A 57,671-nucleotide genomic window follows, 5' to 3' on the forward strand; every position below is an offset into this window, starting at 1 on the left:
AGCTGTTTCAGTAACGGATTACCATGTTCTTTTCTGGCCATAACTGTAAACCTCCATTGGTGTTAAGTGGTTAAAATAATCCATACACCAACTATTCTGAGGTTTACACAAATTTTTCAGCACTCTCTGGTCATACAGAATCCATAAAAAAATATGAACCAGGGGATATCGAGGTATTCGAAAAATGGATTGAAAGAGTGTGCAACACGCTCTTTATTCACTGATGATATCGGCAATCAATGTACCAGCACATAGTATTTTTTTCATTTTCATTTTCCTTCGTTCTGCCTGTTCTCATGTCTGAAATGCTTCCCCAGCCCCAAAAGCACCTCAGTACCTCTCCCGACCTCTGACCTGACCTCAATAGTAATAGACAACCGGTCAGCAAGCTCTTTTACCAGGTAGAGGCCGAGGCCCGTACCTCCGCTCTCCTTTTTGGTAGTAAAAGCAAGATTAAAAATCTTTGATAACTGCTCTTTCTGAATACCGCATCCTGAGTCTCTTATTACCAGTACGTTACTGTCCATCTCTATCTGAATTTTACCGGTTTCATTTATGGATTCAACGGCATTGGAAAGGAGATTCATGATAATCCGGGAAAACGCTCCTTTGTTGGTTTTTATTTCCAGACCGGGAGGGAGATTCAATTCATAGGAGATATTTTCACCTGTCTTGTTCTTAAAGATTTCAATAATCGGGGCAAGAAAGGAATGAAGCTCTATAGTTTCAACTGAAAAGCTTTCACCATGGAAAAGAGAACGCATTGTATTCACTATACTCTCGATACGGGAGACATTTTCTTTGATAAATCCAATGCTTTTTGTCAGGGTATTGTCTGATGTATTGACAAGCTCCTGAGTACTTTTCTCTATTACATAGAGAGGTCCTCTGATTCCGGAGAGGGGATTGAGGATTTCATGGCAGATTCCGGCGGTTAACATCCCGACAGATCTGTATTTTTCCAGTTCGAATGTCCGACTTTTCAGGGCATTGTACTCAAGTAAAGAGCAGATCCTTGCTGTGAGCAGGTCCATTGTAAATGGTTTCGGTATATAATCGATAGCCCCGCTTGTAAGGCCTTTCAGCTCCTCGGAAATTCCGGATTTTGCGGTGAGGAAAATAAAAGGTATGCCTTTCATTTGATCATTTTCTCTCACTCTTTTAAGAAGCTCATAACCATCCATGGTATCCATCATGACATCAGAAACAATCAAATCCGTGTTGAATTTACCGAGAAGATCAAGCGCATCTTTACCGTTTGACGCGCAGAGGACATTGTATTCAGGGATAAGTGATTCCCTCATGGAGAGGATCAGCTCTCTGTTATCTTCGACAAGTAATACAGTTTTCTTATTGCAATCTATGTTTGTGTTTTCAAAAGAAGGATTGTCTGTAGTGATTGTAAAACTGGAGGAGATCTTGAAATCCGAGAGAGAAAGAGATTCCCCGTTGGGCCCTGATGGAATTTTTACAGTGAAACAGGTCCCTTTCTCGTCACTTTCAAGGGAAATTTTCCCTCCCATACCCTCAACTATGCCTTTGACAATATAAAGACCCATACCCATTCCCTGAGTATTCCCTTTTTTATGGGAGATCTGGTAATACTTGTCAAAGATATGCTGCTGCATTTCTTTTGGAATTCCATTACCTGTATCTATGACCTTGATTTTGATAAAATCTGTACTGTCTGCCGCCTCAAGCTCCAATCTGATTTCTCCGCCTCCGGGTGTATACCTCATGGCATTGTCAAGAAGGTTGTTCAGTATCCGATCGAGAGCATACACATTGGAGGTAACCTCGACTCCAGGGCTTAGTTTTCTCACCAGACGGATTCCAAGGGATGCTGCTGATGGTTCCACCAGGTCTGCAGTGTCATTTATATAATCGGTCAAGTTAATCCTGTGCATCTTTTCATACACAAGACGACCCTGTTCAATCTTTTCCGTATCGAGAAAATTGGTCATATCCCGGACCAGTTTGTTCACATTCTTTTTTACTATCAGAAGATCTTTGTCGCAGGGGTTCCGTGAGATGAATTTGTCGAGATAGTTTTGAATAAGTGTGGCAGGTGTCCTTGTTTCATGGGCCAGGTTTACAAAGGAGCTTGTTTTTTCTTTTATGGCAATCTGCAGCTCTTTGGTACGCGCATCTACTCTCTCTTCAAGATGAGCTTTAGTGGCTATAAGTTCATGATGTTCATCGTTGAATTGTTTTATAAGAGCAAGAGATGAGGATATTGCCATGATTATCATGCCTATGGTTATCACTAGCAGTTGCTCGGCGAGGGGATAACCTCTGAGATACATGATCGGAAATATTATGTAGGAAGAACAGTATGCAATTGAGCTGATACTTATTATCTTTTTGTTTCCATCCCGTAAATGTTCCTGTCCTTTACTGAAAAACACTGCAAGCATCAGTATCCACAGCCCTGCACCCGGAGGAAGGGTTAAAATGACGATTGCTTTGATCGGTGTATATGCATCACCTGACAGCAGGTACCAGATATAGCAAGCCGAGATGAAAATTATCATCGATACAGTATACAGGTAAACGTACTTTCTGATCTTTTTAAGGTCCAGAGCGGTATTTATAAAGTAGAGCATGGCGCAGATGGCAAAAGATGAGGATGTGTACTGGGCGAAAACTACCAGATGTCTCAAGTGGGGACTGCTGAAAAGAGATGTGCCCGGGAGTATACCCTTTACAACAGTAATGTAGGCACATGATAGTACCAGAATTGTGTAATAAAGATTATTTCTGTCGTTTTTTCTACCGGCGTATACAGAAAAATGGTGAATAGCCAGAGATATGTAGACACCGCATAAAAAGGTATAGAGAATTTCGAATCCGTTCATCTTCTTTGAAGTGAATCCAATTCAGGTTTAATGTTCGAAATGTACGTATTGGCAAGATCAGATTTGTTCTGAATTATGGAAAATGCTGCCTTTTCTCCTGAGATCAGGGCGGAGGTGATTCCGATTCCCCAGTTTTCTATAAGCCCGGACGCCTCTCCGGCATAGATCACGTTCCCTTTACCAAAGAATAGACAATCCGGCTCCATTCTATATTCTATGCAGCACCTTTCATCTCTGATTAATTCCAATTCAGGATCATATCTCTGTTTTAAAAAATCAAACCATCTCTCGAAATATCCGTCATATTTTCCAGTCCATCCGGTGCCGATAAAAAAGAGATCATCTTTAAAGTAAAAGAACGAGAATGCATTATCTGTGAATTTCCTGCTGATATTGACATAGTAAATACTTTTATCACATTCAAAATGGCCCCTGTATACTTTTTGAATGCCGACACCTGCATTTTTAGACAGATAATTTTTATCCAGAATTTTTCTCAACCTGGAATTAGCTCCTGTTGCGCAGACAAGGTATTTGCATCTGAAGGTGCTTTTTTTTCCATCAGTCAGGACATCTACAGCTACCTTATCCCCGATCTGATCGAAAGTTTCTACTGTACTATTACCAAGAAATTCAGCATCGGATTTTTCCAGCAGCCAGGAATCGAATCTTTCTCTATACAGGTTCAGGAATAGATCATATCCTTTGACACTGTTATAGTTCTTGCCTGTGCTGCTCCATTGAAATTCTATCTCTCTGTTGTTACACAGTATGCTTTCAGGTATTGGACCGAATATCCTCTGAACGGTGGATACTGCTTTGCTTGTGAGAAAGCCGCAGCATGGTTTTATCCTGGGAAAGTTTTTCTTTTCGATCAGCAGGGGAGAAATTCCATTTTGTGAGAGGATTTTTGCACAGGTTGAACCTGCCGGCCCTGCTCCGGCAATGATTACATCGTATTCGTCTCTCATGAGTTAAATAACTCTTCTCTGTTCCCGTTGCCGGGAGAGAACAAGTGGTTTTTTTTCAGTTCCTTTACAGATATTCCCATGTTCTTCAATTTCCTGGACAGATTACTGACCTCCACACCAAGTACATGAGCTGTATCTGTCAGGCAGTAGTTGTTTTTCTCCAGTTGATATTGAATGTACTGTGTTTCCAGTTCAGAAAGAGTAAATGACTGATTAAATACAGGCCGGTTTTCCTCTTTGGCGCCGGCTCTGATATTTAAAATATCCGATTTCCTGATAATGGAATCATCAGTGAGCAGATATGCCTTGTATATAAGGCTTTTCAGTTCTCTTACATTTCCCGGATAATCAAGAGAAGACAGGTACTCCAGACACTCTTTGTCCATCTGTTTTGTAATCCGGCCCTCATTGTTCGCGATTTCCGACAGAAAATAAGCCGATAAAATCGGGATATCTTCCCTCCGGTCCCTCAGTGGTGGGATGTAGAGGGATAGAATATTGAGCCGGAACCGCAGATCTGATCTGAATCTGCCGGTTTTGATCAGGGAATCCAGGTTTTTATTTGTAGCAGAGATTATGCGTACATCCACTCTCTCCGGTTCAGTGGAACCAACAGGCGAAATCTCGAAGTCCTCAATGGCCCTCAGTATTTTGGCCTGCTGGTTTAAAGGAAGTTCCCCGATTTCATCCAGAAACAGTGTCCCTCCGTCAGCCAGTTGAAATTTACCGGGTTTATCGATTAATGCTCCTGTAAATGCTCCTCTTTTATGCCCGAAGAGCTCTGATTCAAAAAGATGCTCAGGGATGGCGGAGCAGTTTACTTTTATCATCGGTTTATCGGCTCTGCTGCTCAGGAGGTGAATAAGATTGGCGATTATCTCTTTTCCTACCCCGCTTTCACCTTCCAGAAGCACATTGGCATTTGATGAAGCGTATTTGCGGGTGAGAGAAAGCACATTCTGCATCTGAGAACAGGAGTGGATCAATACGGTATTTCTCTGATGGAAAGCGTTGCTGAGCGATGCAATCTGAGATTCAAGAAGAGAGTAGTACTGCCTGTCTGCCCTCTCTTTTTGCAGAGCAGAATAGATTTCCTCAACCATTTCATGCAGTTTCTCAGGATCAAATGGCTTATTGACTATTTTGTGGAAAAGTTCATTATTGATTCCCTTTTCCAGAATCTCACGGGTGGAGAATGCCGTAATAAGCACTGCCTTGTAGGAGGAGAGATACTTTTTTGCCTCATAAAGGAGTTCAAGCCCGTTAATCTCCGGCATCCTGAAATCCATAAGAATGATGTCGAATTGATTCCCTGACCGGAGAGCATTCAGAGCCTCTGATGATCTGGAGCATGCTGTTATATGATAATTTTTTAGAATGCTGGAAAGAGTAAAAACTATCGCTTCTTCATCATCAACAATCAGTATGTGAGGTTTTTGCATAATGACTATAAGCTGTGAGATTGTCCTACCTTAAGGTTTTGGCGGGCTCAGGATTAGCGGGAAAGGTAATCCGAGTATTAACAAGCAGTAAAATAATAAAGGGGCAATCAAAGAATAAAGTCTTATCAATATGATAACACCTCTTTTATCAATAGGATAACTTTCCTCCTTTTTATAAACCTGAAACCTGTTTTTTTTAATTTTTGCCCCTCAAAAAAATTGGCATAGATATTGATTGGTTATCCCGCAGAGGTGTTTTAATAATATTTACCTGAAATAGTATGAGGGCTAAAGTAGGAAAAAGGTGGATTCAGGGTAGCTCCTGATCCACCATTTTTTTTTGTTATCCAAAGCACTTTTACCACTACTTCTTTCCTTCGAAAAGTAGAATTCCGGAATCAGTGTTTCTGCGTTAGGAAGCCTGAGTGTGATTCTCTGAAAGTCTACACTTCTGCTCCGCTCAACAACCGGGAGCTGAAACAACCGATGCCTATCTGTTTCTCTTTTTATACTCCAGGTACTCTCTCAGCACCGGAATATCAGCAGGTGCCCAGTCGAGATTTCTCGATTCTGATGCAGTTATAAAACGCACCTGTGAATGCTCAATCGGAAGTATAATACCAGTATTGATTCTGCAGATAAAGGGGATTAATTCGATGGAAATCCAGGGGTAATCGTAAACCACAGGACTCAGTTGATTTTCTATATCTATTGTTGCTCCCAGTTCCTCTCTTATTTCTCTCCGGAGCGCATCCTCCGGCTTCTCTCCGCTCCTTACTTTTCCCCCGGGAAATTCCCAGAGTTCTGCGTTTGTCTGGTTCAGATTGCGCTGTGCAGCCAGAAACTTGTTATCCTGTTCAATGATAGCGCAGACAACGGGAATTCGTTTATTCTGGTTCAACTCTCACCTGTATTGTACCGGAAAACCTCTCCGGGAGCTGGAAAATGCACATTTCTGAACCCTTTACTCCTCAATCCATCCCTGAGCGGTAAAGCCTGATCCGCATCACCATGTATCAGAAAAATGTGTTCCAGCCGTTCCGGTGAATTGAGTCCAACATAGTCAAGCAGGTTACGCCTGTCGGCATGTGCGCTGAAAGCATCCATGACTGTAGTCTTGCACTTGACTGTATGCTCCTCTCCGAATATCCTTACAATCCTCTGTCCGTCGATAATTTTCCTGGCGAGAGTTTCCCTGGCTGCATACCCCACGAAAAGCACCAGGTTTTTAGGGTTATGCACATTGTTACGCAGGTGATGCAGGATCCGGCCGCCTTCGGCCATCCCGGAACCGGAGATTATTACATGAGGGAATGTTACCGAATTGAGCCTTTTCGACTCCTCGACATCATGTACATACGATAATCTCCGGAATCCAAAGGGATCCTCATTATCGACAAGGTAAATTCTTTTTGTTTCTCTGTCAAGATAGTCGGGATAATTACGGAAAACTTCGGTTGCTCTGCATGCCAGAGGACTGTCAACGTAGACCGGCATGTCCGGGATTCGGTTCTGGTCAAAAAGCTTGTGCAGCACATAAACGAGTACCTGAGTGCGTCCAACCGCAAAAGAGGGGATTATAATTTTTCCTCCGTTGGATGCGGTCTCACGGACGGCTTTTGCCAGTTCCTCCTCGACATTGTCATAGCTTTCGTGAAGCCTGTTTCCGTAGGTCGATTCCATTATGAGAATGTCAAGTTCACGGAGGACGTTTGGATCGTGGGTAAGCGGCATTCCTGGCCGGCCGATATCACCTGTAAAACCAAGTTTGTAGGTTTTCCCGTTCTCGGTAATCTCAAGGTGTATGCCGGCTGAACCCAGTATATGCCCGGAATCCCTGAACATTGCCTCAACACCTGGTGCAATTGTGAAGGCACGGTCGTAGTCAACTCCCACAAACAGCTCTATTGCTGCATTTACGTCTTCTATGTTGTAAAGAGGCGGAATTTCCGGCTGATGACTGCGTCTTCTTATGCGGTTTACCCACTCAAGATCTTTCTCCTGAAGATATGCTGAATCCCTGAGCATGAGTTTGCATAGGTCAATGGTGGCGGGTGTGGTGTATATAGAGCCTTTAAAACCCTTTTTTACGAGATTGGGAATGTTGCCGCTGTGATCAATATGGGCATGGCTCAGAATGACCGCATCGATTTCTGCAGGATTGTAGATAAAATTCTGGTTTTTTTCATAGCTCTCCTGTCTTCTCCCCTGGAACAACCCGCACTCCAGAAGGAGTTTTTTACCATTTACACTTATCAGAATCTGAGAGCCTGTAACAGTCTGAGCGCCGCCGCAAAATTGAATCTGCATAAAGAAATCCTTCCATGAGGAGCCGCACGGTTTTACTGTACGGCAGTTTTGCCCTGCTTAAGAGTATCTGTTCTAATTGTATACTGCCGAAGTGTTAAGTACAAGGGTAAGGTTGGGGGGGATGAAACTGTCGTAAAATAGTGCAAGCTACTAGGGACGAGAGTACGAGAGTACGAGGGTACGAATGTACGACATCACGACAACGTGATAACACGAAAGAAACGACGGGACGTAAAAACGAGTGTAAGACATTGCAAGGGAAGATAGAGACGGGAAAGAGGACGTTTCGATACCGATTCCGATGCCAATACCGACCCCGAGGTGAGAGAGGTCGGGTTAGTACTTGTCAGGAAGATAGGTTTCCCGAAGGTGTCTTCCGCCATCAACGAATATTATCTCTCCGGTTATAAACTCATTGGAGGCCAGAAAGACGGCTGCTTCACCGATATTTCCTGGATTGCCATGCCTTTTGAGTGGTATGGTTCCGGAGAGTTTCTCAAGGTAAGACATTGGCTCTCCGGGCGGAGGGAGGATTAATCCGGGAGCTATTCCATTTACTCTGATCTCAGGAGCATAGGCCAGGGCTGTGATTCTGGTAAGGGCAGTTAGAACATGCTTACTGAGGATATAGCCGGTGTGGTTCAGATCGTAGCTGGTTATGCGCTGGTCCAGAAGATTAATGATGCAGCCTCTTTTAATCTCCCGGGCATACGCACGGCTCAGGGAGAATGGAGCCCAGGCATTAATTTCGATGTTGTTTACCAGGTCTGCAAGGGCAAGATCATCAATTGTGGATTTGGTGAAAATCGAGGCATTGTTTACCAGAATATCAAGTGATCCGGAGAGCTCCAGACTCTGTTCTATAAGCTTATCCGATTCGAAACGGGATAGATCAGCCTGTATGCTCCATGACCGGACACCCATTCTGTCAAGCTCAGAGGAAAGCTCATCAGTGTGCCTCTTTGAACTGTGGTAATGAATTATTATGTTGACCCCTCTTTCCGCCAGAGACAATGCTATTTCCCGTCCAATACGAACAGCTGAGCCGGTTATAAGAGCAGTTTTCCCGTCAAGAGACTTTTTCCCCATGGATCTCCTCCTTGCTCTCTTAAGGAGGCAAAAATTGTGCCCTGGAGGTATTCCTGGTCGGGGTCGGTATCAGGTGTGGGAGAGAGAATTCTGTTTTCTTTAAAGCCCGGTTCCACCGGGCTTTACTTGGCTAGAGGCGGCATTAATGCCGCCTGTTTGCGAAAATTTTCGATACCGATTCCGACCCCGATTTCAGAACAAATGTTGTCTATGGTTATGCAGATTTTTCTGTGTTTCGGGACACTTATTGGGAATGAAAACAAAGTGATAATATTGTCGCTTTTTCCCCGAATTGCTATTTTTCTTCCAGTTTTGTACATTTAATCCAGAGGTACGATGCAGGAATTAAGCGAATTCAAGGCGAATTTTGATCCAAACAGTTTTCTGGGGAGAGAAATCGCCAATGTTACACTTGTAGAGTTGCTTGGTCGCGGGGCGATGGGTGCGGTTTATGTCGCGTTCCAGAAATCGCTGAAAAGAAAAGTAGCACTGAAGATCTTTCCCAAGGCAAGTTCGAATCTCAGCGACATGAGAGTTCTGTTTCGTGATGAAGCTGAGACAGTTGCGGTGTTGAATCATCCCAATATTGCGCCTGTGTTTGACATGGGAGAGACACCTGATGTGCTTTTTATCATGATGCAGCTTATTGTGGGAGAGAATCTCCGTTCATTGATCCGCCGCCACCTGCTTCATCCTCTGCCCTCCCGAAGGACAGTACCTCTTAATAAAGTCTTACAGATTATGATCCAGGTTCTCGATGGTCTGGATTATGCCCACAGGGAAAATGTCATCCACCAGGATATAAAACCTGCCAACATTATAATAGAGGAGCGCAGCGGAAGACCGGGTATTGTAGATTTTGGAATAGCCAGAACCGAGTTTTCCGCAAATGAGCATTCAAGATACGTGCTGGGTACACCTCTTTACATGTCACCTGAGCAGATCACCGGAATCCAGACTGACTGCCGCTCAGATATCTACTCTGCCGGGATGGTGCTCTATGAGGCACTTGTCGGCAAGATTCCGGTAAAGACATCCTCCCTTGATCAATTACTTGCCCTGAAAGCATCCAGTACCGAATCGATTTTCAGTTGCAATCCGTCAAGCAGTAGTGAGGTTATCGATGATGAACTCGAGAAAATTATTCTCAAAGCAACTGCTCCAAGGCGTGAGGACCGGTACCAGATCTGTGCAGCGTTCAGAGAAGATCTTAAAAAATACGCCTCAGCCCGGATGCTTTCGGTATTATGAGCAGAGGGAGATAAAAATGGATCAGAAACAGGCTGAACAGGTTGCCCGCCTCTTCAACGTGGTTTTCAACAGCGCCTTTCTCTACGGCGGATCTCATCCGACAACTCATAAAAATATCACTCTCTTCCACGAAATTCTGGAGAGTGAACTCACGGCTCTTCCCTTTATTTCACTGATAGTCGACCGGGAGAGCCTTTATGTGGAAGAATGGTGCATGGATAAAATTATCAATGTTAAACGTATTGTTTCTCAATTGACAAAATGCGAAATCATGTCGCTCAGCTTCTCAAGAGGAGTGAAGGCAGATGAAATCCGGGAAATAATCCGGTTAACAGGAGACAGCAAGGAATACCGTCCGGCAAAGGATATCGAGAAGGAACTCGCTGCCGCAGGAATTTCGAATATCAAGATAAACTACATAAAAATCGGGAAAATAACCGCTGATCAGGCTCTGGTTGACAAAGATATGACGGTCGGGGGCGGTACATACGATGCGGAATCGGTGCAGGTGACAACATCTTTGAGCAGAAATGCCCTGCAGCAGATCGAGCAGGTATTGACAATGGCAAATCTCGTCGATCAGCCCCGGAAAACCGCCGTCATGCTGAGTGAAGCCGCCTGCAATCCTGAAACATCGGATGAGGCATTAAGATCAATCGGGAATCTGCGCAGTGAAATCAACAAGGCAGGCCCACTGTCTCTCGATGTGCTTCTGGAGGCAGTATATGAACTGAAAGTGGATCTTGCAGAAACTATCGAGGTGCAGAAAACAACCGGAAAAATCCTCTCCACTGCAGATCCTGTCCGGAAACAGGTAAACGAACTGACCTGCGATATAATCCTTAAACTTGTCAAAGAAGAATACCAGCAGGGAACACTTCCGCTTAAAAGGCTTGTTCAGATTGTCCGAAGGATGCTTCCTGATATTTCAGAACTCAAAGAACTCCTTCCCAGACTCAAAGAGACTCTGCTGGAAGAAGGCATGTCTCTTGCCGATTACCTTCAGTTTATAAGAGACCTGGATCTTGAGCTTGAAAGCGAAGCCATCGCGGGTTCTCTCAAGGATGCCGCTGAGAGTATTGGTGTTACTGTCAAGGATATAGTCTCTGCTATAAAAGCCGAACCTGAAGACAGCGCTAAACTTATCTACCTGGCTTCGGAGATAAGACGGGGCACAGGCAGTGATGAAACGCAACTGTCGAACCTGCTTGCAGATTACATTGAAAAAATCAGTGTCGAAGTTGCGATGGATTCAGGAGAACTGGCTAAACCTCAGGGAAGCAGGATACTTAGAAGAATACTGATGCAGCTTGAAAACAGTCTTATCGATAAACTCAAGAACACAGGTATAGAGGAGCCGGTACTTATCAGTGTGAAACAGCAGTTGTCAAGCCGATTCGAATCGGCTTTCGATGAAGCAGTATTGAAATATATCAATGACAACAAAACAGAAAAGGATTCATCACCGGAAGAGATTTCCAGAAAAATTCTTAACTTCCTCGAGCATCAGGACCAGGTTTCACGACTCCAGAGATCACTTGTTGAAAACCTGAAGGAAAAAGGGTTCGATACAGACCGGATAAACCAACTGCTTAAAAGACTCAGCAAAACATCATTGGAAATAAAACGGGCGCTTCCACCGGGAACACTCTATTCCAATAACATGCTGTTTTTGCTTGACCGGGAGATGAAGCAGCATCAGAGGTATAAAACCCCTTTTTCCACCATGATGATCTCTGCGGTAAAAATCATCTCTCAAAATGGAGCACGGTCTCCTGCAAAAGATGAAATTGTCAGGGTTATTCCACCTCTTTTTCTGGCAGTTAAAGAATTACTGAGAGACATAGATCTGATCGGATTTATCCAGGAGCCTGAAACAGGGGTGATTTTTGTGCTGCTTGCCATGACCGACAGTACAGGAGCCGGAGTAGCAAGAGAGAGATTGAGACAAAAGATAAATAATCTGCAATTGACAATTGATGATCAGGTCTGTTCCATCGAACCGGCTATTTCCATAACAATCCCATCCGATGAGAAACCGTTTGATTTGAAAGTGTTTCTGGAAACGGCAAAGAAAAACCATCTGGAAGAGATAAGGGCCAGAATAGGGAACCATGGGAAATAAACCTTTGAGTATTCATGCGGAGAATACTGAAATGGAGATACTATGTTTGCCCGTCTTTTACTGCTCTTTCTGCTGATCCCACTGATTGAGCTTTACGTTTTAATAAGAATCGGTTCATTTATCGGAGCTCTGAATACAATCTTTCTTCTTATACTGACAGCAGCCACTGGTGCCATACTTGCCAGAAAACAGGGAATGAACACTCTGTGGCAGATTCAGCAGAGCCTTTCAATGGGGAAAATACCCGCCGGGGAACTGCTTGATGGTTTACTGATCATTTTTGCTGCGATACTTCTGATTTCACCGGGAATAGTCACAGACATGATGAGTTTTCTTCTTCTTATCCCGTTTACCCGCAGGTTTTTCAAGAGGTGGATTAAGAGGAGAATGCAGAACTGGATTGACAGAAAAAATGGAATGACACCCGTTTAAGGGTACGACATAACGACAATACGACAGCACGAGTGTACGACAATACGACAAAACGACTGCACTCAAATGCATGTAAACCCCGATAAATCGGGGTAATAGAAAACAATTAGATTTCATTTTCTTGCAAGCCCGGTTCACCGGGCTTATCCTGGCTGGAGACGGCATTAATACCGCCTCTTTTTATGTCAACACAGAGGGGGTGGCAAAAGCCCCGCCTGCGCTAAGAAACTACGGCAGATCAGGCAGTGGGAGACTTCCCCCACCTTATCTCTTAAATGAAAAAAAATGTACTCTGCAAATGATGTTTATACTGGTTAAAATCCCTTTTCGATTACGATTACAGGCACGAGCACAGCTTTGCTGAGCACATGAAAAGTCATCGAGAATCTGGCTAAGGAACAAACGGTTCTGGATTACTCTCCGGAGATAACCGAATTAAAACAGGTGATACCGATTCCGATTCCGAAACCGACCCCGATCTGAAGAACAAGTACTAACCATTAATTTCTAATCATACCCAGAGTTCTCTGTAATCCCAGGCATACTCCTCAAAAGTCCTGGGCTCCCGCTTGAGGATTTCTGCAAGATCAGGCCGCACCTCCTCACACCAGCCTTTTCTTGCAATTTCATATAATCCAATCATTATGTCTGCTGCATCCTCTGACCATCCCGCCCTCAAGAACTCCCTTTTGGCATCATTGTGTGAAACAGGAATATAGGTGACAGTTTTTCCTGAAACTTTGGAAAGAATGTGAGCGATCTGGTAATGATCAAGTGCTTTCTTTCCGGTAAGCACAAATATGCGGTTTCTGAAAGATGAATCCATCAGACTGTTTGCCGCTGCTTCCGCAACATCTCTACCATCAACAAAACTTACCCGCGCCCTGTTTGCCGGCAGATGAAGCAGGCTGCTTGATTTAATGAAGGAACCGGCCAGATTCCCGAAATTCTGCATGAGAATGTTTGGACGAAGTATCGTATAATCGATTCCGCAGGACTGAACGCATTTCTCTGCAATAGAAAGAGGGGTCTGGTTTAATTCACTTCCTATTGAGCCGAGGCTCACAATCTGATCTACTCCCATTCGCTTCGCTGTATCCAGGGCGGGTATCAGAAGTTCATCAATCCTGGGGATGGAGATCGGTGTAGCCAGAAAAAGGCCGTTAATATTCTCAAATGCTTCCTGAAATGTCTCAGGCTTATTGTAATCAAATAACACTACCGGACACCCTGCGGTGTCCAACTGAGTCGCTTTCACTACATCGCGTACACCGATCCTGACACAGATACCTTGCGAGATCATCAGTTTTATCATTTCCCTTGCTACTGTGCCGGTGGCACCGGTGATCAGGAAATTCCTCTTCATATTGTCCTCCCTTGGACTCGTTCCTTAAAAATTACGGAGACTTATCTGCACTTATGAAGCGGAAAAGGTTGGCATATCGTTTGATTCTTTTTTCAGAGTCGCATCCATGGAGGTATGTTCGAATGAAAAGTAAAGTAGCAATTTCTCATCAGGCCCGGATAAGCGAAGCCATAGAGGAATCGTGCGATCTGCTGGGAGATCATTCTTCTTTATTCAACGGAAAGCATGTTGCAATCAAACCCAATGATACCTGGGCTACTCCATCGGACCTGACAGCTTGCACGCAGGCAGATACCGTAAGAGCGGTTATCCGCTATGTAAAGCGCTTCAATCCGTCCATTATTACAGTCAGCGGCGGGGCAGGAGCAGCGGAGACAGCCGATGTGTTCAGGTATCTGGGAATTGATAAGGTGATAGAGGAGGAAAAGGTAAGGTTCTTTGATCACAACAAGGGTCCCTTTCAGGCTGTTGAACTGAGTTATGGACCGATGCATGAGGTAATGATAAACCCTCATATCCTGGAATATGATGTTCTCATCTCTCTTGCCCAGCATAAAGTACATGATTTTGCTATGGTCACTCTCAGCATGAAAAATATCGCGATGTCATTTCCGGCAGCCGATTTCTACGGTCATCCCAGAGAAAGTTATGTTCATAAACACAGTATCTTCAGAGATATTCAGTCGTTTATAGCAGGAATGTGCAAGCGTTTTCCTATCGACCTTGCCATAATCAATGGACATCCAGCAATGACCGGAAGAGGACCTGTCGGAGGAAATGTGTTTGAATCGGACCTGGTAATCGCATCGATGGATTTTGTTTCGGCAGATTCAATAGGGGCAAAACTTCTGAATATAAACCACGTAGACCACATAATCGAGGCTGAAAAAATCGGCCTTGGCAAAGCAGATCTGGAATCAATTGAGATTGTAGGGGTTCCTCTGAGAGAGGCCATAGCAGAGTTTTCCAGGAAAATGTATTCCTGAATTCCAATACAGCCGTATCCTGTTTATCAAGCTGTTTTTTAGCTGTACTATTGTGCTGGTTTTCTCCTTCCCATCTATTCATGTCCGAAAAAAAAAGCATCCGCTTAAGTTTTTTTATGGTCTGGTGTGCACTCCTGATAAATCAGGGCCTGGTAGAGTGGCTGATTCAATTTTTTTTACTGGAAATTATTGCAAAAACCCTCATTCCATTTGATGTCAGAGTTTATTTTCAGGGGGGCTTTTTCAGGAAAAACGGGTTACAGGCATGGATGAATTAGCTGAATTTATTGAGGAAAGAGATTTAAAGGGGCTTCGCCAGTGGCTTATTGACACAGGCACACTGGAGATTGCTGAAGCGCTCACCCGTGTTGATCCTGAATACCGTGCTCTATCCTTTCGACTCCTTCCCAAAGACCGCTCCCTTGATGTCTTCGAAATGCTTGATACTTCGTATCAACAGGAGATCTTAAAGGCACTCCGTGAGAGCAATGTCCGTGATATCCTGGAGAACATGGAACCGGATGACAGGGCGAAGCTGCTCGATGAGATGCCGCCACGATTGGCAAAACAGCTCCTTGAGGGACTCTCTTTCAAAGAACGCCGTCTGACCTCAATTCTCCTTGGATATGCAGAGAATTCTGCAGGAAGGATCATGAGTCCGGAGTTTGTCGAACTGTGGAAAGATATGACTGTTGAGGATGCGATTGCCAAAGTGAGGAGGTCCGGAAGGGGTGTTGAAGCTATCTATTCTCTTCCTGTCACAACCGGAAAAGGGGAGCTGATCGGAACGATCGATCTTGGTGACCTTGTCATGGCTGATCCATCCCAGAAGGTTGGTGAAGTTGTCACAGAGGAAAATTATTTTGCCAAAGCTGACCAGGATCAGGAGGAAGCATCAAGACTGCTCCTCGAAACAGGACTTGCTGCATTGCCTGTTCTTGATAGTGAAAACCAACTTGTGGGTGTATTGACATTCGATGATGCTATGGAAGTCCTTCAGGAAAGCGATACCGAGGATATCTTCCGTATCGGTGCTTCCGAACCACTTGGCACACCTTACTTTTCGGCATCACTTTATAAGCTTACCCGCAACCGCGCAGTATGGCTTCTTGTTCTTGCTTTTGCAGCTACTCTTACTGTCAATGTCCTCAACATTTTCCAGGTAACTCTTCAAAATGCGATAAAGCTCTCTCTTTTTATTCCTCTTTTGATAGGAATAGGGGGAAATATCGGGTCCCAGTCTGCAACTATCATTATAAGGGCAATGGCTTTGGGTGAAGTTTATTTCTCTGATCTGTTGCGTGTACTTGCAAGAGAGGTAAGGGTTGGTTTTCTGCTGGGATTAATTATGGGAGCCATCTCTTTTCCGGTTGTAGGGCCATTTTTCGGATGGGATATTGCAGCTGTGCTGGCTGCTTCATTGTTGTCAATAGCATCACTGGCTGCTTTTGCAGGCTCGATTCTTCCCATGTTTGCTAAACGCATCGGAATTGATCCGGCAGTGATGAGTGCCCCTGTTGTATCTACACTTGTCGATGCCTCAGGTTTGGTCATTTATTTCCTGATAGCGAGAATGATTCTGGGGATTGGATAAACAGGTTCTGACAGGAATAGAAAAGGACACTCTTAACCAGAGTGCCCTCTTCCGGAAAGTACTTATTTTTTCCTGAAATGACGGCTTAACATGTACAAGCCAGAGACTCCTGTGATCATTAAGAGCACAACTGAGGGCTCCGGGACAGAACGTCTGGGCGGTTTTGGTGGCTTTGGTGGCTTTGGTGGCTTTGGTGGCTTATTGGGCCCAGGACCTTTCGGTCCACCCATAGCATAAAGCTCATCTGAGAAATCCGCATTGACCACAAAGGAGACTTCTGTCTGTTGTGAACGCAAGCCGGCGTATTCAAAATCACCTTCTGACCAGGGGTTTGCATACGTCATGGCAGCAGAGAAGATAAGAGCCAGAAACGCAGAATAAAACACACTTTTCATGAAAACCTCCTTAGGGTGAGTCAATTGAACCATTACGTGTTTATCTGGTCAGGTTTCCGCGCAAAGCACTGATACCTTCACCCTCAGCCTGTCAATGGGTGTTATTGTTGACAAGCCTTCACTTACGGTTGTCAGACAGAACGCATTATCCTGAGCAGTTTTCAATAGAATGTAAATGCATAGTCTGTGCCATCTCTGAACACTTCATCTGTTCTTTTTCACTGCTCTTTGCAGAACAGGAGTCTGGATCGCTTTTACTGCCTGTTCGATTCCGTCCTGAAATTATCCTTGACAAAAAAACAAGGACAATAAGTAACGCCGGGTAGACCAGAGGCAGAAGAAGCACATCAAAGGGACCATGGGTGTGAAACCGTTCGGCTTTATAATTCCAGAATCCTATCAGTGTTATTCTCAATATGTTGAAAACGACCGACAGAGGGACTGACAGAAGAATAAGCAGCAGCCGTCTATAATATTTATCAAGTTTTATCCAGGCCAGGGGAAACGCAAATGCCAGAAGTGCCACTGTCTGGTTTATCCCTGAGCAGGATTTATTGACATCTAAAGTTACATTCGGAAAGATAAGCGAAATCCCCTGCATCTTTACATTGAGACCGCAGATATGGAGAAGAAACCATGAACCAACTGTGCTGGAAATCTGAAGGGCTCTTATCAGAGCAGGAGTAATCTCGGGAATTATGATCAGAAAAAAAACCAGGTAACCTGTGGGCCACAGAAGAAATGTCCCTCTTTTCCATCCCAGAAGCGCATAAAAAACACCGCTGAGAAACAGGAAAGGGGAGAGTTCAATCAAAAACAAGGGAAGAAAATTGTTGCCGATAGAGCCTTGAAGCAAAGCAACCAGACACATCGTCGCTCCCCCAATGATGGCACTTTTCTCCCGCTTAGCCTCTGATAATTCATCTCGTCTGATCCAGAGCATTAAAAGAAGGAATGGAAAAACCAGAAGTATCCAGTTATTCTGTTTTGAAATTTTATCGGCCAGAAGTATCACAGGGCCGATGAAAGAATAAACCGCCACGGCAAGAATTGGACAGAAGAGTATAAGTTTTGCGATCATAACCCAATATTGTGCATCAAACATGCCACTCTGTATTTTGAGTTTATCTTCTAATTACTTGTTATCAGGGATGAATAGTGAAATGGAGGCTGGTGATGAGAAAGTCGGTTATATTTTTAGCTTCGTTGCTTATGATCACAGGATCAGCTTATTCCGGAATGTCATATATCAGAACAGGAGCAGGTTTTAACGTCAGTCTGGTGGTTCCCGATGGTCGCCTTCATCCTACTTTCGGGTGGGGGGGGCTTATGGACCTGGGTTTTAGTCTGGGTAATGCCGGGGAGCTTCATTTCTTCCCGAATATAGAATTCTGGATCTCCGGTGATGAGAGGCCGGGAGTAGATGAGACCTGTTTTGAGATGGCTATAAACGGTGATGTTCGTTACTATTTCCCTGTCCCGAAGCGCATAACGGTCAGGCCCTATGGGGGAATGGGCTTGGCGGCGGTATATGAGTACCAAAACTTGGAATATCTCAACGGCACAGATCGCGATTACACCGATATGGGTGTGGCAGTCAATTTCATGGGTGGAATCGATATCCCATTCACATCATCTATCACGGGTTTTACGGAAATGAAGGGAAAGGTGGGGGAGGGAAATGAGGTGATAAAATTTACATTTGGTATGAAATTCCTCTTTTGAGAACCTGTTCTCATTGTTTCAGGAACTTCAGTAGACATGCAGGACAATCCCGGTTACATTCTCTGGCTCTCACGGGTAGAAAAACAGAGAGTCAAAACCAGAAAGTGAGCGTAAAAGAGACTGCCGAAAGTATAAGTGATGTAAGCGCTGCCCTTTCGAAAGTCTTTGCTCTGTTGAACGTGTTTTCAAACCTCTCCGGATGATTAAAGAAATCTTCTCTGCCTAGTTCCATGTACTTTGAGTAATAGTATCTTTCTGCGGCAAAGCAGGTAACTGCACCCAGGCCGAAAATCGCTGCTGGATAGATAAATTTGGAGGTATAGAACTGTCGTTTCCGCATTTCCAGAAGGTAGGTATGAATTCCAGGCTTGCTGAGATCGAGTCTGCGGTGCACCGGTTCATATCCATCGAGTTCACCTGTGATCTCCATGTTTCCCACCGGCAGTATCCACTCTAACGGTGTTGACCCCTCCAGCCCGGATTCTCCCCTTATTCTTACTCCTTCGGGTGCGGACTGGATCCTTAAATGGCAGACATATTCGGTCCTGAGATTTTCTATTGTTTTCTTTACAAGAACAGATTTGAAGGTGGAGATTTCACCCGGTTCGTAGACAAGGGAGATCAGAGGGTTTTCAAACACCTCTTTTTGCTGAAATAGCTCAATACTCTGAAGTCCGATCAGCAGGACTGCAACAGAATCGGAATCAGGATAAAAAAGAGAGACATTCATCACAAGGTCGTTAATTTTTGAGCTGTCAGTGAGCACATCCGGGCTAAATACTGTCAGGCAGTAGCCGATCTCTTTGAGAGGATTCTTCAACTGTTCCATGAAGTCTGCAGAGAAGCCGCTGCCGATGTTGTTGATTACAGATACATCGCAGAGATAATGGAGCGCTTTTTTTCCGGGGCCGCAATCATTTGGAAATGCCTGAAAAGAAAAAGAAACAAGGAGAAGAGTAGCGAGGCAAAGGGAGAATTTTTTGCTTTTTACTTGCATTATCGGGATCTCATATAGCTGTTAACTGCCTGCAAGTTAATATACTTATGAATTCACCTTTTATCAAACTGCTTCCTGATTTTGTTAAAGCAGATTATCCCCACAACCACGTTCACTTCATCGATTACGATACAAATAAAATTAAATATCTTTTTCCACATTTAAATCACCGTAATCAGCCTAATCAGCTTAATCAGTGATCGTCAGATTGCATATTTAAGAAAAATCTAAGTATTTTCATATATTGAGAAATGGAGGGCACTCTGCATTCATTAAAGCGTTTCAGTACACTGCTGGCTCCGCTGGTTCTTCTTTCATTTTTCTGTATCAATCGCGATAATCCCTGGGACCCGGTTAACAGTTGTCCAGAAGTGCTGAAAAGTGAAATTATCAGTAGACAAACTCCGGCAATTGACTCCTCACTGAATGCAATTCTCTCCACAGATTCCTCATGGAACAGTCTGGCTTTTATTCTTGACAGTATCAGCCGGATAAACAACTCTATCCTTAAATCCAATCCCGTCACAGCGAAAACTGTCGACTCTCTGCGCAAGCATAACAGAAAGATCGATTCCCTGAACCGTATCACTACCGAATGCAGCCTTATCGATACTCAGAATCTCCTCGACACTCTGGATTTTCTTGTTGAACTGCAGGATACGCAGCTTTTTGAGGAGTGCAGGAAAGTTTTCAGTATCGAGTCTCTTAAAATCGCAGCCCTGATATCATCGGGAAACCAGGAGTGCACTCCCCACGGGGTTTACAGCAAGAAAACGATAGATTCTATTTTCGCAATGATGGCACCTGTTACCGGTAAATGGGACTCTCTGCAGAAACGATGGCAGGGCTACGGGCAGGAGATGAAAGATTCAAATAGGCTCAGTATCGACATTTTTAACCGTCAAGTACAAATAGACAATCATACTATAATATCCTATAATAGATCCCGGTTGATGCAGATCGCCTATTGTGGCAAGGAGTTACACTCCGACCCGGAATCTTTAAAAACAATAATCCCCTCTCTCCAGCCGGGTGATACTCTTTATCTGGACAGCATAAAGATCACATCACAGTTCTCTTTTCTGAACGTGGGAGACAACGGAGGACCGCCCATAGTCGTTATCGGTTCCCCTTTTATGAATACAATTATCAACCCGGCCGGATTTTTCCTTACCGAAAGCAGGAATATCCGCTTTTACAATCTGATATTTGCCGATGGTGCAAACAGCGGTGTAAAACTGGAATTTAACTGTGACCGGATTTTGTTTGAAAACTGTGTTTTCCGCAATAACAGCCAGCACGGTGTTGAGGCTATTCAGAGCAATGTCGAACTGCGGAACTGTATCATTTATCACAACAGTGGTTCCGGTGTCAGAATTCAGGGAACCCATTCGGTTGAGCATGGGCTGGTGGCAGACAATATTCTTGTCGCCCATAACCGGGCCTATGGAATAAATTCCATTTCTGCCGCTATTATGCTTTCAAATGCTACAATCTCCGATAATGGCCTTGATGGGATAAGGCTTGAGGTAGCCAACAGGCCGGTTACAATTGCCAGATCACTGTTGACTTTCAATGAATACTATGGAATACGCAGGGATCCTTCGGAGCCGGGCCTTGGATTCTTTACAACTCCCAACACCGCTTTTTTCGGCAACAAGGCGGGAGTGATGATGGCTGACAGTGTGTATCTTAAACTGAATGAACCATTTATCAGTGAAGATCCCCATTATCTTAACAGGGATGAAGATGAGTATATGATAGGACCTCAGAGCAATCTCTCCGGCATGGATATTGGATATTCAAAATGAAGGGGTAAAAAAGGAGATATCATGAAAAGAGTGGGGCCGCATGTTCACACTACCGGCGGGGTTTTCAACGCACCTCTCAATGCGGCTGCCGTAGGGGCAACTGCTTTCGGATTATTTACAAAGAATCAGCGGCGATGGGATGCCAAACCACTGGACAACCAGACAATCGATGCGTTCCGGAAAAATCTCTCCGACTCCGGATTTCTCCCAAAGCATGTTCTGGCTCACAACAGCTACCTGATCAACATCGGCCATCCTGACAAGGATCTCCGCACCCGGTCACTCAACGCTCTGATCGATGAACTCAACAGATGCAATCTGCTGGGACTCCCCCTGCTCAACATTCATCCAGGAAGCCACCTTAACCTGTGCACTGTCGATGAGTGTCTTGAGATTATTGCTGCCTCGATCAACATTGCTCTTGATAAGACAGAAGGGGTTACCGTGGTCCTGGAGAATACCTCCGGACAGGGATCCAACGTGGGATTTATCTTTGAACACATAGCCGAAATAATAAGAATGGTACATGACAAGTCGCGGATCGGATTTTGTCTGGACACATGCCATACTTTCTCTGCAGGCTATGACCTGCGCACAAAGGACGCTTACGAAAAAACCATGAATGAAGTTGATAGAATAATCGGTTTCAGGTTTCTCCGGGGAGCACACCTTAACGATTCCAAAGCTGCTCTGGGGAGCAGGCTGGACAGACATCACTCGATAGGGAAGGGGGAGCTGGGGACTGATGCTTTCCGTTTTATTATGAATGATCCCCGTTTCGAGGAGTTGCCTCTGGTGCTGGAGACAATAGATGAGTCGCTCTGGGCCGGGGAAATTGCCATGCTTTATGAGATGGTCTCACCATCCTCAGAACCCTGAAAACACTGACTTTTCTCCGGTTGTCCGGCGCAAAATATTAATTGTTTTATTTGTGAATCAATGTTATATTACTAATGATTTAACCTTGGTAAATAAGGGCTTTTTGGAACCGGAATATGCTCACAGGCAAAGAGATAATTCTTAAAAAAACCGGAAAATCTTCTGATCTGTACCTTCTTTATTCTTCATCGAAATCCTGTTCGCTTTACTTCAGAAAACCAGCTCCTTTTCATATAGAACAAAATGTTTTTAATGTAAAAACACGGAGGGGTCCGATAAAATCTGTATCTGAATAAATTCAGATACAAATAAGAATAAGGAATCTTATTTCATTAAATAATCAGGAAATCATTTATTCAGGAAAATCAAGGCTGGATCCTCGTGATCTGTTATACGCATCTCAACCTAAACAAAAGGGGTTCTCATGAACAAAGGTGATCTGGTTGCTGCAGTTGCAAAGGATCTGGGCGGCTCAAAAGACGCTGCGCAGAAAGCGGTCAATTCCGTTCTGGAAAACATCAAAAAGAACGTGAAAAAGGGCGTAAATATCATCGGTTTCGGTTCTTTCGGTGTTTCTACACGTAAAGCCCGTACCGGCCGCAATCCAAAAACCGGCGAAACCATCAAAATCAAAGCCTCAAAGAACATCAGATTCAAAGCCGGAAAAGCCTTCAAAGACATTGTCAGATAAAAACAACAAAGAGCCCGGAAATCCGGGCTCTTTGTTTATTAAACCCCGAAGAAAACACAGTTTATCTCAGGGTAAAGTAGAAGGTCGCTCCTTTGCCGGGTTCACCGCTGGCCCAGATTTTTCCTCCGTGTCTCTGAATGATCCGCTTTACTATCGTAAGCCCGATCCCTGTACCCTGATACTCTTTCCCGGAATGAAGCCTTTTGAAGGGAAGGAATAATTCTCCTGCTCTCCCAATGTCAAATCCTGCCCCGTTATCTCTGATGAAAAAAACATGCTTACCCTCCAGCACAAATTCCCCGAATTCTATAAAGGTCTCCGGATTCTTCTCCGTGAATTTCCAGGCATTTCTCAACAGATTCTCCAGCACTATCATCATAAGCTGAGCATCCGCCATCGCTCTGACATTTTCTGCAACCCTGAATTCCGCCTTCCGGCCGGGTTCCTTTCGGATCAGGGAATCGAGTATTGTATTGACTGTTTCTGACAGGTTGGTATCAGTGAGGGAAATCTCACCTGTACCAGTTCTTGCCAGACGCAACAGATCATCTATCAACTGGAACATCCTTTCTGCTGATGTCAGTATCTTGTGGATGTATTCCCTGCCCTCACCCCCCAGTGTCTCAGCATACTCATCCTTTAACAGGTTTCCGAACCCGTTAATGACCTGTAAAGGTGTTCTGAGGTCATGTGCCACTGAATAGGAAAATGCCTCCAGTTCCTCATTGGCCACCATCAGATCTTCTCTGGCTTCACTGAGCTTTTCATAGGCGCGGGCGTTTGATACAGCAAGTGAGATCACATTGTTTACGGATAATGCAAAGTTGAGATAGTAATTGCTGTACTGTGGAAAGGCGAAATTCTCCATGATAATTACACCCATTGGTTCATTTCTGCGCCTTATCTGAATTGCAAAACCGTCCCCTGAATCGGTCCTGATATACTCTGTCTCCATTCTAACGACTCTGGAAATGAAATCTTCACTAATCCTGACCGACCCCGGACAGAATACAGGTTTTCCGGATTTGTGGTCTGCCAAAGGTATGTAAATGAGAGCTTTCGGAGCGCATACTGCATTAAAGAGCTTTAAGATATTCTCTATTACTACCGTCTCTGAGGACATTACGGAAATCTCACCTATCAGGTCCAGTGCCATGGCGAAATCAGCGATCTGCCGTTCGCGATACTCCAGATCCTCAGAATTTCTCTTCCTCTCCTTTCTATTCCTCCACTCCAGAACTATCTTCGATAAAAAGAGACGGGTATAGCCAAGACCAACAGTAACCCTGTTAAATGGAATGTCAAGGAAAGCGGAAAATGCCTCCATCTCTTCCTGGGCGTTTTCGCCTGCTCCGGTATCCAGCCATAAAAGTTTTTTGATTGACTGAGAATACATCTCCCGGGCTGTATCCCGTTTGAGTCTCAGCTTTTCCATATTCTTTCGCCAATTGGACAGCATACCGGATGATATCAGATAAAAGCCTTTGCTGAGGTAATCTGAAATGACTTCAGGGGAAGTATACAGCTCAAAGCAGCTTGACAACCGTACAAGTGTGCACTGCTTTTCCAGTTCGGTTCCTGTTTCTACATTTAGTGAATAGTCAAAAATGCAGATACAATCAGAACTCCCAGCCTGCTCCCTGATAGTCCTGATGATTTCATCGGTTCCGGTTTTCATGGGATACAGGCATGATACAGGGAGCCGGGCAACTTCCACATCGTCAAGCTGTTCCGTCTTTGCCGCAGCCTTGACCTCCGGGAGATGATTTTCACAGATAAAAATAAAAACTTTCTCGCTCATTTTCAGATCCAGTCCAGAGGATACCGTCCCCATTTGAAAACAGCATCACTGATTGCTGAAAGCGTTTCCTCCTTCACCTGAAGAGGAATCTCGCCGTGGGAATCTGCCAGTATAAAACCCCCGCCAATCCCTGCCCTTCTGATCAGTTGCTTTACTTTTAATTCGGCTTCATCTCTGGTCCACCTGCGCATCGAGATTCCATTGAGATTTCCCACTACAGCTATTTTCCCTCTGGTTGCCTCCTTTATTTTCCTTATATCATCTTCACTGCCGACCCCCACGGCTTTTGTTCCTGTCAGAGAAACCCTGTCCAGAATAGAGAGACAGCGCCCTGATGAAAAATGGGTGCAGACAGGTCCCTTGATACGGGAAATGGTACGCCGGGCTACCTCAAACCCGGTACGGAGATAAAGCTCCCCTGGGATAATCGTCGTTGATGACACCGGATCGAAATAACAGATCGCAGTCGCACCTGCATTCAACTGAGCATTAGCCCATGCAACGCAGAATTCTTCATTGACACGCATCAATCCGGTAAACATCTCGAGGTTTTCATAAATCAACTCCAGATACCTTCCAAACCCCATCTGCATTACCGGAAGAGAAAACGGGGACATCACAACCCCAAGAATGGGTACCTCATCGCCGGCTTCTGCTTTGAGGATTTCTATTGATTTGAGCACTCTGGTAAGGGAATGCTGCTGTGAGATCACCGGAACCGCCAGATCGTTAATCTGCCCGGGGTCCCTGATAAAAGGCTCTCCCGCATTTGCCGGTCCGTTTTCTCTGAAGATAACCTTCCCTCCCCAAGCCTCAAATTCTATTGCCGAGTAATAAAAAGCGTATAGACAGTCGTGATGGAACCTGTTTCTCATGCGTAATTGTGCTTCAGCGACATTTTCCGCCCGCGAATAGTATTCCCTTATGGGCAAGCCCAATTCCCTGGCGCCATGCAGTGACAGCAATAACAGCAGTGGAATACGGTCAGGTTCCTGAAGCTCTATTGCGGAAGTGAACCTTTGCATCGATGTCATTTCGGGTTTCATAAATCTGATCTCAACTGGATTCAGCTAAAAATTGTAAAACAATATCTATGGCATCTGATGCGGTCCGCCCCCCCATATCCGCGCCTACTTCTTTCCATAGCTGTGGATCGAGCCGGAAAGGCGCACCACCCACTGCAATTTTTACCTCTTTTCCGGCTTTTATAAACCCCTGCTTGACATCCTTGACCCGGAGTGCGGATGGAAGCATAAGCACAGAGATCAGGAGCAGCCTTATGTCATCTTCCAGAGAGCGTTTTATCAGATCAGGAACCACCATAGTCCCGTAATCACGGATCTTGTATCCGATTGAGTAGAGAAATGAATAAACAATCTGCTTTCCAAGCAGATGATAATCCTCAAGCGTAACAATGGCAATCTTCGATTGAAATGAGATGTTACTGTGGTTTAAGGGGAAAAGCCTGCTGATTAATTCCTCGCATATACGCCCGCTCATATAGTACTGTGACAAGGCTATTTCACCTTTTTCCCATTTCTTTCCAATCTCTTCCAGAACAGGAACGATAACCTCCTCAATGCTGCTTATCAGCCCGCTTTTCTGAGACGCTTCCTCGATTACCTCCCTTGCCCTGATCCTGTCAACGGCTAATAGGGCCTTTTGAAACCTTTCTGTAACAGAAATGTCCGTTGCCACATTTTTTCCTTTTTTAATGGAGCTGCGTGATAAAGCCATTTAAGAAGCTGCGAAAATTGTGCCAGACAGGTAATGATGCCCAGGGGCGACAAGTGTTCCTTACAAGCAACACCCTCACCTCCACGTCATTTCTGCGAAAGCAGAAATCCAGGCGACTGATAGAGTATCATGTGGGGGTGCTGAGATGAATGAGAAGAGATGAAGACAGGAAACCGGATGCCTGTTTTCACAGGCATGACATCCTTGAGGTGACAGATGAATTTTACAAGCAATACATTTATCTTTACATCGCGCGAAAGCAGGAACCTGGTAAGCTTACTTATACCGGAACTTGCCTCTTACCTCTTTGACCATTGAACCCTGGGGCCTGTTCACTACATTCAGCAGTCTGTCAGTTACCTCAAGCCACAGGGTAAATGTTTTTATCTTCCTGCTGGCGGGGGTGATAAACAGAGAAATAGGATCTCCCATGCTGACAATGTCCATGAAATCATCACGGGAAACACCTTCGGTCTCCTCAGGATCGAGCTTGTAATACCAGCTGGTCCAGTGGTCTTCCGTCATGAGATTCCCCTCTATTGTCACCTCGGGATCTTTTCGACTTGTAAATGCGACAACGAAATAGGATGTATTGCTTGTGTCAATTAATACCTCCTGAATGACATTGCCGGGATCATCAGGCCCGTAGAGTCTCAGAAACTTGTGCTTTTTCTCTGCGGGATCATAATACTGCCGCCCCCTCCCCTCAACCATGTAAATTCCCACAGAATCGATTACAGGGTTTGTGTTTACAAAAACATCAGCTCCGGGAAGTCTCGAAAAGATGCTGTTGTAACGGACAGAATAATCACTCTGTATTGTGTGCCAGTTATCTACCTTTGCAAAAATTCTCAGTTGTACGGTCAGGTATTGAAGCATCTGGGGAAGAAACTCCATTATAGAGTCGTACTGGGAAGATATCTGCTTCAGAGCCGCTTCATCGGCTTTTTTAATCTGTGATGCCATCATTTCGACCATATTAAGCAGATCGTTCTTCTTAAGTCTGGCAAACTCATCAGGGATCATCTTCCGGTACTTTTCAGGTAATAAAGAAAGCAGGTTCTCAGGAACAGACGGGCTCTCCCTTATTATGTTCCGGGGTATGACCATATCGAAGGAGATACACGATGTATTTTCGGAGAAATAGCACTCAGAAGCACTGTATTCAAGCGGTCGTACATCGAGAGCTGTGTCGACACCTTGGTAGTTTTTCAGTACTTTGCAGGATATTTTCCAGGAGAGGTCTTCAGGCAGGACCTTCCGTCCGCTGAAAACAGCTCTGACATTGACCGTGTCTCCAGGTGATGCTTCCGGAGGTTCATAAATGAAATCGATAAGACGGACTTTGTCCTCTTCGATCCTCTCGTATTTTGTCGGGAAAGTGGTACATCCCAGGAAAAGAAGCATAAGAATACTTATAAGTCTCAGCATATTGATTTTTCTCCCTTAAAATTCGGCTTTTACTCCGGCTGACAGCATGGGAAACATGCTGAATGTCATTTTTTCCGTATAATCGTAGTTGTAAAACTCCATCTCCGGACTCTTGTATAGAAACCAGCTGATATTCTGAAGATCGATATAAAAAGAGTACATCCATTTATCAAACACCAGTTTTTTGTCAAGCCTGATGTCAAGCTGGAAGAAAGGATTTACACGGGAGGAGTTTGTCTCTCCATACTCAGGGAAAAAATAGTTGCTGTTTTCACTTTCGATAACCCCGATAATGGGGGTAGTCGGATCACCGCTGACAAACCGCATACGGAAACCGAGATCGAATTCTCTTTTTAAATGCCAGCTCCCAAGCATCTGCAGGTTATGGGTCTGATCTTTTCCATACAGTACCCACTTTTTTTCAGACCGATCATAACGTTCGCTTCTGGAGAGAGTATAGGCGATCCAACCGAAAAACCTCTCGTTTTGTAAATGCCTGAGCATCAGTTCCATACCGTACATCCGGCCTCTGCCGTTACTGTACCAGAGCCTCTCAGACTTTGCGATTTCGGCTCCTTCCGCCATCCTTGGAATGTCCCACTGATTATTGAAATAAAACTGCAGATCCGAGTTGATAAGATCTGTTATCTTCCACTCATGTCCGGCAACATAGTGTGCAGCTTTGGTTGCCGGCATTGATGGGACACCCCATTTCTGGTGTATTACCTGACCCATGGGCTGGGGGGTCTGGCTGTAGTTGCCGATTGCGGCTTTGAAAGTGTGATTTTTTAATGCCTCATACCTGGCATTCAGACGCACTGAGGGCTCACCGCTGTAACCCCTGCTGTTGTTAAATCCCTGATAACTCCAGAATTCAGGCACAATCGATCCGTCATATATAAGCTCCGGGAAATAATCATAACGGATTCCCGGAATGATAAGCAGTTCATCGATGGGTTTCCATTCGAGATTAAGGTATGCCCCAACTACTCCGAAATGCCAGTTTTCATTGGAATCTCTCTGAAACAGACCATTGGCAGAGGGAATGACAAGTTCCATGTCATAGGAGATATTTTGAATGTCTGCTCCAATGTTTAAAGCACAGTGCCGGTTGAATGTATAAGTCAATTGATCCCTGAAATAGCTGGTCAACATATCTGCATCCTGACGCATGATACCGAAAACTGAGACTCTCTGAATGCCGTAACTGAGGCTGTATCGGAAAGAATTTTTCCACTTATTGTCAGGTGTCCAGTCCCAGCCCAGGATTCCGGTATGAAAAGAAAGATTCATCCCAAGTCTGTCCCTGGCCTCGGAAACCTCCTCTGAGCCGATCCGCAAATCAGGGTAGATTATTCCCATGCTGTCACGGTAGCCGAAAAGAGTGAAAGAGAGTTTGTGGTTTGACGGCAAACCGGCATCCGCTCTTAACAGGTAATCCCAGTAAAAAGGTGAGAGTGTTGCCGGAAACTGGTCCTCTGCCATCTTCGCGGCCAGACCCAGAATCTCACCAATAAAGCTGCGACGGCCTGAAAGAAGCACTTTTACATTCTCGTTTACCGGACCTTCTACCAGAAATGACCCGTCGACATTACTGACATCCACCTGTGCATGAAATCTGTCGGATTTTGCCGCTCTGCCGTTTATCTCTATTACTCCCCCTATTGCTCCTCCGTACCGTGTCCCGAATCCGCCCGGATAAAAATCGATCGATTCAAGAGCTTCGGAATTGTAAATAGATTTGAGACCTCCAAAATGATAGAGTGAAAGCAGCTGCACTCCGTCAAGGAAAAACCGTGAATCCCATGATGGCGCCCCCCGGACTATGATATCACCGGATCCAAAAGAGGGCCTCGCCACCCCGGGCATCGCCTGTACAACCCTGATCGCATCACCTCCAAGTCCGGGTATCCTGCGGACCTCCTGAATTGACATCTGACGCCTGCTGATCTCTTTTTCCTCTATCTGCCCATATACCACTATCTCATAGTCGGAATAGGAATGGCGCTCGATGAAATAATTTGCAGAAAGCTCCTCATTTTTTGTTATTGTCTCCTTTGTTCCGGAGGAACTGTATCCTGAGGCAATAACCGAAACTTCTACAGTACCGGCAGGAAGACTGTAAAAACGGAAAACACCCTGAGAGTCAGATTCAGTTACAAGCTTGCCTTCCTCCAGCCGCTGCCCGGGTATTGATGCAATCTTTTTTATATACTCTCTGAAGGGAAGAGGAAGAGTTTTGTCTGAAAGAGTATCATTGAAAGTCAGAACCACCATGGCATCGGCAACAGGGGCGCGGGTGCCCTTTTCAAGTATCTTTCCCAGGAAATTGACGGTTTCAGGAATCGAGTCTACAGCTTCCTGAAGACTGAAGCGGTACTCGTATTGGAGAAGCACAGCGACACTGTCTCCATCGGCGGTTGCAGGAGTAAATTTGAAAAGCCTGCATGCCGCTGCCGCGCTGCTGTCAAGCTGTGGATCCAATCCTCTTAACACAGTTACACTGTCGACACCACCGGTTTCGTTTACCAGCAGTTCAAGCAAAACAGCCCCCTCGATCCCCTTTTTCACCAGTTCAGCAGGGTAATCCGCCTCTATAAATGTCAAAAGCTCAGGCATTTTCTCGATCGGGGGAAGGGAATCCTCCTCTGTTTCAGCCACTGGCTCTGTATCGGCATCGGCATCAATTTCCAGTAAAATCTCTTCAGGTTCCTCAGTGATTGTGCCTGAAGGTTTTTCCTGGCCCTGAGTACTCAGGCAGAAAAGAAGAAAGATGAGGGGTAATTTTATCATTTTTTTACCTTTGATTAATCTGGTTTAATTTAAAGATGTATTATCTCATTTTATTAACCTGATTAAGAAAACAATTTCTTGTTTTAATTGGGGAAGTTACAGTTTGTAACGGAATTACCCGGGTGGAAAACGCAGGAAATTCTGGTACAGAACTAAATATACGTTTGAGCAACAGCGGGAGAAGAGGCAAACGTATGTGATTTCCATTTCGGCTGAATGGGGAAATATATAAATGACATAATAGAAAAGACTTCCTGTCTGAAAGTTACACCTGCACGTTTACCGGAAATTATTTTAAAGACTTATCAAAATTTGCGGAGAGGTGTCCGAGTTGGTTTAAGGGGCACGCCTGGAGAGCGTGTGTACGGTTCCCGTACCCAGGGTTCGAATCCCTGCCTCTCCGCCATAAAATACCCCGACCTGATTTCTGTTCAGGCCGGGGTATTTCATTTCTGTATAATGAGTTGTTCCCCAGAGGTAAACACTTTCTTCCTTATAACTAACAAATAAGCCCCAATAATCAATATATTATCAATAATATCGTGCACACTAAAAAGGGGCAGTTATGATTACCAGGGTTATACCATTCCTTCTTTTATCACTCTGTATAAGCGTAAATGGTCAGAATATCTTTCCGGACTGCAGGTTTCATTTCGGTACTGATTGGGAAAAGGCCAGAAACAACAATGCTCTGATGCAGCAGGTTGATTATCTTACCGGGCCCTGGATTGGCACCTCTGAGACATTTAATATAGGAGAATACTATGAGGTGTGCCGTAACAACAACAAGGTGCCGGTAAACCACACATATATCATCGCATTTGCCGCCCGCCGCGACATGGGCCTTCAGGACTGCAACGTTGATGAAAACAACAATCTCTGCCGCAGAGGCGCAAAGTATATCCGGCAGAACAGGGCAAAGATTCTCAATATCTACGCTGATTTTGCCCGGGGAGTCAATAACATAATGGGAAATAAGCCGAGTGTATGGCTGATGGAAGCAGACTTTACGCAGTATACTCTGGACATGCAGGAGGGAGGAGGTCTGAGCTATCAGGAAGCCGGTCAACTGATGAAAGATATGATCTCCACCATAAAGTCAAACTGCCCCTCAGCTTACTTTTCGATCGATATCTCTCCATGGCGTGATACAACATGGCAGAAGAACTGGTATGGGGCTCTTGGAATGGATCAGTTTTCCTTTATCCATACATCGGGTGGAAGCAGCAGAGGGGATACAGAATTTATAAGTGATTCCTGGTCACCAAGCCTTCCCAAGTGGGCATGGACATACAGGACTTTCAGAAAACCAATCTTTGCAGATGCAGGTTACGGGGTTGGAGGGGCCGGAACAGGGCACGATTCGCGCTGGGATGATATAAACAATCTGCGGAATCGCATTAATGACGGGGTTCTTGGACTGGCACAGGTAAACCCGGCCTCAAACTGGGCAAACACAATCTCTTCTTTACGTTCTCAGCTCCCCAAACCTTCATCCTGTTCTGATCAACCCTGCACACCCTCCTCCATTACGCCTCATATTCAGATAAACTCAGAGGCCTGGCAGCAGACAGCTGAAAAGTCAGTAAATGCCGGTTCTTCAGTAAAATTCGGTCCACATCCCACAAGCGGCGGATCATGGAGCTGGAGCGGACCCGGTGGCTTCAGCGCATCAACCAGAGAAGTAAGCTTGACAAATATCAGAGTTGATCAGGGTGGTGAATATACAGCAACCTATACCAATGATCAGGGATGCAAGAGTACGCAGAAGTTTAAACTGACTGTGAATCCGGTGGTTTCCGCAAATATTCCTGAGGGGAAAGCCGGTTTCAGTGTATCTATCAATAATAACATTCTGAGAACAACCGGTAATGCAGGAATCAATCTTATGGTTTCACTTTACACCCTGAAAGGGGAACTCGTTTTCAGAAAAAATCTTACTGGTCAGGCTGTTTTGCCTCTGGCTTCGGAACTGATAGGTGGAAGTTATCTTCTGGAGGTAAAGAAGGCCGGAAGAGTAGTTTTGAAAAACAGGGTGTTGCTTGCGGATTGATTTCATCACAAGCTGCACTTTTCCCTCAACTTTATTTCTGCGAAAGCAGGAATCCGGAAATCATCCCAACCGCGTTGCCGGCAGAAGTGCTCACCGAACACAGTTGAAGTGAGCACTCATCACAAAACTTAATATTTATCATTTGGTGCTGCGGCTGATATTTGATAAAAGCAAATACGAACAGAGCATCGATACGAGTGCGAATACAGGGATTATAAATACTGCAGGTATGATATTATACCCCTGAAGTCCCATCGCTATGATTTTTGCAACAAGTGCTGACATCAGTAGTGAGAGGAAAATCAGATATACTGGCCCGATGAGAAACCCCCATGGTCTTCTGCGAATCAATAGAATTCCGGATACTGCTGCTAATGGCAACAGCAGACCTAAATCGAAGCCCTGGACAATGAGGGTCGTATAGTGATCGAGAGATGAGGGGTATATGCTGCCATCGAGCAGTGGTGGTACTACAATGCTCAGCCAGAGCAGTGCAATTACAATTGCATTGAAAATGAGAAATCCACCGGCAAATTTTACAGGTGCACCCGGGCGGAATGATGCGGGCAGATTGTCCACTCCAATTGAAATAAGGGATAACGATAAAGCAAAAAATGAAGTGCCCAGAAGAAATGCGTACACCAGAAAAAACGGATTAAATGCAGCCATCGCAATATAAAACATATATGTCACCAGAAAATATCCCAGAACGCCGGAGAGCACAAAACGGGCTCTTAATGAACCTTTGAGAGTAATAAGAAGCGAAACTATCAATAAAGGTACGGCGATAAAGAGAGTAACATAGTCCTGTGCAATACCCTGAGGTACCAGTTCTGCGGACATGTTCTGGTATATACCTTTACCATAGATTTTTACAACTTTGCCATGGATAGATGTGAAATCATGCGGGCCGGGTCCTCCCGAAGAGAATATCCCTGTCGACGCAGCAATAATGGCCGCTATAGCGATACATAAAACAAGAATCGATAGTATAGTGTTTCTTTGCATCTGTCCTTCCTGTTATTTACAGATTAGGAGTTGATTTGTATAAAATAAATTATGTGCTGCGCTGAAATTAGAAGCAGCGGTAACGCCTGCGGCTGCTAATGTATGCAAACCGGAGATTTGACATAATATAAGTGCATTATTGGGGTGGCGTCTTTATTGTAATATTCCGAAATCTCTCTGCAGTTGTTTAATCAACTGGTTCTAATTTTTCCATCTCTTTTTTAGCGGTAGATTCATCAACCTGAACCATTTCAGCTTTGTTAATCATTCCGCCTTTTACATAAACCGAAACTGCTGTCATAATAATATCATTCTGAACCCTTTGAGGGAAAATACTGGTAAGTAATAAATTTTCTGGGCTCATTGCTAATGTATCCTGTTGTTGAACAGATGTTGAAACTTGGTGGTGGTTCGCAGAAAAAATGGTTACTTGTCCAGGAGGTATTGAAAAATGTAAACATTTCATTATTGTTTGTAATTTTGATTGAATCACCAGAAAAGAGTATCTTCAATGGAAAAGTAAGCGATTTCAACATTGTTGTTTTCAATTTTCAAACTATCCAGGGTGATTTTTAAATGATTACTGTCTTGAACTCCTGAGAAACTGCCGGATGTTCGAGTCTTCGCATAAATCCATATATCACCTGCAATAAAAGCGTTGGAAATATTTACTGAACAGCAGAGCTTTAAATAGCATTGTATCGATTTGCTCCTTGGTGAATAGAACGGTGAAGTCTATACAAATATCTATTAATTTTCAGAAAAATCACCTTATATTTAATAAATGTTATCATTCATGTTCATGTATTTCCGGAACAGGTCTTCTCATCCTGATTTGTTTCGCTTAGCGGTTCTGGCAAATGATGTAGAATCATTTTATCCAGTTGAAGATAGCGAATCGTTATGCATTCAGGCAAGCCTGACAGCAACATTGATCTTGCATTCACATCTTTTCGGAACCTATCTTCATTTGTATACTCTTTCAGTGTTGGTTCGATGTTCTTTGACATGATGCTTCAGGTACATGTAATTTACTTTAAAAATGCATCAAATGGTGTTTTCAATTGACAACACAAAGCCCGGTTCAGGTGTTAGTTTAGCCATAGGTAATGGCCGCGTTTGTTTGCGACCATTACAATAAGTGTATCATAAATCTTTTTTGTTTGGGGGGTTGTATGAGTATCAAAAAAGTATGTGCCGTGGCGCTTGCGTTACTGGCTATCGGGTCTTCAATGGCCTGGGGGCAGTGCGATGTGTTTACTACCAGTACAATAAGAAATTGTAATGGTATTGACTATGAACTCTGGAGTCAGAACAACAGAGGAAATGTCAGCATGAAGATCACAGGAGGCAGCACTAACCCCAATGGGGGGACGTTTGAGGCTACGTGGAGCGGTACGGAGAATGTTCTTTTCCGCGCCGGTAAAAAATGGGGACAATCAAGCACCACAACTACCAAATCGATCGGTAACATAACTCTCGATTTTGAGGCGACATGGACTTCCAGCGACAATGTAAAAATGCTTGGCGTATATGGCTGGGCTTTTTATCCCTCAGGAAGCGTGCCGGCAAATTTCTCCAATCAGATTGAGTACTACATTATTCAGGACCGCGGCAGCTATAACCCGGCTTCCGGCGGCACCAACGCCCAAAAAAAGGGTGAGGGCACAATCGATGGTATTCTTTATGAATTTTGGGTTTGCGACAGGATCAACCAGCCCATGCTGACCGGCAACGGCAACTTCAAGCAGTACTTCAGCGTTCCAAAGAGCACCGGCAGCCACAGAACAAAAGGAATGATCTCCGTTTCCAAGCACTTTGATGCGTGGGACAAAGCCGGTATGAAGATGATGGATTGTCCGTTGTACGAAGTCGCGATGAAAGTTGAATCCTATACCGGTTCGCCAAATGGCAACGGCTCGGCGAAAGTAACAAAGAATCTTCTAACTCTTGGCGGCAGCAGCGGTGGTGATGAGTTTACTCTTGTGACGAACGTTTCTCCAAACGGTGCGGGAACGGTGACCAGAAACCCGAACAACAGCTACTTTGCCAAAGGCACATCCGTCCAGCTCACAGTCACTGCCAACACCGGTTATAAGTTTATTGGCTGGGAGGGTGACGCCTCGGGTTCTACAAGCCCGGTTACCGTTACAATGAACAAAGACCTTACCGTTACAGCGAAGTTCCAGTTGGAATCGGGGGATGGCACGGTCAACCTTTTAAAGGACGGTAACTTCCCGAGCAGCAGTGTTATCTCAACAGGTGATGACTCGTCATGGAAGCTGGGGCAGGGTCAATACTGGGGTGATTCCCAGGCATCGTCGAGCGTAAGCAACGGAACCGCGGCGATAAACGTTACCACCACCGGATCTGAACCCTATCAGCCGCAGCTTGTTCAGTACGGTTTGGCTCTTGATGAAGGTGTGATGTACAAGCTTACCTTCAAGGCAAGAGCATCGGCGGCAAGGAAGATCCAGGTCTCGTTCCAGATGGCAACAGACCCCTATACAACTTATGCCGAGAAGGAGTTCGACCTTACCACGACCGATCAGGAATACCAGTTTGTGTTCACTATGAGCAACGCAAGCGACCTGTCGTCACAGTTCGCGTTCAATCTGGGTCAGGCGACAGGCACCGTCTATATCAGTGACGCTAAACTGGTACACACTGCAACATCAATACACCGCGGCCACAGCTCAGTAGCGACCCGCGGCGGCATGTCGCTGGTATCCGTAAAGGGCAGAACCCTGAACGTCTCGCCGGTTGACGGTTCCAGACTGCAGGTCAGGGTATTGGACGTAAATGGCAAGGTAGTAGCCAGTTACAAGGCAAATGATGCGGCATCTTACTCGTTATCAAATATCTCCGCAGGCCGGTACTTTGTTTATGTTACAGGCATGGGAGTAAAACAATTCACGCCGATTACCTTGAAATAAGTTATTGATACATGCAGAAGGGAATTTCCCCTTCTGCATGGTATTGTTTGAGCTAAATTATGTAGATAATTTACAAAATAAGGCAGGAACAGTGTTCCTGTTCACTTCTGGAAGCACTGGTTAGAGCAGACTTCCATCACGCCCGCCACATGAATCTGCCTGTTCTGTCCAACTTTGGTATTTCTATAAAGCACCAGATAGATGTGACAGTGAAAAAGTGCTGGAACCAAAACAACTTATAGCTTCAGTTGTATTAGATACAATTCAGCGATAGATTGACCAGTTTAGAGGCCGGAGATTTATGTTTAAAGTCCTTTCAAGTATTTACAACTTTAGTTCTTGCGATTAGATCATGGAGACATCGCTTCTCTTTCCCAAAAATAAAAAGGGGATTTATCAATCCTAAAAACTTCCCAACAACTGATAACAGACTTAATAACACTAAAGAACCATATCGTAAAAAGATTATTCTGAACACATTCGCAATTGTATGTGACTTGTAGTCAACTATTTTAATTCCAAGTACTTTTTTTGCGATAGTTTGACCGTTCTTATGTAATAAGTAAGCATTAATTGTGATAAAGGTCAAAATGCTGACTGAAGGGAGAATGATTTGTTGAAATATTGATATATTCTGAATGAATTTGCCCTTTACAATTGCAAATAATAATGGTAGAAAAGAAAGGTTGAATATTAATCCGTCAATTAATGCTCCAAGAAACCTTGTGTCACGGGAGGCTAGTATTACCTGCTCTTTTGACTGCATATCTGTACTTGATTTCTTTGGAATAAATCTGTAAGCTAAACCTGAGAGAGTCAAAAAAATAATAGTCAAAATAGATGGCCACAATGAAGAATACACTACTTGCATTTGGTTTTTATATGCTGTAGCTATAAATTGTTTGGGTAAATGTTGAAGATCCTTGTATGTTTGTATAAGACAAATTGTGAATCCTGCCAGACTACAGAATAATGGGAATAACGAGGCTGTAATAGAGACATTAAAGGCCCGTTTTTTGGGATGCAGTGAGAACATCAAAACAGGTATTGCAACAAAAAGAATTAAGAAGGAATGTAATGCAAGAGACATAAAAAAAGAAGCCGGGCTATAAAGGCTGATTTTAATTATTTGATCTAAGTATTCCATACTGTACTCCTTCTGATCACTTTAAATTGGTTCTTTATTCCTTTATTTTCTTGCCTGTCTCTTATGAGAAAAATCTGTTGTACAGGAACGCTTTCTCCAATTTACGTTAGGACGTCCCGATAGAAATATGCGTTTATGAAGCGAGAAGGAATAAATGGTGTATTTCGCATGTCAAGTAATGTATATGCCATGCTGAGCTGGCGTTGATGGCCGGCTGTACCCATGGAAGCTTGATCTTGATATCATGCACCATTTATACAAATGGATATAATTCATTTCCGCCATACTTGTCAATATTCTCATGTGATATTTGCCCTTTGTAATGTAGAATTATTGTTTTTAGAATGGGTGTCTGGGCCTGAAAACAAAAAACGGGGTCTTACTTTCTTCAAATCATATTTCCTGCACATCGAAGATTTACGACTACAATATGTTTTCTCTTAATAGAGCATCTTTAGAAATTATTGTTTTGTAAATATTGTACTCTGTAATAACTGGCTTTCTTTTGCATAAGATTCCAAACGGCTGGGCGAGCCTTTTCAACTAAAACAAACTATTCAGTATCCTCTTCAATGTAAAATCATCAATTCTTATATAACCTTCTTCAGTAAGTATTCGTGTGAATTCACGAGGTGATAAATTTTTGGATATAACCATTTCAATGATTTATTCCGAAAATGCTGAAGCATCATCTTCATTTTCAAAGTGTTTGTTTGTATTGACCAAACAAGAATATTTTTCCAATTTACCTGGAGAGATCTCTTTTTCACATAAAATCGATGGGAAATAGCCTAAAGGAGGACCATTATAACTGCCGGAAGAAAAAGTAAAATTACCTTTCAGATCAGAATCAGGAGTATGATCTAAATCGTAACAGCATTTTTTGTATTTTTTTTAACCACTGCTGCATGGACATGGTTCATTTCTACCTGTCATTAATTAAACCTTTCACCATTGACAATGAAAATTAGCCGACCACTGAGCAACACCGCTTTGTTTTAATTGTCATCCAGTGTCTCAAGACCATATTTTTCCAGATGGTGAGTATCTCCCCATACCTCAAGATTCCATTCCATTTTGTCAGATATCGAGAAAACGTTTATGCTTCCATTATACAGGGAGAAAGATCTTTTCTGGTTCAATGGTAAATTTAATGCCCTGTGAAACATACTCATCAAAGTTCCACCATGCGAAACGATTAAGATAGTCTTATCTAAATTGTGTGAGGATATCTCTTCGATACACTTTATTGCTCTCTCATGTCTTTGCCTGATTGATTCTCCATTGGGTAAAACATATTCAGGATCATTTGATGTAAATTTTATCCATTCATCAGGATACTTTCTTTGAAATACATTTTTTGTAAGCTCCTGAAGAATTCCCAGATTTCTTTCCCTTAATCTGAAATCAGTGATAAAGTCTTTCCCGATAATACCTGAAATTATCTCTGATGTCTCAATAGCACGCCCAAGATCACTTGTGTAAAAATTGTCAAAACGTATTTTACGCAAACCATCACCGATAGCTTTTGCCTGTAACCTGCCAAGATCTGTCAGGTTACTATTGAGATGTCCCTGTTGTTTTTCAATTTTGTTCCATTCAGTTTCACCATGTCGTACAGCATATATTTTGGTTGCCGATCTCATTAAGTTGTCTTTCGGTGTGTGTTTATTGGTTTATGTATTTAAGCCCGAGCCCAGTGACGTACAATGTTCCCCCCTATACCGAAGAATTTTCTGACCTTTTAACGCCAGGGATGTCCGCAATCTGGGTAATTGGCATTGTGAACGCAAAGTTTTTTCCCGCATGATGTGCAAATCCATCGTTCATTTTCACTGCGTACAAACTCACGGATTCCGGCATGCTCAATACGATTGAGATTCTCAATCATACTCATACTGTATTTCTCCTGGTATCGGACGTCGAGCTGTTTTAATCTAAAACACGGGAAAATATCACAGGAGTAGCAATATTTGGCATTCCTGTTTAACCGGTTGCAATTTCGAATCCGGTACGAAATACAAGATTTGGCTTTATCAATATCTCCACCACGACATCCCGGACAGTGTTTCCCTTTTTTTCGCATGGCGGCAAAACAGACACTACAGTTCATACCGCATGGAGCAATGTCTTTAATTGTCGTTCTGCGCTCATCGGGTATTATGCGTAAAGGCATTCATGATCCCGAAAACCGATATATTCGTAACTGTGTTTCAATCGTGCATCCTGTACCCTGTAATATTGTTCTAGGGGAGTGATCTTTATCATAGTTCTAATTCTACAGGAAGCGTTTTTGCGGCTTCGATACATAATTTCATGTCATTCAAACCAATCTTTCCTTTATACAGTTTTAGCTCTTCATTTTTTTTGGTAATTTTATTATACAAATCATCATGATTAGCCATTGACACTTTCTTGACTGTGTCAAATCCAGAAATTGAAAGTATATGCGCAAATGTTGAATTAACCCACTGAATTCTTACTAAATCACTTAATTTCAACAAATCAATCACTTTTTCTTCATCAATATCTGTTTCATTTAGGAATTTCTTTCTATCACATGCCCGGCCAAGTCTTTCGTACAAAACTTTTGTATTTGAAATGCCTTCCTTTTCAAATTTTTTAATAACATCTTGAGAAATCCAATTAAACTCTGATAACTTCAGTGGTTTTGATTGAATGCTTTTTAATTCACGCAGTAAAATGGTTAAATATTCTTCTGAAATGTCTTTATCTTTCAATAATTCAACTTTTGTCTTCTTGTTGCTAATAATTGAAAATAGCTGTTGAAGATTTTTAATATCAGCTTTTTGAAAAGCATTAAAATGAATATCAGCTTCGTCCTTTAAGATCTGCCTGCTTGGGATGAAACTTCTCTTTTTTAGCTGGTCTTTATATTGACCGAGAGATATTCGCAAAATTGATTGAATAATTCATATTATCACCTTTATATTGGATTTATTCTTATCCCCAGGAATTTCACACAACGTCCAGATATAGCCAAAAATGCCGCAAATGATATCATTATAGGCTACTAGTTGGGCACTCAAACCGTGGCATGATATTCTCTCTGGAAATTATTTATACCCTCCATAAACAGCATAATTATAACATTTCCATACCACATCAACGTTTTTAAACCCTATCTCTTCCAACCACTTAATATGCTTCATTAAACTGGTTGGTCTGTCCTCCTCTTTGTATTTCATCATCCACTTGTTCTCAATCTCATCCACAGGAACATTTCTTTTCATAAATTCTTTCCATTTTGACATATACAGCTCTTGCAAATGATTGTTGGAACCTAAAACCACGTCGGCATTATAAAAAACGCCTCTGTCTGTTAATGCGCTATAAATCTTTTGATAAAAAGCTTTTTTATCTTCATCTTCCGCCAAATGATGCAGGGCCAGAGAAGATATTATCACATCATACTTCTTATCAAAATCAAAGCTGTAAAAGTCTCCTGTGTGATAGTCAATATTTTTATCCCCTCCTAATTTTATCTGTGTCATCTTTATCATATTCTCTGCTATATCTAAACAAAAAATATGAGCGCCGGGAAATGCCTCTTTTATTTTACACGCGATAGTCCCTGTCCCGCATCCTAAATCGATAACTTTAATTGGATCATCTTTTCTAAAAGGAATCGAAAGGATCAAGGCTTCTATCATTTGCTCATAGAAAGGTATCAACTTTAAAATAACCCGATCAAATTCGTTTGCTTCTTCCTCAAAATGACTTTTTACCTTCTCAATTCTTTCCATGTTTTCTCCTTTAAAATTCTTTGGGAGGCCAGGAAAATGCACTTGTCGCAACCTCACGACTTTTATCTTTTTTCTTGGTCAGTGCATCCCCTTTTTCTCTCTGGGGCCACTTCCTGTTGGCATTCGGCCCATGCCTTGCGGCTTGCTGGAATTAATTCTGTGCAGGTGCATACAATATAAGATATTCTAATCACCGTTTCATCAGTGCAAACACACCCCATCCCAGGTATTCACGTGTGTACGCCGCGTAGCGTTTGGGTTCTGAGTTCAACAGGGTCCGAACCTCTTTCCCGAAATCATCATCGGGATTTGCTTCGAGCCATAGACGCATGGTAAACCATTTGGCAGCCTCGTATCTGTCCCAACTGTCCTGGTCTGCTAATACCATTTCTATGACATCGTAACCGAGATCGCCGAAAGATCCAATCAGTTCCGGAAGGGAATGAAAGTCGGATATTGAATTGGCATCGCAATTCCTGGCAACCTCTTCTGATGGTGGCAACTGACGCCAATAGGGCTCGCCGATAAGAATGATTCCTCCGGGGGTCAGGCTTTTCGTCAATAGATCGATGGTACCTGCTACACCTCCTCCGATCCATGTGGCACCGAGACAGGATGCCACACCGACTTTTTCTTTGGAAACATAGCCGGAAGCATCGGCATGGATAAACTTGACTTTATCGGCGACACCAAGTTCTTCAGCGCGAAGTTTCGCTTGTTCTGTGAACAGGTGGCTCATGTCGATACCTGTGCCGAAAATACCGTAATCACGTGCCCAGGTACACAGCATCTCTCCCGAACCGCTGCCTAAATCAAGTATTCGGGTTCCTGCTTTCAGACGCAGCGCAGAGCCGAGAGTTGCCAGCTTTTTGGGAGTGAAGGGGTTATGGATACGATGAGCACTTTCGGAAATGTTGAATATTCTTGGGATGTCCATTTTATTAATACTCCTTTAAGGTGTGTGTGGTTATGACCTGATAAAAACTCACAAATTTAGACCGTTGTTTTCCAGATCGGGGTCGGTATCGGAATCAGTATTGAATTTATTTCATCGGATTTTCTCAGAAAAAACGTTCTGTGTAAAGATAACTTTTGCGAAGTACAATTATTGCATTAAGAGATAATGTGCAGGAGGTCTTCCTCTAGCCCGCCGTAGCTTCTTAGTGAAGGCAGGCGCCACTCCCTGTGTGTTGACATAGTGTTGTGCCCTGCGAGAAAATGTTGCAAGTCGGGTAAGTCAAGCTGGTTTCTTCAGAGGCGGCATTAATGCCACCTCTAGTCAAGATAAGCCCGGTAAACCGGGCTTGCACGAAAATGCAGGCTCATTGTTTTCTTCCTTAATAAGGTGGGATTTGATCGGCTTTAACTTGTTTGCGTCATCAATAATTTTATCTACCATGACAATCAATTCTTCTCGTAGTTTGTTTGCTTCAGCAGATGGTGTAATCTTGTCGAAATCGCGTATAATTACATCCAAATCTGCAAAGAGAAATACTGGCACGTTGAACCTTTCAAAAAACTCTCTGTATCTCTTAAAGCTTCCTTTGCCACATGGGATAATAGAACGATTGCATTCTTATTACTAATATTCTTACATTCAATAGTCAGAAAAAGATCTTGGATATGAACATCCCCTCAAGAAAGTAAAATAAACAAATGATAATTGATAGTAAAAATTGTGATAATCTCCATAATATATCGGTTGATGAAAACTAATGAATGTCAATTCCAAATTTCAATTAATGGGAAAAATGAACTCCTTAGTGAGTGAGTCCTGATTTTCTTAATTCCAAACCTATCTTGTGAAATCTTAAAATCTTCTATTTTTTTTTGTTTAAAATATGCCTGAAGACACTCCTTCCCCCCGTCACGGTCTTTCCTAAAAAGAAAACCCGCGTCAAGGACAACCCCCAAACCTTTTAAATCTATGCAAAAAACCCGATTATCAGTTAGAAATTGCAAAAAAGATGAAGCTATCGGGTGAATTAATATACTTATTATAAATTTTACATTGCTCCCTGCAAATGAAAGATGGATACAAAGGATAGGGGACTGTAGACCATCCGGTCGATAGAAATCAATTGAGGATGAAAAAACACCCTCATTTCAGTTATATTTTGGAAAGATGGAATCTGCTGTGCAACTGTTTGAAAAAGGTGCATAATTATGTGTAGGTGGAGCAAAAAATGATACCCGGAAAACGAGGAGTTTTGATGAAATATTTTATGGCAGGCGTTGTTCTTATGTGTACTGTCCTGTTGTTTTCTTCTGTTATCGGCCAGGAGCTGCCCTCAAAGGAGCAAATTATAAGTAAAATGAAGCTTGCCAATGACTATTTCATGCAGAAATGGCCTGACCCCTGCAACAGTTGCCTCGTGGGTAACCGTCCCAGCAATATCTGGACAAGGGCAGTGTATTACGAAGGAAGCATGGCTTATTATGAATTAAGTAAGGATATCTCAGCTCTGAATCATGCCGTAAACTGGGGAGAATTTCATGGCTGGAACATGAGAAGCGGGACAACAACCACCAATGCGGACAACCAGTGCGCAGGGCAGATATATATAGATCTCTACAGGATGGATCAGAAGCAGGAGCGTATCTCCAATATAAAGACTTGTATCGACAGGATGGTGATCTCAGAAAGCGATAACCACTGGACCTGGATTGATGCGATTCAGATGGCGATGCCGGTATTTGCAAAACTGGGTGTTCAGTACAGTGATACCCGGTATTTTGACAAGATGTACAGGCTTTACAACTATCCTAAAACAACCCTGGGGCTCTATAATAAAACTGACCGACTCTGGTGGAGGGATGCTTCCTTTAAAAACCAGAAGACCTCTTCAGGGAAAAATATCTACTGGTCACGGGGCAACGGATGGGTCTTTGCCGCACTGGTACGCGTATTAAGCGAACTTCCGGATACAGATCCTTACAGGACAGAATACCTGGATATTTTCACAGAGATGGCAGGAGCGCTTGCTTCTGTGCAGCGCGATGACGGGTTCTGGAATGAAAACCTGGCCGATCCGGAGCATTTCGGCGGTCCGGAGATTACCGGCACAGGGCTTTTTGTTTACGGTTTTGCCTGGGGAGTAAACAATGGAGTGCTTTCCAGAACAGAGTATATGCCGGTGATTGTCAAGGCCTGGAAAGCAATCTCTGATAGTGCGATTTTCCCAGATGGAAGGCTGGGTTATGTGCAGGGAACAGGTGATTCCCCCGGAGACAACGGCGCCGGTGTAACAAATGTAACCCCGTCAAGGAATATTATCCCTGATTTCGATGATTTCGGTCTGGGATGTGTGCTCCTTGCAGGCAGTGAGGTGGCAAAACTGGCGGACAACCCGACTGCCGTGAAAGGGACACATCTTTACCCGGTATCAAAGCAGGTTTCTGCATGGAAATTAACCGGGCCCCTGACTTGCCGTCAATTTACAAGCAATCGTCACCCGGCAAGAGTTATTACGCTCTCGGGGGAGCTTGTGAAGAAGGTGCACGGTGGGAAGGGTGTGGGTAGTGGGGTGTATGTGGGGAAGTGAGGGGACGGGGTACGACAAAAGGCGCCACGTAATGGAAGATCATTTGTAATCGTTTGGTGTATTAGTCATTTTTCAGCAGTTCCCGGCTGGTACGATTATTAAAAGTAAAAGATTATAACAGTTAATATCTTCATAGTTGCACCAACTCAGGGTATTTCGCGAGACAGAATAGCGCGCAATAAGAAATAAAAGACTTTCGCGATAAAGGAGCGATATGAAATGGTAAAATAAACGACAGGAGTATATATTAAAGAGGTATTTACTTTTTGAGAAAAGGGAGATTTTATGAAAAAGAGGCTGGTAATTGCCGCTATTCTGTGTGGACTGGTGCAACTTCAGGCAGCGCTTACTCTTAAAGAGGTACGCACTGCTTCCAATAATGTCCTGGTTGTCTTTTTTCACAACACCGCTCTCAATGCAAATGCTGTGAGCATCTCTGATATATCGCAATGGAAGGTCAATGGTGAAGCAGTAACTGCAATAAACAGGTATGTCATGCAGGCAAATGCCTGTGATTACCATATCTATCTTACAGTCCCGCAGTTAGTCAATGGAACGACTTATGAGATTGAGACGCCCCATGGAGATACAAGTATCGTATTTGACGATCACAAAATATTCTGTGAGTCAATTAAAACAAACCAGGCTGCTTACAGTGCTCTTTGCAAGAGTAATTATGCCTATTTTGCCATCTGGCTCGGGGATGGCGGCAGCAGGCAGATAAGCGGTACGCTTCCTGCCTATCAGGTCTTCGAAGTATATACAAATAAAGTAGTGGCGCAGGGAACCCTTACCGAGGTTGGCGAGGATCGGACCTCGGGTGATTTTGTCTATAAAATAGACCTCTCTTCGGTTCCACAGGGCGGCCCGTACAAGATTGCAATTGACGGCTACGGCTGTTCTTATCCCTTTGGTGTCGGCGGTGACTTTTCACGCCGTCTGGCGCACATAATGTTCCGCGGTCAGTATTACCAGAGGTGCGGATGTCCAATACATGAGCCCTATGGATGGAATATACGGCAGAAGGCATGTCATACGCTTATCTATGATGTAGATGGTCCGATTGGGGAAGCCAATATTGTAGTGACAGGCGACGAGCCCACGATGACCGTTTATGGAGGTTACCATGATGCCGGCGACACGGACCGCCGGGCCTATCACATGGCAAACCCGGTAATCAATTTGATGCTTTACGAGGCTTTTCCGGATCTCTTTGTGGATGACCAGTTTAATATCCCGGATAAGTTTGATGAAAACTTTAATATCCTGGGTAAAGGCAACGGGATTCCGGATATTATCGATGAGGCGGAATGGGGGACACTTGCATGGGAGTACCTGCAGAATGAGGACGGAAGTATCCATTTTGGAACAGAAACCAAAGGGTATGCAGATGGGGCGCCATACGATATAGCTGATAAGCACCGTTATGGCACCGTAGTTATCGATGATCGCCCTGCCGCAGTGGCCCCGGGACTGTTTCTGCACCTTGCACGGCTTTTAAAACCCTATAATGAAGCACGCGCGGAGCAGCTTGCCGAGCGGGCCCAGCGTACCTTTAATTACATCAGCACAAAAAAATGGGGCAACCCCGAGAAGCTTTATTATTATATCCAGAAATATCTCTACGATGGTGATGAGGCAGCCCATGAACAAGTCAAATCACTTGTCAGTACTGTGGATCGTTATCCTTTGTGCGTGACAGGAACGCTGGGGTATTCACTTAACAACAGTGCATTTGATAATCCGGGGTATATGGTCTCTTACATGGTCGAGAAGACAAGGGTTACTGATCCGGAAGTTATTGCAAAGTTTACTAATGCACTGAAGGCCGGTGCGGATTCCAATATCGTTGAGCTGAGGAGGTATGCGTATCCTGTGGGTAACAATCCGATTGGAACCTCGTGGGGTCATAATGTCAGGCAGCCCAGCTATGCCTGCGCACCACTGCTTTACTGGAGATTCTCAGGCGAGCAGTCATATTTTGATGCGGCGTGTAATCTGATGGACTATATTCTGGGGCTTAACCCGCTGGGGATCAGTTACGTAACCGGTCTTGGCTTTCATCAGGTCCACAATCCCCACGACAGGCAGAGCTGGTATACAAAAAGTAAAAGCTGGGGAGTTCCGGTACCGGGTATAACGGTTTTCGGCCCGGGTGTTTCCCCTGCCGGCACAACAGTTCCGGCATTGACCGCATTGCCGGTAGAGCGTCAGTTCGCGGATAATCATAACTGTATCTCAACTTCAGAGTTCACGATTTTTGAAACAATGACTCATTATTCCATGTACACGGTTTTAGCCGGCGGGGGAAAGTGGGATGAGTCAAATGACCCGTTTGCATCTCAACAGATTGCAGTAAAAAGGGACAGGGTAAAGGCGAAGGTGAATCCCGGGACGTTGCTCTCGGCGAATTTGAGAAATGGAAAACTTGTCATAACCCTCAACCTTATGTCAAAAGAACGGATCCGCGGCTCTCTCTTTACTTTGAATGGGGCGGTTCTGTCTGAATTTGATCTTGGAATTGCGGGTCCTGGTCTTTCGACATTTCATCTGCCAATTGACAGGATGAATAGGCTCGGGACAAATTTGGTTTTCTGCCGGATTCAGAGTGGGAAGACGTCTGTTGCAGGGAAAGTGTTTATTGGAGAGTAGGTTTTTTTCGCGGGAATGACGTTGAGGTGAGAGTGTTGCTTGCAATGAACATTTGCCCCCTCAGGGTATCATGCCTGTGAAAACAGGCATCCAGGGATTGTGATATGTCAATACTGGATTCCAGTTTTCACGGGAATGACGTGGAGGTTAGAGTGTCGCTTGCAATGAACATTTGCCCCCTCAGGGCATCATGCCTGTGAAAACAGGCATCCAGTCATTCTTTCTTTAAAAACCAAACCCACTACTCAATCTTCTTCCAATTGAGGTTATCCTCGATGACACCTGGAAGTTGTCTGCAAGCGCGGTGCCGGGTGAATAGCTTTCTCCTTTGTATATCCCATGTTCCTTTGTCCCGCCTGAAACACTGCCGCCGTAGTAGAAAGTATAGGTGCCGGCAGTCAAATCGGGCGATGAAAAAACGACATACTGGTAGTTTGTGGCTGGTTCAAACGTAAAGACAGTTTCGCCGTTTGATCCCCTGAGACTTATCGGGGTGCCAACATTAACCGTCTCATTAAATGCAGCTACCAGGCAGTTCTGCTTTGAATTCTGAGTTGGTGGATAGGCCATCTGGTAATTGGCCGCAGAGCCTGCGGCCAGGACATATCCTCCGTTTACAAGTACGTAGTACTCATTCGGATTGGAAAAATCGAAACCCACATCAAAAGGACCCTCCACACGTGCATCTCCAATTTTAGGATCGGGTCCATGAAGAATCACGACACCGCCGTTAATCTCTATGTCTCCATTGGAATCGAGACAGTCGCCAATGGTGCAATAAACAACAACGTATCCTCCATTGATCTGCAAGAGATGATCATGCGAACTTGGCTCGATGCCAAATTGACCACCACCGGGGTTTTCTGAGGTACTTTTCAGTGCCACATTTATACCATCATCGTAGGCATTAACCGTTATCTTTCCATCATTGATTACCATCGCAAACCCCTCAAGACCCTCGTAGCATCTTACAATATTGATTTCCCCATTATCGATAGTCAGCAAGGAATCCGTATGTATTCCGTCATCACCGGATGAGATTGTAAATACTCCGCCTTTAATTACAGCAAGCTGGTCCGAATGAATACCGTCATCTGCCGAGTTAATGTTAAACGTACCATCTGTAATGACTATATTGTTTTCAGCCTTTATTCCCTTTGCGCTTACGTCACTGTCGTATTGCTTCCCATCTTTGAATGTATCGCTGCCTCCACCTGAAATTATGTCAAATTTTCCGCCGTTTATTTCCACATAGTTGGCTGCATCGATACCATCCCCGTTACTTCTGATCTTTATGTCACCGTCTTCGATTAACACAATTCCAGTTGACACATTTCCGCTGTCTGAGGACTTTAAACCATCACCCCTTGCAGTTATATCAAAAGTTCCACCACGAATAACAAGTTTGTCCTTTCCCCTTATGCCATCATCAGCGGAGTTTATGACAAAGTTACCTCCAATGATGGTAAGTTTATCTTTACCCGCAATCGCATCCTTGTAATTGGCATTGATAACCAGCTTTCCGCTCCCCTGGAAAACAAGATCATCTTTACTGTAAATTGTGGCTTTGGGCTCATCATCTTCGAAAAAGAGGGTGTAGTTTTGAGGATCACTGAATTTGTTCTCGGTCCCTTCAGCCAGTTCAACAATCGTGTTTTTTGCTTTCTGGACAAACAGTGGAGAGGTGGAAGAGTTGCCTATGTCCACTCCCTTGAGGACAAGGATCACATCATTTTTATCCTCTGTATTCACCACTATTCGCCCGTCGGTCAGTGGCCCGTCTATATGGTAAGTCCCAGATGACATCACAGTGACTTCGGTACCGTTAACAAGTGCACCAGGTCCGGATACCTCTATTCTGTCAGTTAAAAGATGAATCTCTGTATAAGAGCCGGTTTTCTCCATCTCGATGATAATGTCCTGCTGGAAAGCACCGGTCACAGGAAAGCTTCCGGTCAGGTACCCGTCCTTCGATGCTATAAGAGTATCAAATGCCTGGAAAATATCAGCTACTTCCTTTGCATGTGGCACGGCCAGAGTGCTGTTGCCGGAAGAAAACATACCATTTTTGAAATTGACACTCGTTCCGGTGGAAAAGAGTGTACCTGTAAATGTGCTGCGGCTGGTAACAATTCTTATACAGGTAAGTCCCGGACTTAACTGGGGAATTGAGACTGTCTGATGGCTATTATCAGGGTTGTCCGGTAGAAGTGTAAAGATCTTTTTACCGTTTATTGAAAACAGTTCCACCCGTTTGAGCTGTTCATTATCAGGGCCGGAAGAAAAAACAAGAGCATTGTTTTTAATGACAAAGGGATTGGTGTTTTTACCTGGATGAAAAGGATTCGTGGCAGAAGAGGTAACAAGGGCAAAGGAGCCATCAGGACCCGAAACATCCGAGAGCCCGCTGGATTTCATCGCTACAATTACACCGGATATCCCCTCCCGGGTTTGTTTGTCAATAATTTTTCCGGACAGTGAGATCTGCTGGGCTGCAGTAAAGAAAAGAATACCGCATAAGAGAATAGCTGAACAGACTGTAATTTTTCTCATGATGGGCAAACCTTGTTAAGTTTATAAGCTTTAGTGGCTTTGGATTGAGCCCTCAGCCAGATGGATCTATGGTAGTGACAGTGTCTGCTTTTATTAGTGTTAATATATCACCAAATTTCTCTAAATATTTTAAAAAGTAGTGCCTGGTGCTGTACCGGATATTTTATTTCCTCTGGAGGGAAATCCAGAAACGATTGAATTAAAGGAGTTTATATAGTGGGAGGCTCACCCTGCCTGCCCTGCCGTAGCTTCTTAGCGTAGGCGGGGTTTCAGCCCGCAGAAGACTGCGGTCTTCCACCACCCCCTCTGTGTTGGCATAGAGTTGTGGCCTACGGGAAAATGTTACCAAGTCGGGCAAGATTAGCCGGCTTCTCAACCTTTACTGGTGGAAGAAGAAACGATTATTATATACCGGATTTACTTTCGTTCCTGTGTTCGTAACCGTAAACAATAAAAGATTATCAAAAACCGCATGAGGATTGGGTATTTACCCTTGTTTTGTCATGTTGTCTTACAGAGGCGGTATTAATGCCGCCTCTAGCCAGGATAAGCCCGGTAAACCGGGCTTGCAGGAGAATGAAATCTCATTGTTTTCAATTTACCCCGATTTATCAGAGTTTACATGTATTAGAGTGCTGTTGATTTGTCGTGCGATCGTTTTGTCTTTCTGTCGTACTCTCATACCCTCGTACTCTTGTCCTGTCGTGCTCTCGTGTTGTCGTAATGTCGTATTGTCGTACATTCCCTGCCTTCAAATGTTTTTTCGCTAAGCCTTAGTATCTGTCTGAAAAAACCTTAGTAGTAGCAGAGTTGAATACACGTACAAACCTTATTACCTTATTTTTTTCATACCTTTTAATAAGGTAATAAGGTTATGGTCATTGATTTTTCTGTTTACTACTAAGGTTTCAAAGATAGATACTAAGGTTTTTTGAGATAAAGATAAGAGTCTGAACTGTGATTTCTGTGATTAAATTGATTGAGATGATTTCTGGATTCCTGCTTTTGCAGGAAAAACGTAGAAAGGAAAATGCTGCTTGTAATGAACAACTGTCACCTGGAAAGTCCTGCCCATGACGGTCTTCCGGCATGGATAATGATTCGTTACCTTCAGCGGGGGTTTTAGGGGCCCCCGCTCCGCCGTAGCTTTAACGGGGGTAAGTTTGCCTGGCCGTAACACTGGCGACTTCACGAAAACAGGTCTACTCAACCTTAAGGCTTCGCGGAGGCGAGCAAGACACGGCCTCTGCCATATTCTTATTATTTCTTGATTGACACTGTATGGACATGCTCCCCTTTCTTCCCAAAAAACAACTGTTCCTGCTTTATCTTTTTGCCTTTCTGATCTCTGATTACAATGTCGTACTCGCCGTAAAAGCCCCTGAAATTGACTTTGGCATCGGAGCCGACTTTCAGGGTATCATGGGTTGACCAGACATTATGAATCAGATTGTACACGGTGTCTGCTGCAGGACGGGCCTTGAAGTCGAAATCATACAAACCAGCTCCGGGGCACCAGTGACGCGCATCCCAGAATCCCCAGAACAGGAATCCCTCGATTGCAGGATGAGAAAAGCAGGTACGGAGAACCTTCGCGTATTCCTTGGCCTGGTCTGCCTCGGAAATATTCATCGCACGTACATTCATGTCAAACTCGGTTACCTTTATCGGTAAACCGATTTCCGCAAGGTAGTCCAGTTTTGCGGCAATGTCCAGAGGATTCGCCCGGTCCTGGAAATGCCCCTGTACGCCGATACCGTGCACCGGAACTCCTCTTTTCAGTAAACCCTCGATCATATCCCTGTAAATCTTGGCATCACCACCTGAGATGATAGAATACTCGTTGATATAAAGCTTTGCTCCGGGGTCTGCGCGATGTGCCCATACAAAGGATGAGTCGAGGATATCGTATCCCAGACGATGGAAATGCGCCGTCTCATGTACCGGCTCATTCCATACATCATATTCCAGTATTTTTCCTTTATACAGGGTAAGATCACGGGTAATTCGCTCCTTGATAGCATCACGAAGCTGCTGATCACTTCCCTGTCTGGCCCAGTGGTTCTGATAGCCGTAATTTTCGATACCCCAGACAAGTGTGTGTCCACGTATCGGGAATTTGTTCTTTTCACCCCATTTCAGATACTCATCGATAACTTTGGTTTTTGGAGCACCCTTCTGAGGTTCATACTCTTCCCACTTTAACGCATTTTCAAAAACACCACTGTTGAAAAATCGCAGTGCAGTTGCCCTGTACTTCTGCTCATCATCACCACCTGCAAAATTGAGACATGTACCCAAGGGAAACTCATGTCGTTTCAGGTGTACTTCGACACTTCCGTTAAACGGAGTGTTTTTGGCATCCGTGATTTTTATCGAAAACGAGCCTTTGCGGAGTGAATCGATGCGCTGTTCCGCTTTATCGTACCAGTCGGCTGGAACTTCCTTCAGATCCAGATAACCGGCATCAGTGATAACTACATCATCGATAAAGTAGTCCCCTTTGGAATGCGCACACTGAAAATTCATCTGGATATCGGTTGTTGTAGACGGTGCGGTAAATAACATCTCGTAAGGTTTCCATTCATCGGTAAGTTTGAATTTCTTACCGCTGTAATATGTCCAGGGAGGAGATCCCTTGATAAATACGACCTCCAGGATTCCGGCTCCATTTTCACCTCTGGCCCAGAATTCTAATTTGTATAGGTTGTTCTTCTTGATCTGAAAGTTTTTCTGCTGAAGCTGCACGTGCCATATTTCAGTGGCGACATTATCAATCCTGAATCTTCCGCAGTAATTGCCGGAGTGAGGTTTGTAGTCAACGATTTCAAAGCTGCCCAGTTTCGGAGCAAATGTCCAGAAAAACCAGCTATCCATTCCATTCTCAAATGTCCCGTCAGCATAGGGCTTTGCCATCGGCTCGGCAGGAGGAACATATGATGGAGAGCGGTTTTGGGCTGAAATCACTGTTATCAGTACAGTCAGAATCAGAAACGGTTTAAAGATGGTATTCATAGATTTCCCTGCTTTCTGGAGTTCAGTCATTAGGGTTATAGTGATCTTTTTAGAAATTAATATAATTGAAGATAATGGTTATTTGCGAGTGCCCCCGCGCTAGCATAGATATGGCATTGATCTGAAGAATTCCTGAAAAAGCAGGAATTCAGATATTAAAAGTAGAATATAAGAATATAGCAGGGGGGCTGTGTTCCTGCTCATCTCCAATTAATGAAATAATGAAGTGGGAGGTCTCCCCCTGCCTTCAGCCCGCAGAAGACGCAGGAATATCCCGCCGTAGCTTCTTAGCGTAGGTGGATCTTCCACCACCCCCTCTGTGTTGACATAGTGTTGTGCCCATCGGGAAACTGTTACAAGTCTGGTAACATTGGCTGGCTTCTTAATTTTTACTGGTGGAAGAAGAAACGATTATTGTATACCGGATTTTCATTTCGTTTCTTGTGCTTGTAATCGTAAAAAACTACAGAGGCGGCATTAATGCCGCCTCTAGCCAAGATAAGCCCGGTAAACCGGGCTTGCAAGAAAATGAAATTTTATTGTTTTCTATTTACCTTGATTTATCAGGGTTTACATACATTGGAGTGCAGTTGTTTTGTCGTGTTGTCGTACTGTTGGCTTTGCAAAGACGAGAAACAGACATAACCCTGTTCTGGTATTATTCATATTTTTTTTACTTTGATGGTGTTATCAGGAAACAGAGATTACATCAGGGGAGGGAGCGGTAAGCTCCCTAATTCACCTCAGGGGTGAATTTTTGACTTTCTGAGGCTACATTTGGATGGGTTGAGTCGTTAATTCACCTGGGGTGAATCATACACTTAACTGCTTAAGACAATTTTTCACCCCGGAGATGAAATAGTGAGAGAGTTGAAGGTTTCCTCACCGAAAGGAAAAATTTCACCTCCAAGGCTCATTGAAATGACAAGCTGGCCCTTTATTCATATATGAAGAAGATGGAGCAGGTTATTTTGTTCACCTGTTCCCAAATAAAACAGTATCATTTTTCTTTAAATTCAACTATTATGATTAGATTCTCATTCTTTTTTCTTAGTGTTCTAAGAGGGTCGCTCTGGAGAAAAATTCAGAGTCCTTAATTCATCTCTGGGGTGAATCTTATACTTAATCGCTTAAGATTGTCTTTCACCCCGGAGATGACATTGTGAGCGAATTAAAGGCTTCCTTACTACCGACACAAAAGATTTCACCTCCAAAGCTTATCAAATCGACTGACACTCTTTATATATATAGAAAAGGAAGGAGCTGGTTTTTGTTTTACATACATCCACACATTTATACCGAATCATTTTCTTTGTTTTCTATTATAATGGTTGAATTTTCATACCTTTTTCTTATTGTTCGGCGGAGGGCTATCCTGGGAGAAAAACCTCAGTGTTCTAAATTCATCTCCGGGGTGAATCCTGAACTTAACCGCTTAAGTCAATCTTTCACCCCAAGGTGACACAGCGAGAGAGTCGAATGCTTCATTACTACTGACAGAACGCTCCCACCCCCCAATCCCCATCAAAACAACCAGCCAACTCCTTATCTAATCACCCCCTCACCCTGTGCCCCAAAACGAAAAATGGCAGAGAAAGAACCTGCATACCCGCGGCAAATGCCACAAGGCTAAAACGGGACTGTTCATACAAGAGCCCTGTGGCAATCGAACCGAGCAGCCATCCGAATCCATACCCAGTATAGTAGAGACCAAACGCCAGGCTTCGGTGATCTCTGGGGAGTTCCGAGGCAACAACTGAGCTAAGAAGCATGTCCTGGGTGACCTGGCCCACTCCCCATAGAAGAATTCCTGCAATGGCGAAGTTTGCGGGAAACAAAAAGATAAACGGTGAGAACATCGCGCTAAGGAAAACAGCCACAAGGACCACAGAGTGTCCTCTTTTATCATAGAGCCTCCCAAGAAAAAGGCTGACTATTCCTCCGGAAGCCGTTGACAGGACCAGGAAAAACGGTACGGTCTGACGTGCGATGCCGCTTTCTGAAAGATGAAATGAGATCAGCTCGAAATTTGTCAGGCCGGCGGCAAAGAATATTCCTGCCGCGTAGTAATACCAGTATGCTTTTGTAAAACCTTTTTTTGTCGCCGATGGTTTCAGTTCGAGCCTGGAAGGGAAGGGGTAATTGACACGGGCAAGTGTCAGGAAAACAAATGCCAGAAGTGCGGGAATAAGAAGCAGCCCGTATCCGGTGCGGAACTTATCTGTAAAAAGAAGTATGATGGCGATAACGAGCGGACCAAGAGCTCTTCCAGTGTAATCCAGTGCAGTATGCAACCCGTAGACCCATCCCCGGCCATAAACCCCTGTTGTAAACGACAGCATCGACTGGATAACCGGTTTCCTGGCACCGCGTCCGAGGCCCTGAATAAGAATGAGGAGTGCAGCAGCCTGCCAGTGGCCGGTGAGTGCTATTGCGGGCACCGCAAGTAGATTGAAGATATAGCCGGTGAAAACTATTGACCAGTGATTTTTGATCCTGTCTGCGATAAAGCCGGAGAGACCGCGTGTCAGGTAGTTTAAAAATTCGCTGGCTCCTCCGGTGATGCTTATTGCAGCGGCGCTTGCCCCGAGTGAAGCTAAAAACATGCCGTTTATGGCTGCGCCGCCGGAGTAGGTGGTGTTGCCAAAGAGGTCGACTATGCCGATTAAAGAGATGAACCTGACCACTGATTAACCTGATAAGATGATTGCACTGATTTAATAGAGGAAAAGACTTGATTACTAATAATGCTGACTAGAATGATTGCACTGATATAATTAGAGAAAGAGATTAATTGTTCTTATTGACAAATATTCTGATGCTACGTTGCGATCCCGATCAACTCAAATGTTCTGAACCTCTTTTCCAGGGCAGTTTTCCGCTTATCTCTATCTCAAGAGAGAAACTCAGAAAGGTTCTGATAAGAACGACTGCGGCAAGCAAGCCGACACTGGAGAAAGTGGGCACCACTGCGACAGTTCTGATAATGTCTCCGGCAACAAGGAATTCCAGACCGAGTAGAATCGCTCTGCTCAGGTCAATTCTGGCCACCCGATAGATGCTTCTCCTGTCTTTTCCACTGAATAGATGAACGAGGGAGATAATGACAATATACAGGGCATCTGCCCCGATAATCAGAATGCCGAGCATCTCAATTAATGAGCCAATTATCTCCACCAGTTGATCAGACAAAGCAGGTATCCTTTTACCCTGTGTATTAGGCAAATTGAGTGCCTAAACTTACAGGGTGGTATTCATCTAAATGAAGAAGCCTATCTCGCGTGCACGTTTGTTAATATATCTATCTTCATTATATTTACTGGGTACAGTCACTTTTGTCATTGGGGATTCAAGTTGAAGCTGTGGTGTTTTTTGGAGGATTGAGTAGACGAATTATGATTTTTTGTATTAATAAATATTGACCTGTCAAATTACCAATAGTATATTGACAAAACCTCTATAGATTCTATACAACGCGAGAAAGATTTGAGGGTTTATAGAGGGTGCATCACGGAATGAGGGCTTGAATGAGTAAAGTCACTCCTTTTATGCTCACCTTTCCAAAAAGATTCTAAACCGAATAAGGGTTAGAAAACAGTAAAGCAGGTGGTTCCATTTTCCAGTGAAAATCCGGAACCATTGATAGGTAGTATGTCCTATCATTCTGTATTGTTCTGCAAATATGCAGAAGTACTGAATCTGTTAACGTCACAAAAGCGTGGGTGACACCCACGGGGTCAAAGTGTATCTAAATTTGAAATTAAAAAGGGAAAAATACAGGTTGAGGGGCATACAACGCGACTTGTTTGACCCCTCCCCCTGCTGCATACGGTTCATGAAAGACATGAACGTACGAGTATCAAGGTTTACAGGTGTGTGTCCGATGTATGACGGGTAATAAGATTCTACAGCTTTTGAGCAGATTTTTCAAGTAGTTAGTAAACCTTTATGAAGAACAAAGGCTTCCGTTCTTTTTATGGATTCCTGACTTTTAAAACAGCATTTTGAAAAGGTATACCTGATCCATTTGTACCTGTAAAATCATAATGGTTTCAGGCATCAAAGAAAATGGGCATCATTTCTTACAAAGATAATCCACCCATATGTAATCTGGATCGCCCGATTATTGAATCTGAAGGTACATGGTGGATTGCAAAAGTGAAACCTCGGCAGGAAAAAGCGTTTGCCCGTGACCTTCTGGAGCGCGGGGTCGGGTATTACATTCCCTGTTATATAAAAGTAACGAGAAGATCGGACGGCAAAAAAAGAAAATCTGTTTTGGTTCTGTTCCCTTCTTATGTTCCTTTCATC

At 43.9% G+C, this 57,671-nt stretch carries 41 protein-coding genes and 1 tRNA gene (1 of these 42 running past the window's edge); 15 read left to right on the forward strand and 27 right to left on the reverse strand.

The window, feature by feature from the left end; genetic code table 11:
• Positions 1-269 precede the first annotated feature (269 nt).
• From GX089_10945 to GX089_10970, 6 genes are all read right to left on the reverse strand, one after another.
• Positions 270-2,858 (reverse strand): response regulator, encoded by a 2,589-nt coding sequence (locus GX089_10945; GenBank protein NLP03004.1) that lies wholly within the window; start codon positions 2,856-2,858, stop codon positions 270-272.
• Positions 2,855-3,829: an NAD(P)/FAD-dependent oxidoreductase gene (locus tag GX089_10950; GenBank protein ID NLP03005.1), complete on the reverse strand. Its 975-nt coding sequence runs from the start codon at positions 3,827-3,829 to the stop codon at positions 2,855-2,857. The genes GX089_10945 and GX089_10950 overlap by 4 nt, the downstream gene beginning before the upstream one ends.
• Entirely contained in the window at positions 3,826-5,271 is a 1,446-nt protein-coding gene (locus tag GX089_10955) for a sigma-54-dependent Fis family transcriptional regulator (protein NLP03006.1), read from the reverse strand. The genes GX089_10950 and GX089_10955 overlap by 4 nt, the downstream gene beginning before the upstream one ends.
• A gap of 490 nt (positions 5,272-5,761) precedes the next feature.
• Positions 5,762-6,172, reverse strand: a complete 411-nt coding sequence (locus GX089_10960; protein ID NLP03007.1) for a (deoxy)nucleoside triphosphate pyrophosphohydrolase — start codon at positions 6,170-6,172, stop codon at positions 5,762-5,764.
• The gene (locus GX089_10965) at positions 6,169-7,581 is read right to left on the reverse strand and encodes an MBL fold metallo-hydrolase (GenBank protein NLP03008.1); all 1,413 of its coding nucleotides are present in this window, start codon (positions 7,579-7,581) and stop codon (positions 6,169-6,171) included. Before GX089_10965 ends, GX089_10960 begins: the two co-directional genes overlap by 4 nt.
• 336 nt (positions 7,582-7,917) lie before the next feature.
• A complete protein-coding gene (locus GX089_10970; protein ID NLP03009.1) occupies positions 7,918-8,670 on the reverse strand; it encodes an SDR family oxidoreductase in 753 nt (250 codons plus the stop codon).
• Between the two features lie 336 nt (positions 8,671-9,006).
• Here GX089_10970 and GX089_10975 point away from each other — a divergent pair, with 336 nt between their 5' ends.
• The 3 genes from GX089_10975 to GX089_10985 are packed head-to-tail and all read left to right on the forward strand — an operon-like array spanning position 9,007 to position 12,478.
• Positions 9,007-9,921 carry a serine/threonine protein kinase gene (locus tag GX089_10975; protein ID NLP03010.1) on the forward strand — a complete coding sequence of 305 codons (915 nt, stop codon included), beginning with the start codon at positions 9,007-9,009 and terminating at the stop codon, positions 9,919-9,921.
• A gap of 16 nt (positions 9,922-9,937) precedes the next feature.
• Positions 9,938-12,046 (forward strand): hypothetical protein, encoded by a 2,109-nt coding sequence (locus tag GX089_10980; GenBank protein NLP03011.1) that lies wholly within the window; start codon positions 9,938-9,940, stop codon positions 12,044-12,046.
• Between the two features lie 42 nt (positions 12,047-12,088).
• Positions 12,089-12,478 carry an FxsA family protein gene (locus tag GX089_10985; protein ID NLP03012.1) on the forward strand — a complete coding sequence of 130 codons (390 nt, stop codon included), beginning with the start codon at positions 12,089-12,091 and terminating at the stop codon, positions 12,476-12,478.
• A gap of 511 nt (positions 12,479-12,989) precedes the next feature.
• Here GX089_10985 and GX089_10990 read toward each other — a convergent pair.
• Positions 12,990-13,844, reverse strand: a complete 855-nt coding sequence (locus GX089_10990) for an SDR family oxidoreductase (protein ID NLP03013.1) — start codon at positions 13,842-13,844, stop codon at positions 12,990-12,992.
• Between the two features lie 122 nt (positions 13,845-13,966).
• On the opposite strand from GX089_10990, the gene GX089_10995 reads away from it, so the two are divergent.
• Complete coding sequence (locus tag GX089_10995) at positions 13,967-14,830, forward strand: DUF362 domain-containing protein (protein ID NLP03014.1); 864 nt, start codon at positions 13,967-13,969, stop codon at positions 14,828-14,830.
• A 265-nt stretch (positions 14,831-15,095) separates the two neighbouring features.
• Complete coding sequence (mgtE, locus tag GX089_11000; GenBank protein NLP03015.1) at positions 15,096-16,424, forward strand: magnesium transporter; 1,329 nt, start codon at positions 15,096-15,098, stop codon at positions 16,422-16,424.
• A gap of 62 nt (positions 16,425-16,486) precedes the next feature.
• On the opposite strand, the gene GX089_11005 is transcribed toward mgtE, so the two are convergent.
• Both GX089_11005 and GX089_11010 read right to left on the reverse strand, forming a co-directional pair.
• Positions 16,487-16,852, reverse strand: a complete 366-nt coding sequence (locus GX089_11005; protein NLP03016.1) for a PEP-CTERM sorting domain-containing protein — start codon at positions 16,850-16,852, stop codon at positions 16,487-16,489.
• Between the two features lie 112 nt (positions 16,853-16,964).
• Positions 16,965-17,900: an exosortase/archaeosortase family protein gene (locus GX089_11010; GenBank protein ID NLP03017.1), complete on the reverse strand. Its 936-nt coding sequence runs from the start codon at positions 17,898-17,900 to the stop codon at positions 16,965-16,967.
• A 95-nt stretch (positions 17,901-17,995) separates the two neighbouring features.
• On the opposite strand from GX089_11010, the gene GX089_11015 reads away from it, so the two are divergent.
• Positions 17,996-18,544, forward strand: coding sequence for a hypothetical protein (locus GX089_11015; protein ID NLP03018.1), 549 nt, complete (start codon positions 17,996-17,998; stop codon positions 18,542-18,544).
• A gap of 91 nt (positions 18,545-18,635) precedes the next feature.
• Here the strand turns inward: GX089_11015 and GX089_11020 are convergent, their stop codons facing one another.
• Positions 18,636-19,541 (reverse strand): PEGA domain-containing protein, encoded by a 906-nt coding sequence (locus tag GX089_11020; protein ID NLP03019.1) that lies wholly within the window; start codon positions 19,539-19,541, stop codon positions 18,636-18,638.
• Between the two features lie 251 nt (positions 19,542-19,792).
• On the opposite strand from GX089_11020, the gene GX089_11025 reads away from it, so the two are divergent.
• From GX089_11025 to GX089_11035, 3 genes are all read left to right on the forward strand, one after another.
• Entirely contained in the window at positions 19,793-21,352 is a 1,560-nt protein-coding gene (locus tag GX089_11025; GenBank protein ID NLP03020.1) for a right-handed parallel beta-helix repeat-containing protein, read from the forward strand.
• Between the two features lie 21 nt (positions 21,353-21,373).
• A complete protein-coding gene (nfo, locus tag GX089_11030) occupies positions 21,374-22,231 on the forward strand; it encodes a deoxyribonuclease IV (GenBank protein NLP03021.1) in 858 nt (285 codons plus the stop codon).
• A 424-nt stretch (positions 22,232-22,655) separates the two neighbouring features.
• Positions 22,656-22,922: an HU family DNA-binding protein gene (locus tag GX089_11035; GenBank protein ID NLP03022.1), complete on the forward strand. Its 267-nt coding sequence runs from the start codon at positions 22,656-22,658 to the stop codon at positions 22,920-22,922.
• A 61-nt stretch (positions 22,923-22,983) separates the two neighbouring features.
• Here GX089_11035 and GX089_11040 read toward each other — a convergent pair whose 3' ends face one another.
• The 5 genes from GX089_11040 to GX089_11060 all read right to left on the reverse strand — a co-directional run bounded on the left by GX089_11040 (position 22,984) and on the right by GX089_11060 (position 30,684).
• Positions 22,984-24,723, reverse strand: a complete 1,740-nt coding sequence (locus GX089_11040) for a DUF1638 domain-containing protein (GenBank protein NLP03023.1) — start codon at positions 24,721-24,723, stop codon at positions 22,984-22,986.
• A 2-nt stretch (positions 24,724-24,725) separates the two neighbouring features.
• Positions 24,726-25,769: a methylcobamide--CoM methyltransferase MtbA gene (locus GX089_11045; protein ID NLP03024.1), complete on the reverse strand. Its 1,044-nt coding sequence runs from the start codon at positions 25,767-25,769 to the stop codon at positions 24,726-24,728.
• Between the two features lie 10 nt (positions 25,770-25,779).
• On the reverse strand, positions 25,780-26,421 hold the full coding sequence (locus GX089_11050; protein ID NLP03025.1) for a cobalamin-binding protein: 642 nt from the start codon (positions 26,419-26,421) through the stop codon (positions 25,780-25,782).
• 315 nt (positions 26,422-26,736) lie between these two features.
• Positions 26,737-27,891: a hypothetical protein gene (locus GX089_11055; GenBank protein ID NLP03026.1), complete on the reverse strand. Its 1,155-nt coding sequence runs from the start codon at positions 27,889-27,891 to the stop codon at positions 26,737-26,739.
• Between the two features lie 15 nt (positions 27,892-27,906).
• Positions 27,907-30,684: a TonB family protein gene (locus tag GX089_11060; GenBank protein NLP03027.1), complete on the reverse strand. Its 2,778-nt coding sequence runs from the start codon at positions 30,682-30,684 to the stop codon at positions 27,907-27,909.
• Positions 30,685-31,000: 316 nt separating this feature from the next.
• Here GX089_11060 and GX089_11065 point away from each other — a divergent pair.
• Together GX089_11065 and GX089_11070 are read left to right on the forward strand one after the other, a co-directional pair.
• A tRNA-Ser gene (locus tag GX089_11065) sits at positions 31,001-31,090 on the forward strand.
• A 159-nt stretch (positions 31,091-31,249) separates the two neighbouring features.
• Positions 31,250-32,737: a hypothetical protein gene (locus GX089_11070; protein ID NLP03028.1), complete on the forward strand. Its 1,488-nt coding sequence runs from the start codon at positions 31,250-31,252 to the stop codon at positions 32,735-32,737.
• Positions 32,738-32,875: 138 nt separating this feature from the next.
• On the opposite strand, the gene GX089_11075 is transcribed toward GX089_11070, so the two are convergent.
• Together GX089_11075 and GX089_11080 are read right to left on the reverse strand one after the other, a co-directional pair.
• The gene (locus tag GX089_11075) at positions 32,876-33,745 is read right to left on the reverse strand and encodes a hypothetical protein (GenBank protein ID NLP03029.1); all 870 of its coding nucleotides are present in this window, start codon (positions 33,743-33,745) and stop codon (positions 32,876-32,878) included.
• Positions 33,746-33,932: 187 nt separating this feature from the next.
• Complete coding sequence (locus tag GX089_11080; GenBank protein ID NLP03030.1) at positions 33,933-34,109, reverse strand: hypothetical protein; 177 nt, start codon at positions 34,107-34,109, stop codon at positions 33,933-33,935.
• Between the two features lie 811 nt (positions 34,110-34,920).
• On the opposite strand from GX089_11080, the gene GX089_11085 reads away from it, so the two are divergent.
• Positions 34,921-36,681 (forward strand): T9SS type A sorting domain-containing protein, encoded by a 1,761-nt coding sequence (locus GX089_11085; GenBank protein ID NLP03031.1) that lies wholly within the window; start codon positions 34,921-34,923, stop codon positions 36,679-36,681.
• A gap of 316 nt (positions 36,682-36,997) precedes the next feature.
• Here GX089_11085 and GX089_11090 read toward each other — a convergent pair whose 3' ends face one another.
• From GX089_11090 to GX089_11115, 6 genes are all read right to left on the reverse strand, one after another.
• Complete coding sequence (locus GX089_11090) at positions 36,998-37,828, reverse strand: RDD family protein (protein ID NLP03032.1); 831 nt, start codon at positions 37,826-37,828, stop codon at positions 36,998-37,000.
• Positions 37,829-38,826: 998 nt separating this feature from the next.
• Entirely contained in the window at positions 38,827-39,474 is a 648-nt protein-coding gene (locus tag GX089_11095) for a histidine phosphatase family protein (GenBank protein ID NLP03033.1), read from the reverse strand.
• Between the two features lie 98 nt (positions 39,475-39,572).
• On the reverse strand, positions 39,573-40,004 hold the full coding sequence (locus GX089_11100) for a DUF3795 domain-containing protein (protein ID NLP03034.1): 432 nt from the start codon (positions 40,002-40,004) through the stop codon (positions 39,573-39,575).
• An 88-nt stretch (positions 40,005-40,092) separates the two neighbouring features.
• Positions 40,093-40,746 (reverse strand): DUF4332 domain-containing protein, encoded by a 654-nt coding sequence (locus tag GX089_11105; GenBank protein NLP03035.1) that lies wholly within the window; start codon positions 40,744-40,746, stop codon positions 40,093-40,095.
• Positions 40,747-40,905: 159 nt separating this feature from the next.
• Positions 40,906-41,586 (reverse strand): class I SAM-dependent methyltransferase, encoded by a 681-nt coding sequence (locus tag GX089_11110; GenBank protein ID NLP03036.1) that lies wholly within the window; start codon positions 41,584-41,586, stop codon positions 40,906-40,908.
• Between the two features lie 199 nt (positions 41,587-41,785).
• Complete coding sequence (locus tag GX089_11115; protein NLP03037.1) at positions 41,786-42,532, reverse strand: class I SAM-dependent methyltransferase; 747 nt, start codon at positions 42,530-42,532, stop codon at positions 41,786-41,788.
• 1,288 nt (positions 42,533-43,820) lie between these two features.
• Between GX089_11115 and GX089_11120 the strand changes: the two genes are divergently transcribed.
• The gene (locus GX089_11120) at positions 43,821-45,140 is read left to right on the forward strand and encodes a glycoside hydrolase family 88 protein (protein ID NLP03038.1); all 1,320 of its coding nucleotides are present in this window, start codon (positions 43,821-43,823) and stop codon (positions 45,138-45,140) included.
• A gap of 285 nt (positions 45,141-45,425) precedes the next feature.
• Positions 45,426-47,792 (forward strand): hypothetical protein, encoded by a 2,367-nt coding sequence (locus GX089_11125; GenBank protein ID NLP03039.1) that lies wholly within the window; start codon positions 45,426-45,428, stop codon positions 47,790-47,792.
• A 225-nt stretch (positions 47,793-48,017) separates the two neighbouring features.
• Here GX089_11125 and GX089_11130 read toward each other — a convergent pair whose 3' ends face one another.
• The 4 genes from GX089_11130 to GX089_11145 form a co-directional block, all read right to left on the reverse strand.
• Positions 48,018-50,345: a carbohydrate-binding domain-containing protein gene (locus GX089_11130; GenBank protein NLP03040.1), complete on the reverse strand. Its 2,328-nt coding sequence runs from the start codon at positions 50,343-50,345 to the stop codon at positions 48,018-48,020.
• Between the two features lie 1,260 nt (positions 50,346-51,605).
• Positions 51,606-53,360 (reverse strand): xylanase, encoded by a 1,755-nt coding sequence (locus GX089_11135; GenBank protein ID NLP03041.1) that lies wholly within the window; start codon positions 53,358-53,360, stop codon positions 51,606-51,608.
• A 1,553-nt stretch (positions 53,361-54,913) separates the two neighbouring features.
• Complete coding sequence (locus GX089_11140; GenBank protein ID NLP03042.1) at positions 54,914-56,047, reverse strand: MFS transporter; 1,134 nt, start codon at positions 56,045-56,047, stop codon at positions 54,914-54,916.
• A gap of 151 nt (positions 56,048-56,198) precedes the next feature.
• Entirely contained in the window at positions 56,199-56,510 is a 312-nt protein-coding gene (locus tag GX089_11145; protein NLP03043.1) for a DUF1622 domain-containing protein, read from the reverse strand.
• A 1,008-nt stretch (positions 56,511-57,518) separates the two neighbouring features.
• Between GX089_11145 and GX089_11150 the strand changes: the two genes are divergently transcribed.
• A protein-coding gene (locus GX089_11150) for a hypothetical protein (GenBank protein ID NLP03044.1) crosses the window boundary here: on the forward strand, positions 57,519-57,671 show its 5' portion. 324 nt of this gene lie beyond the right edge of the window; the window shows 153 of its 477 coding nt (coding positions 1-153); its start codon is at positions 57,519-57,521; the stop codon falls past the right edge of the window.

The sequence above is a fragment of the Fibrobacter sp. genome, assembly GCA_012523595.1.
In the GTDB taxonomy this organism is placed as follows: Bacteria; Fibrobacterota; Chitinivibrionia; order Chitinivibrionales; family Chitinispirillaceae; genus JAAYIG01.

Coding starts and splice junctions, on each gene's coding strand:
- GX089_11100 (NLP03034.1), bottom strand. CDS start 40,004: ATGCCTTTACGCATAATACCCGATGAGCGCAGAACGACAATTAAAGAC.
- GX089_10970 (NLP03009.1), bottom strand. CDS start 8,670: ATGGGGAAAAAGTCTCTTGACGGGAAAACTGCTCTTATAACCGGCTCA.
- GX089_10945 (NLP03004.1), bottom strand. CDS start 2,858: ATGAACGGATTCGAAATTCTCTATACCTTTTTATGCGGTGTCTACATA.
- GX089_11060 (NLP03027.1), bottom strand. CDS start 30,684: ATGATAAAATTACCCCTCATCTTTCTTCTTTTCTGCCTGAGTACTCAG.
- GX089_11020 (NLP03019.1), bottom strand. CDS start 19,541: ATGCAAGTAAAAAGCAAAAAATTCTCCCTTTGCCTCGCTACTCTTCTC.
- GX089_11125 (NLP03039.1), top strand. CDS start 45,426: ATGAAAAAGAGGCTGGTAATTGCCGCTATTCTGTGTGGACTGGTGCAA.
- GX089_11085 (NLP03031.1), top strand. CDS start 34,921: ATGAGTATCAAAAAAGTATGTGCCGTGGCGCTTGCGTTACTGGCTATC.
- GX089_11075 (NLP03029.1), bottom strand. CDS start 33,745: ATGCAAAGAAACACTATACTATCGATTCTTGTTTTATGTATCGCTATA.
- GX089_10980 (NLP03011.1), top strand. CDS start 9,938: ATGGATCAGAAACAGGCTGAACAGGTTGCCCGCCTCTTCAACGTGGTT.
- GX089_11035 (NLP03022.1), top strand. CDS start 22,656: ATGAACAAAGGTGATCTGGTTGCTGCAGTTGCAAAGGATCTGGGCGGC.
- GX089_11005 (NLP03016.1), bottom strand. CDS start 16,852: ATGGTTCAATTGACTCACCCTAAGGAGGTTTTCATGAAAAGTGTGTTT.
- GX089_11080 (NLP03030.1), bottom strand. CDS start 34,109: ATGAGCCCAGAAAATTTATTACTTACCAGTATTTTCCCTCAAAGGGTT.
- GX089_11010 (NLP03017.1), bottom strand. CDS start 17,900: ATGATCGCAAAACTTATACTCTTCTGTCCAATTCTTGCCGTGGCGGTT.
- GX089_11040 (NLP03023.1), bottom strand. CDS start 24,723: ATGAGCGAGAAAGTTTTTATTTTTATCTGTGAAAATCATCTCCCGGAG.
- GX089_11045 (NLP03024.1), bottom strand. CDS start 25,769: ATGAAACCCGAAATGACATCGATGCAAAGGTTCACTTCCGCAATAGAG.
- GX089_11130 (NLP03040.1), bottom strand. CDS start 50,345: ATGAGAAAAATTACAGTCTGTTCAGCTATTCTCTTATGCGGTATTCTT.
- GX089_11055 (NLP03026.1), bottom strand. CDS start 27,891: ATGCTGAGACTTATAAGTATTCTTATGCTTCTTTTCCTGGGATGTACC.
- GX089_10990 (NLP03013.1), bottom strand. CDS start 13,844: ATGAAGAGGAATTTCCTGATCACCGGTGCCACCGGCACAGTAGCAAGG.
- GX089_10995 (NLP03014.1), top strand. CDS start 13,967: ATGAAAAGTAAAGTAGCAATTTCTCATCAGGCCCGGATAAGCGAAGCC.
- GX089_10950 (NLP03005.1), bottom strand. CDS start 3,829: ATGAGAGACGAATACGATGTAATCATTGCCGGAGCAGGGCCGGCAGGT.
- GX089_11145 (NLP03043.1), bottom strand. CDS start 56,510: ATGCTCGGCATTCTGATTATCGGGGCAGATGCCCTGTATATTGTCATT.
- GX089_10975 (NLP03010.1), top strand. CDS start 9,007: ATGCAGGAATTAAGCGAATTCAAGGCGAATTTTGATCCAAACAGTTTT.
- GX089_10955 (NLP03006.1), bottom strand. CDS start 5,271: ATGCAAAAACCTCACATACTGATTGTTGATGATGAAGAAGCGATAGTT.
- GX089_10965 (NLP03008.1), bottom strand. CDS start 7,581: ATGCAGATTCAATTTTGCGGCGGCGCTCAGACTGTTACAGGCTCTCAG.
- mgtE (NLP03015.1), top strand. CDS start 15,096: ATGGATGAATTAGCTGAATTTATTGAGGAAAGAGATTTAAAGGGGCTT.
- GX089_11025 (NLP03020.1), top strand. CDS start 19,793: ATGGAGGGCACTCTGCATTCATTAAAGCGTTTCAGTACACTGCTGGCT.
- GX089_10985 (NLP03012.1), top strand. CDS start 12,089: ATGTTTGCCCGTCTTTTACTGCTCTTTCTGCTGATCCCACTGATTGAG.
- GX089_11135 (NLP03041.1), bottom strand. CDS start 53,360: ATGAATACCATCTTTAAACCGTTTCTGATTCTGACTGTACTGATAACA.
- GX089_11115 (NLP03037.1), bottom strand. CDS start 42,532: ATGGACATCCCAAGAATATTCAACATTTCCGAAAGTGCTCATCGTATC.
- GX089_11120 (NLP03038.1), top strand. CDS start 43,821: ATGGCAGGCGTTGTTCTTATGTGTACTGTCCTGTTGTTTTCTTCTGTT.
- GX089_11070 (NLP03028.1), top strand. CDS start 31,250: ATGATTACCAGGGTTATACCATTCCTTCTTTTATCACTCTGTATAAGC.
- GX089_11015 (NLP03018.1), top strand. CDS start 17,996: ATGAGAAAGTCGGTTATATTTTTAGCTTCGTTGCTTATGATCACAGGA.
- nfo (NLP03021.1), top strand. CDS start 21,374: ATGAAAAGAGTGGGGCCGCATGTTCACACTACCGGCGGGGTTTTCAAC.
- GX089_11090 (NLP03032.1), bottom strand. CDS start 37,828: ATGGAATACTTAGATCAAATAATTAAAATCAGCCTTTATAGCCCGGCT.
- GX089_11095 (NLP03033.1), bottom strand. CDS start 39,474: ATGAGATCGGCAACCAAAATATATGCTGTACGACATGGTGAAACTGAA.